The organism is Achromobacter sp. Bel (assembly GCF_012928505.1).
Lineage (GTDB): Bacteria > Pseudomonadota > Gammaproteobacteria > Burkholderiales > Burkholderiaceae_B > Achromobacter.
Map to the genome: position 1 here is coordinate 1 of NZ_JABBJN010000051.1, position 44210 is coordinate 44210.

Sequence of the window (44210 nt, forward strand, 5' to 3'; positions counted from 1 at the left end):
ATCTCCGGCGCCCCCGCCGGTGCGGGCACGGCCGCGGGTGCAGGCGCCGTCGGGCGCACGGTCTGGCCCTGGCCGAGGATGTAGCGGGAAACGTTGCGGTTATGCCCCGACAGGTTCTCCGCGAATTCACTGGTGCCGTTACCCCGCGACACGAAGAACAGGTACTTGTGCTGCTCGGGCTGCACCGCGGCCAGCAGCGCTGCCCGGCCCGCCGCCGCGATCGGCGTGGGCGGCAGGCCCGGCCGGGTATAGGTGTTCCACGGCGTATCGGTCTGCAAGTCGCGCTTGCGGATGCGTCCCTGGTAGTTCTCGCCCATCCCGTAGATGACAGTGGGATCGGTCTGCAGCAGCATGCCGATCTTCAGCCGGTTGGTGAACACGCCGGACACGCGGCGGCGGTCGGGGCCGTGGCCGGTTTCCTTTTCGATGATCGACGCCAGCACCAGCGCTTCATAGGGGGTGGCCACCGGCAGGCCGGACTGGCGCTTGGCCCAGGTGTCCTGCAGGATGCGCTGGCCTTCCTGATAGGCGCGGCGCAGCAGATCGTAATCAGTGCTGCCGGGCGTGAAGATGTAGGTGTCCGGAAAGAACAGCCCTTCGGGATGCTTGATGTCCGAACCCAGCCGTTCCATCAGCGCCTCATCGCTGACGTCGCCCAAGGTCTGCTTGACGTCCGGATTCTCGCGCAGCGCCTGGCGGATCTGGCGGAACGTCCAGCCTTCCAGGAAGGTGATCTGGCGCTGGGTCATGTCGCCCCGAGCCAGCCGTTCCAGCAGCCGCCAGGGGGTATCGCCATTGATGGCCTGGTAGCCCCCGGCCTTCATCAGCTTGTCCTGTTCGGTCAGCCGCGCCATCCAGACAAAACCGGGTTCCCACATCGGTACGCCGACCGCATTGAGCGCGCGCGCGACCGTGCGCGGGCTGCTGCCCGGGTCCACTACAAAATCGATCCTGTCGGCCGGTAAATGCAGGGGCCGGTGCATCCAGCTCCATGCGGCGCCCACGGCTGCCGCGGCGGCAATCACGATGAGCAGGAATGACCACAAGACGTAAAAACGGAGTCGCTTCTTCATAAGTCCCAGAAGTTTAATGGATCGAGCGGAACTGTCGCGGCAAAAGTGGGGCCGGGGCGCCCGTCGCGGCCCTGCGGCCATCGGGGGCTTGGCCCCTGCCGCAAGGGGAAGACGGCTATCATCTGCACTTTGATGTTGCGATAACACCGCCGCCATGCACGCTTTCTACAGTTCGATCCCCGCCCGCGCAGAAGGTTGCGCGCAATGCGCGCCGCTGGATGATTTTGTCGTCTTTACCGCCTCCGGCGCCGATGCCCTGCCCTTTCTGCACGGCCAACTGACGCAGGACGTCACTGGCCTGCCGGCCGACGCCGCCCGCCTGGCGGGCTATTGCACCGCGAAGGGCCGCCTGCTGGCCACGCTGGTGATGTGGCGCGCCGCCCCCGGCGCGGACGACGCCCCGCAACTCTATGGCCTGGTGCGCCAGGACCTGTCGCAAGCCTTGCTCAAACGCCTTTCGATGTTCGTGCTGCGCGCCAAAGTCAAGCTGGCCGCCGCCCCGCTGCATGTCGCGGGCGTCCAGGCGTCGGCCGAAGACGCCGCCGCGCTGGAAGCCGTTGCCGGTGCCTTGCCGCGCAGCGCCTGGCAACGCGCCGACCTGCCGTCCGGCACCTGGATCGCCGCGCCGTCGGCCAACGGTCGCCTGCGCTGGTGGTGGATCGCCTCTGACGAACAGCTGGAGCAGGCCGCCCCGCTGGCCGCCGTGCTGGGCCTGGCCCCCGCCTCGCAGTGGCATGTGGCTGACCTGGCCGCCGGCATCCCCTGGATCGCCACGGCCACGCAAGACGTCTTCATCCCGCAGACCGTCAACCTGGAACTCATCCAGGGCGTGAGCTTCACCAAGGGCTGTTATCCGGGCCAGGAAGTCGTGGCGCGCAGCCACTATCGCGGCACCGTCAAACGCCGCATGGCCTACGGCACCATCGCCGACGCCAGCTTGCAAGGCGCGGCATTGGCCGGCGTGGACGTGTTCGACGCCACCCAGCCCGGCGAGCCGATCGGCCGCGTCGTGGATGGCGCCAGTGAAGCCGGCGTGGCGTCCGTCTTGTTCGAAACCACGCTGGCCGCCTTGCCCGAAGGCGATCTGCGCCTGGGCGCGGCGGACGGCCCCCGCATCGCCGCGGCGCCGCTGCCGTACTCGATCGCGCCCTGAGTCCTTCCGCTGTCCGGCGCCGGCCTTAAACGGCCACGCCAAACAGCGCGCCGACGCCGGCAGTCACCGCCATCGCCAAGGCCCCCAGCACCGTCACCCGCAGCACCGCGGGCCCTTTGGGCGCGCCCCCGGCGCCTGCCGCCAGCGCGCCAAGCGCCGCCAGGCACACCACCGACGCGCCGATCACCCAGACAATCAATTGCGGCAACGGCGCCGTCACGGCTACCGCCAACGGCAACGCCGCCCCCCCAGCGAACGACGCCGCGGAAGCTACCGCCGCTTGTACCGGACGCGCCCGGTTATGCAAAGAGATCCCCAATTCGTCACGCGCATGCGCGTCCAGAGCGTCGTGGCTGGTCAATTGGCGAGCGACTTGCATCGCCAGCTCGCGCGACAGGCCGCGCGCCACATAGATGTCGATCAGCTCGGCCAGTTCTTCCTCCGAATTACGCTTCAGCGACCGCTGCTCCATGCGCAGGTCGGCCGCCTCGGTGTCGGCCTGTGACCGGACGGACACGTATTCACCCGCTGCCATGGACAGCGCACCCGCAACTAGCCCCGCCAATCCCGACGTCAGGATGGCGCCATGCGTGGCCTGCGCCGCCGCCACGCCGGTGATCAGGCTCGCCGTGGAGACGATGCCGTCGTTGGCGCCCAGCACGGCGGCGCGCAGCCAATTGCTGCGGAAAATCCGATGATGTTCTTTTGAAGGCATTGCGCGGCATCCAGACGATGCGTGACAAGCGCGGCGCGCGCCCGGCCATCAAGGCCAGACGCGCGCCGCGCCGGATTCATCGCGGCGTCACGCGTACCGCGGTAAGCAAGCCTATCACGCACATCGTGGCCTGCTCGCCTTCGTACGCATGCACTTCGACCTGGCAGATCGACAGTCGCTTGCCCGGCTTCACTACCCGGCCGCTGGCGACGAAGCGGTCGCCCTTGGCCGGCGCCAGGAAGTTCATCTTGAACTCAGAGGTCAAGACGTCCTCGCCAGGACCGAACAGCGTGTAGGCCGCGTAGCCGCCCGCACTGTCCGCGATCGTCGTCGAAATACCCGCGTGCAGAAAGCCGTTCTGCTGGCACAGGTCGGCGCGGTAGGGCAGCACGATGTCCACCCTCCCCGGCTCCACCACGTCCAGTCCGGCGCCCAGCAGCCGCATGATGCTTTGCTGGTCGAAACTGGCCTTGACCCGAGCGGCCGGGTCGGACGACGACTGATGGCCGCCCATGTCAATCCTGCTCGCGCTTGACCAGGTTGACGATGCTGGAGAAGTCCAGCTTGCCGGATCCGCCCGAGCTATGCAGCGAATACAGGTTGCGCGCCAGTTCGCCCAACGGGATGGAGGCGCGCGCCGACAGCGCCGACTCGGCAGCCAGGCCCAGGTCCTTGAGCATCAGGTCAACGCCGAAGCCCCCCGCATACCCCTTGGAGGCCGGCGCATGGTCCATGACGCCCGGCCAGGGGTTGTAGAGCTCGGTCGCCCAGTTGCGGCCGGAACTCTTGGCGATGATGTCCGACAGCACCTTCGGGTCCAGGCCGTTGGCCACGCCCAGCGCCAACGCCTCGGACGTGCCCGCCATCAGGATGCCCAACAGCATGTTGTTGCAGATCTTGGCCACCTGGCCGGCGCCAGCCGGACCCGCGTGGAAGATGTTCTTGCCCATCTTCTCCAGCACGGGGCGCGCGCGCTCCAATGCGGCGTCCTGACCGCCCACGATGAACGTCAGCGTGCCGGCGGCCGCGCCGGCGGTGCCGCCCGACACCGGGGCGTCGATCATGGCGATGCCGCGCACGTCGGCCGCCTGCGCCACTTTGCGCGCTGAATCCGGCGCGATGGTGCTGCACTCGATGACCAGCGCGCTGGCCGGGATCTTGCCCAGCAGGTCTTCACCCAGGTACAGGCCTTCCACGTGCTTGCTGGCCGGCAGCATCGAGATGACGACTTCGGCGCCCTTGACCGCTTCGGATGCGGAGGCTGCCGCACGGGCGCCGGCGTCGGTCAGCAGCTTGATGGCGGCCGGCGCCAGGTCGAACACCGTCAGGCTGTGGCCGGCCTTGACCAGATTCAATGCCATGGGCGCGCCCATGTTGCCCAAACCGATAAACGCGATACTGCTCATGATGTCTTGTCTCCTGTTGCTATTGCTGTAGGTATGGATTCATCGTGACCTGCATGACGGAAATCTTGGGTGGCCGGCCCGCAAGGCGAACCGGCCGGCGCGTCAGCGCCCTTCCTGGCCCAGGTCGGCCAGGGGATGCGGCTGGCCTTCGGGCCACGGTTCTTCGAAGAACTTCTGCACCCAGGCATCGGTCGCCATGCCCATGACAGCCGGATTCCAGCGCGGGTTCTTGTCCTTGTCGACCAGCAAGGCACGGATGCCTTCAGCGAAATCGCCATGCGCCGTGCAGGCCAGCGCGGCGATGTACTCGGCGCGGAACACGTCGTCCAGCGACCGCAGGCGCGTGCGCTGCTGCAAAGCGAAAGCCAGACGCACCGAACCCGGCGACCCCGCCAGCATCGTCGTCGCCGCGCGTGCCAGCCAGGGATCGGCATGGTCCTTCAACAGCGCCAGTTCTTCGTAGATCTCGTCCAGCCGGTTGCCGTTGCACAGGTTGTTGATCAGGAACGAGTGTTGGCGCAGATGGCCGCCTTCCAGCGGTGTCTGCGGCTCCAGCGCGGTCAGCGCGCGGCGCAACAGGCCGTCGTTCAACGAACGCGGCGCGATGGACGTCTCGGGCGCTCCTGCGGCCTGGCCGGCCCAGGGCTGCTCTTCCAGCGACGCCAGCAGCTTCGGCCAATCGGCGTGGTTCAGGCGGAAATCCGCCAGGCCCGCGAAAAAGGCGTCGGCGGTATTCATGTGAGCGCCCGTCAAGGCCAGGAACAGGCCAATGCGGCCCGGCATGCGGTTCAGCAGCCAACTGCCGCCCACGTCCGGGAACAGGCCAATGGACACTTCCGGCATCGCCAGCCGCGAGGTCTCGCTGACGACGCGATGGCTGGCGCCCATCATCAGGCCGATGCCACCGCCCATGACGATCCCGTGGCCCCAGCACAGCACGGGCTTCGGATAGGTGTGGATGCGGTAGTCCAGCCGGTACTCGTGCTCGAAGAAGCGGCGCGCATAGGCGTTGCTCCAGCCGTTCTTGCCCTGGTTCTCGCCCATGCTGCGGTACAGGCCGTGCAGGTCGCCGCCAGCACAAAACGCCTTCTCGCCCGCACCTTGCAGGACCACCAGGGCCACGCCGGGATCGCGCGCCCATTCGTCCAGGCGCGCCGCCAGCAAGTCCACCATTTCCAGCGACAGGCCGTTCAGGGTCTGCGGCGCATTCAGCGTCGCGATCCCGAACCGCATGCCGTTCGCCGCACTTCTTTCTTCGAACAACACCGGTGCATTCATCTTATGTCGGCTCCTTTTTCCAACAATTGGCGGGCAATGATCACGCGCATGATCTCGTTGGTGCCCTCCAGGATCTGATGAACGCGAGTATCGCGCACCAGACGCTCCAAGGGATAGTCCCGCAAATAGCCGTAGCCGCCATGAATCTGTTGCGCATCCAGGCAGATCTGGAAGCCCATGTCCGTCGCGAAGCGCTTGGCCATGGCGCAGTAGGTCGCCGCGTCCGGCGCGCCCGCATCCAGCTTGCAGGCGGCCAGGCGCACCATCTGGCGCGCCGCGACCAGGTGCGTGGCCATGTCGGCCAGCTTGAACTGCAGGGCCTGGAATTCCGCCAGGCGGCGGTTGAACTGCCGGCGCTCGTCCATGTAGCGGCGGGCGGCGTCCAGCGCCCCCTGGGCCGCGCCGACCGAGCAGGTGCCGATATTGATCCGGCCGCCGTCCAGCCCCTTCATGGCAATCTTGAAACCCTCGCCTTCCTGGCCCAGCAGGTTGCCGGCCGGCACGCGCACGTTCTCGAACGTGATTGGGCGCGTGGACTGGCTGTTCCAGCCCATCTTCTCTTCCTTGCGGCCGTAGCTGATGCCTGGGGTGTCGGCCGGCACCGCGAATGCGCTGATGCCGCCCGCCCCCTCGCCCCCGGTGCGCGCCATCACCACCAGCAGGTCGGTGTCGCCGCCGCCAGAAATGAAGGCCTTGCTGCCGTTCAGCACATAGTCGTCGCCGTCGCGCTGCGCCCGCGTGGACAGGGACGCGGCGTCGGAACCGGCGCCCGGCTCGGTCAGGCAATACGACGCCAGCTTCTGGCCGCTGGCCAGCAACGGGCCCCAGGCCTCGCGCAGCGCGGGCTGCCCCCATTTGCCGACCATCCAGGTGGCCATGTTGTGGATCGTCAGGAACGCGGTCGTCGAGGGGTCTACCGCCGCCATTTCCTCGAACACCAGCGTGGCGTCCAGGCGCGGCAGGCCCAGGCCGCCGATCTCTTCACTGGCATAGATGGCGCAGAAGCCCATCTCGCCCGCCCGGGCGAAAGCCTCGCGCGGGAAAATGCCTTCGGCGTCCCAGCGCGCGGCGTGGGGCGCCAATTCGCCCTCGGCGTAGTCGCGGGCGGCCTGCGCGAACGCGCGCTGCTCGTCGGTCAGTTCCAAGTCCACAGCCTGTCTCCTGTTGTCATCGGTATTGTCTGTTGCCGTTGCTGCCGTCTCGTGAACATCAGCCCGTCGATTTTGACATGACGTTAACGTAAACGTAAGTGCGAAACCGTGTTTATGTTACGCCGGATGCCGCGGCGCAATTTGTCTTATTGATGACAATGTGGGCAGGCCCGCCCCTCCGGGGCTCGGCAAGCGGGCCGAGTCACCCGGACCGGCTTACAGCAGGCCCGCGGGGCGCACCCTGCCGTTCCTGGCCGTTTTGGAGCGGCGGTGCTCCGCGCGGCGACGGCGCGACTCCTTGGGATCGAAACTCAGCCCGCGGTAGACCTCCACGCGGTCGCCGTCCGCCAGCCTTGCGTGCGGCTCGGTGGCGCGGCCGAAGATGCCCACGCCGCGCTCCCACGGCTGGACCACGGGAAAAGCCTGGGCAAAACCGCTGGCGGCCAACGCGTCGGCCACCGTCGCGCCCTCGGGCAGCTGGATTTCACGCAGCCACGCATGGCCCGGCAAGGCGTAGCAGACACTGACGTTCATCAGCGCCGCGCCGGCGGGTTCATTCCCCATACTTGGCCTGCGCCCGCTTGGTGAAGGAATCGATGAAGCTGGTCGCGATGCGGTTGAACACCGGGCCCACGACCATTTCCAACGCACGGTTGGAAAACGCGTATTCCATGGTGAACAGCACCTTGCAGGCGTCTTCGGCCAGCGGCTGGAATTCCCAATGGCCCACCAGGCTGGAGAACGGACCATCCACCAGTTCCAGGTCGATCCGGTCGGGATAGACATGGGTATTGCGCGTGCTGAAGCGCTGCTTCATGCCCGCGAAACTGATCAGGATAGAGGCCTGCATGCCGTGTTCGTCGCGGGTCTGCACCTCGGCGCCGCCACACCACGGCATGAACTCGGGGTACTTTTCCACGTCGGCGACCAGATCGAACATCTGGGCGGCGCTGTAAGGCACCAGGACGGATCGTTGTACTTTGTGCATCGACTATCGCAAATGGCTAGAATGGCAAGATTTTACCGGCACCGCATGACCTGGGCCTAATCACGGGAAAAGCGAGCGCGCGGCACGCCGGACGGCAACTCCAGCCCGGCCCCACTCTGCCCCGCCCGTCAGCCCCCCACGAAAAGACCCGCAAAGCCCCCAGGCAAAAAAGGCGTTATGAGCATTATCGACAATCGCAAGGCCACGCACGACTATTTCATCGAAGACCGCTACGAAGCCGGCCTTGTCCTGCAAGGCTGGGAAGTCAAGGCGATCCGCGATGGCCGCGTGCAGCTCAAGGAAAGCTACGTCATCGTACGCGATGGCGAACTGTACCTGCTGGGCATGCACGTCAGCCCGTTGCCGACGGCGTCCACCCATATCCACCCCGATGCCATGCGCACGCGCAAGCTGCTGCTCAAGGCCGAGGAAATCAGCAAGCTCATCGGCAAGGTCGAGCAGCGCGGCTATACGCTGGTGCCGCTGAACCTGCACTACAAGAACGGGCGCATCAAGCTGGACTTCGCCCTGGGCCGCGGCAAGAAGATGTTCGACAAGCGCGACACCGCGCGCGAAAAAGACTGGCAGCGCGAGAAAGAGCGCATCATGAAGCACGACACGCGCGCTCCTCGCAAAGACAAGGCCGACTGAGTTCAGGCAACGGCCGGCAACGCCGCCGGCTCGGCCTGCCCGGCCGGCCCCACGATGCGGTTGCGCCCCGCCGACTTGGCCGCATAGAGCTTGCGGTCGGCCCTTTCGAAGAACACCTGCAGATTCTCGCCGGGAATCCATTCGGCGATGCCCGCGCTGAACGTGTATGAAATGGTGCTGCCGCCGTGCGAACAAGGCGTGCGGCGCACGGAATCCAGCAGCCGGGCCGCCACTTCCATCACCGCGTCCCCACGCATGTCGGGAAACAGCACGCCGAATTCCTCGCCGCCGACGCGGCCAACGTGATCGCCCGTGCGCAGCGTGGCCGTCGCCAGCAAGCCAAAATGGCGCAGGACCGCGTCGCCCGCCACGTGGCCGTGCGTGTCGTTGATGGCCTTGAAGTGGTCGATGTCCAGCAACAGCAAGGTCAGGGGCCGGCGCGTGCGCAACGCCTGCGCGCAATAACGCTCCGCCTGCATCCACCACGCCTTGCGCGACATCAGCCCCGTCAGGAAATCGGTGCTGGCCTCGTGCTCGCGATCCGCCAGCATGCGGTCGTGGATGACCATGATGGTGCCCAGCGTCAGGCAGGGCATCACCAAGACGCCCAGCGTCAGATAAGCGATATTCCAGAGGCTGGGTTCCAGCAGGGGCTGCGGCGGCACCAGGTTCAGGATGTGGGCGCCCGCCCGCACGGCGCAGACCGCGGCGGACACCATCGCCACCGACCACACGAAACAGTAGCTATAGCGCGAACGATGTGTCGGCATGTTGCGTTGCACGGTGACGGCCGCGGCCAGAAGAAACCCCATCTGCAGCAGCGACATCGCCACGATGCGTGGCCCGACCTGCCAATCCACGTAGGTATAGCCCAACAGTACCGTCAGCGCGATCAGGCAAGCGAGCATCATCAAGTGCCGCGGCACGCCCAGCCCCATCAGCCGCCGCACGCCCGCGTAGTACGAGCATAGCGCCAGCGCGATGGCCGAGTTCGGCACCACGACGGATAGCCACAAGGGCGCCGCCGTGTTCTGCAGGCCAAACGTAAAAAACGCCAACAGCGTGAGCAAGTTGGCGCGTATGGTCTCGCGAATCCCGGCCATGCCGCTGCGCGCCAGGGACCCCAGCACGCACAAGGACAGCACTCCCGCCAGTCCTGCTATCAAAAGCAAATTCACGGGAGCGATCATGGCCGGCGCGCCGCAAGGCGCGGTATCAAGTGTTGCGCGTGGACTTCACAATGGTCATGGCGGAAGCGATCATGCCGCCCACGTCCGCCAGGTTGGCCGGCAGGATCAGCGTGTTGCCTTCCTTGGCCACATTGCCGAACGCCTCGACGTAGCGCTCGGCCACCTTCAGGTTCACGGCTTCCATGCCGCCCGGATGACGTACGGCGTCGGCGACTTGCGTGATGGCCTTGGCGGTGGCTTCGGCGATCGCCAGCACGGCGGCGGCCTCACCCTGCGCCTGGTTGATCTGTGCCTGCTTCTCGCCTTCCGAACGGGCGATGGCGGCTTCGCGCTCGCCGGTGGCGATGTTGATCTGTTCCTGGCGGCGGCCTTCGGACGCCGCGATCAGCGCGCGCTTTTCACGTTCGGCGGTGATCTGCGCCTGCATCGAACGCAGGATCTCGTTGGGCGGCGTCAAATCCTTGATCTCGTAGCGCAGCACCTTCACGCCCCAGTTCAGCGCGGCCTCGTCCAGCGACGACACGATATTGCTGTTGATGGAATCGCGCTCTTCGAAGGTGCGATCCAGTTCCATCTTGCCGATGACCGAACGCAAGGTCGTCTGCGCCAGCTGCGTGATCGCCGAGATGTAGTTCGACGAACCGTAGGAGGCGCGCATGGGGTCTGTCACCTGGAAATACAGCACGCCGTCGACCTGCAATTGCGTGTTGTCGCGCGTGATGCAGACCTGGCTGGGCACGTCCAGCGGGATTTCCTTCAGCGAGTGCTTGTACGACACACGTTCGATGAACGGGATGACGAAGCCCGCGCCGGGCGACAGGACGCGGTCGAACTTGCCCAGGCGTTCGACCACCCAGGCGTGCTGCTGGGGCACGATGGCGATCGACTTGATGACGATCAGGATCGCCAGCGCGACGACGACGAGCAGGACGATAGTGGAAGTATCGATCATGATGTAAAGCCTCTCCTGGAGTAAGTGCGAGGGCGCCCTTGCCTGCCGGCAACGGCGCCTGCTGCGGGCTGCGCGTGGCGCAAGCCGGTTCTACTGTGCCGAGCCCGGCGTGCCCCGGGGGGTCAGCACCAGGATCGATCCACGCAGTTCGGTAATGACGTGTTCGCCGGCGCGCGGGGTTTGGCCCCGGGCCAGCTCGGCCTGCCAGTGGGCGCCGCGGTACCAGACGCGCGCGGTGCCCTGGTCGGACCAGGCTTCCACCGCCACCGTCTGGCCGATGTCCAGATTGACGTCGGCATTGCGAGCCGAATTGACTTCACGCTTTTTCAGGACGCGCGTCTTGCGCAGCAGCAGCAAGCCCAGCAGCAGCAACACGCCGCACGCCACAAGCTGCCATTCCAGGCCGATGCCCAGCCACGCGGCAACGCCCCCGGCCGCCAATCCCAAGGCAACCAGCAGCAAATAGAAGGTACCCGTCGCCAATTCCCCGATAAGGGCCAGCGCGGCCAGTCCCAGCCAGATCCACATAGTCTTAAGGTCGCCTGAAAGGATGAGTCGTGAGCGGATTGTACGTATTTCCGGGACATAGCGGGGAGGATGGCATCCTCGTGAAAATTCGCACTGGATTATGATGTGCGTAGACACCGCCGTCCCATCCGGATCGTCGGCGTTCGCCCCTTTCACGCACAAGCTTCCATGACCGCTGCAATATCTTCCGCCCTGCCCGTCCTGATCCTGCACACCGGCGATCCGGACGACACGCTTAAAAGCCAGTTCGGCGGCTATGCCGAACAATTGGCACAAGCGGCCGGCCTGCCCACCGACGCCATCGAAGTCGTGGCCGTGCACGAGGGCCAGCGCCCGCAAGCCCCCGCCCGTTACCGTGCCGCGCTGATCACCGGATCGCCCGCCATGGTCACGGACAAGGAACCCTGGAGCGAAGACACCGCCGCCTGGCTGCGCGACGCCGCGGACGCGGACCTGCCCATGTTCGGCGTCTGCTACGGCCACCAGTTGCTGGCGTATGCGCTGGGCGGCAAGGTGGGCTACAACCCCGCCGGCCGCGAAGTCGGCACGCAAACGGTCGAATTGCTGCCGCCGGCGGCGGGCGACAAGCTGCTGGCCGGCCTGCCGCCCACCTTCCCCGCGCAGATGCTGCACGCCCAGACCGTGCTGCAGCCGCCGCCCGGGTCCGCCGTGTTGGCGCGTTCGGACCTGGACGAGCATCAGATGATCCGCATCGGCCGCAACGTGTTTTCCACCCAATTCCATCCCGAATTCGGTCCCGACTTCGTCCGCGCCCACCTGGAGCGCTACGGACGCCGCTACGCCGCCGAAAACCTGGACATCCCCGACCTGTCGGCCAATGTCCGCGCGACGCCCGTGGCGGGCGGGTTGCTGCGCCGGTTCCTGGATGTCTACGCGCCGGCCTGACCGGCCCTGCCCGCACGCAACATCCGGAGTGCGGCAGCCGGGCGCCTTTGAGACCATGGGGTCATCGCGCATCTGACCATGCGCACGACAGGAGTCCCGTATGAGCCCAGCCGCAGCCCCCTTGAGCAAACAGCATGCCGCCGCCGTCGAGCGCGCCTGTCGTGCCCTGGAGGCCGAGCAGCCGCCCGACCTGACCACCTTGGCGGAACAGGCCGGCATGAGCCGCTTCCACTTCCACCGCATCTTCAAGGCCGCCACGGGCATCACGCCCAAGGCGTATGCCAATGCCCTGCGCGCCGGCCGCGCGCGCCAGCAGCTCAAGCAAAGCGCCAGCGTCACGGACGCCATGTACGAGGCCGGCTTCAATTCCAGCGGCCGTTTCTATGAAGCCGCGCCAGCCATCCTGGGCATGACGCCCACCGCCTTCCGACGGGACGGCGAAGGCGTGGATATCCGCTTCGCCGTGGCCCAATGCTCGCTAGGCGCGCTGCTGGTGGCGGCCAGCAGCACCGGCATCTGCGAGATCGCCCTGGACGCGGACCCCGAACAACTGGTTCACAACCTGCAAGACCGCTTCAAAGCCGCCCGCCTGATCGGCGCGGACGCGGAATTCGAGGCCTGGGTGGCCGCCGTGGTGGGCTTCGTCGAAGATCCTGCCCGGGGCCTGGATCTGCCGCTGGACGTGCGTGGCACCGCTTTCCAGCGCCGCGTCTGGGAAGCCTTGCGGGACATTCCCGCCGGCACGACCGCCACCTATACCGACATCGCCGAACGCATCGGCTCGCCGCGCGCCGTGCGCGCCGTGGCCCGCGCCTGCGCCACCAACAACATCGCGCTTGCCATTCCCTGCCACCGCGTCGTGCGCACCGACGGGTCACTGGCCGGCTACCGCTGGGGCATCGACCGCAAACGCGTCCTGCTGGCTCGGGAAGCGCAAGCTGCCTGACCGGCCGTCAATGCGCCGTCCGCCATCGTCATGGCGCGGCGGGGACCTGCGCGTCGGCCGTTTCGGCAAGGAACGACTCGATGGCCGCCGCCAGGGCAAGCGGTGTCTCGTTCATGGGATAGTGGCCGGCCGCCTCCAGCACCTCAAGGCTCGCGAGGGGATACCGGCGGAGATAGGTTTCGGCCATCAACGCCGCATTGAACGTCGGGTCGTGCTCTCCCACCAGCACCTTCACCCGATGCTGTCCCGTGATCTCGTCGCCGAAGTCCGTATCGGCCCACGCGCGAAGATACGCGGCGAATGCGTCGGGCGAAGCACACGCTGCCGAATACGCGGCCTTCCATTGCACCCAGGCCGGGGGCAATCGATTGCCGGTGCTGCGGTCGATGATGGTCTTGCGATGCTCGGCTCGTCCGGCCGCATCCTCAAGCAAGCGCCGCGTCGCCGTGTCGTACCGGATGCCGCCGCAAGGCACGGGAGCAATCGCCACCAGGCCACGCACCCTGCCCGGGGCCAACGTAGCGATGCGTTCGATTGCCATGCCGCCCATCGAATGGCCGATCAGGCTGAAGGCGCGGAATCCGAGTTCGTCGGCAAGTGCCAGCGCGTCGAGGGCGATCTCCTCGATCGTGTATACCCCTGGCACTGCGCGCCTGCCGCCATAGCCGCGATAGTCCATGAACACATAGCTGTAGGCGTCCTGCGAGAGCCAAGGCTCGATCGGCTCGAATGAGCGGGCGTCGCCGAACCAGCCGTGCAGGACGAGAACGGCGTGAGGACCTGTCCCCACGCGATGAAAAATACTGGACATATCTCCTCCGATGCGTATGGAAAGCCGGCGCCCGCGAACGCGTAGCCGACATGGGATCGTAGGCTCGTCTGCCCTGGCCCGCCTTCGTAAGCAGGTCAACTACTATAGAATTCGGGCCATGCGAAACACGCTGCTCGATCCCTACGAGGACATCCCGCGCGACGTGGTCGTCACCGCGAACGATTACCCCGCCAACTCGACGTTCCCCGTGCACGTGCATCGGCGGGGCCAGTTCGCGTTTGCCTCTCGCGGCGCCATCAGCGTCGCCACGCCCGAGGGCCGGTGGCTCGTCCCGCCGCAACGGGCCTGCTGGCTGCCTGCGGGCATGGCGCACGAAATGACCATGTCGGGGCACGTGACGATGCTTAATGCCTTCTTGTCGCCGGGCGAAGCGGATGCCGGCCGGATGCCTGCCCATTGCTGCGTCTACGGCGTGTCGGCACTGCTCAAGCATCTGCTTGAAGAGGCCGTCGATCTGCCCCCCCTGTACGACGTACAAGGGCGAGCGGGCAAGCTGATGGCGATGCTGGTGGCGGAAATAGCGTTCATGCCGCGCCTGTCGCTTCATGCGCCGCTGCCGCGCGATCCCCGCCTGGCGCGCGCGTGCCGGGAAATGTTCCAGACGCCGTCGATCGCGGTCGGCCTTGACGAAATGGCGGCTGGGGCCGGCATGAGCCGGCGCACCTTCACCCGGCTGTTCCGTGCACAAACCGGCCTAAGCGTCGCCGCATGGCGCCAGCAGGTTTGCCTGCTGGCCGCCATCGAACGCTTGAGCCGGGGCCAGGCCGTGACCCGGGTCGCGCTGGACCTCGGCTACGCCAGTCCCAGCGCGTTCGCGTCTGCGTTCCGACGGACGCTGGGCGATACGCCGACCCGATACATGGAGACGCGCCGGACGGCGTGACCGGCGAAAGGCCCCACGCCGGGTACGCTTCGCCCCTTGCCCCTCCCTCCAAGCGCGCATGTTGTTGGGGGGAGATCTCCGAAGATAAAAAATGCCCCGCATCGTTTCCGATGCGGGGCATTTTGATCAGCCAGCCAGTCTTTACTTGGCCAGGCGCTGCCAGGTATCGACAACGGTATCCGGATTCAGCGACATCGACAGAATGCCCTCGTCCTTCAGCCATTGCGCGAAGTCCGGGTGGTCGCTGGGGCCTTGGCCGCAGATACCCACGTACTTGTTGGCGGCCAGGCAAGCCTTGATCGCGCGGCGCAGCATGAACTTCACGGCTTCGTCGCGTTCATCGAAGTCGGCGGCCAGCAGTTCCATGCCCGAATCCCGGTCCAGGCCCAGCGTCAGCTGGGTCATGTCGTTGGAACCGATCGAGAATCCGTCGAAGTACTGCAGGAATTCGTCGGCCAGGATGGCGTTGGACGGAACTTCGCACATCATGATCAGCTTCAGGCCGTTTTCACCGCGCGCCAAGCCGTGCTTGGCCAACAGGTTGACGACCTTTTCCGCCTGGCCCACGGTACGCACGAACGGCACCATGATCTCGACGTTGGTCAGGCCCATGTCATCGCGCACCTTCTTCAGCGCTTCGCATTCCATGCGGAAGCACTCGGCGAAGTCTTCGGCGATGTAGCGCGACGCGCCGCGGAAGCCCAGCATGGGGTTCTCTTCCTCGGGCTCGTAGCGCGACCCGCCGACCAGCTTGCGGTACTCGTTGGACTTGAAGTCCGACATGCGCACGATCACCGGCTTCGGGTAGAAGGCGGCGGCAATCGTCGCCACGCCTTCAGCCATCTTCTCGACGAAGAACGCGCGCGGGCTGGCGTGCCCGCGGGCCGCCGATTCCACGGCCTTCTTCAGCTCACCGTCCACGTTCGGGTAGTCCAGGACCGCCTTCGGGTGGATGCCGATGTTGTTGTTGATGATGAATTCCAGGCGCGCCAGGCCCACGCCGCTGTTCGGGATCTGCGCGAAGTCGAACGCCAGTTGCGGGTTGCCCACGTTCATCATGATCTTCAGATCGATGGCGGGCATGTCGCCGCGGCGGACTTCTTCCACTTCGGTTTCGATCAGGCCGTCATAGATGCGGCCTTCGTCGCCTTCCGCGCAAGACACGGTCACGGCCTGGCCTTCCTTCAGCAGGTCGGTGGCGTTGCCGCAACCCACCACAGCCGGAATACCCAGTTCGCGCGCGATGATCGCCGCGTGGCAGGTACGGCCGCCGCGGTTCGTCACGATGGCGGAGGCGCGCTTCATCACGGGTTCCCAGTTGGGGTCCGTCATGTCGGTGACCAGCACGTCGCCCGGCTGGACCTTGTCCATGTCCGAGATGTCGCCCACGACGCGGACGGGGCCGGCACCGATCTTCTGGCCGATTGCGCGGCCGGTGATCAGGACCTGGCCGGTCGCCTTCAGGCGGTAGCGCTGCTGCACGTCGTTCACGCCCTGTTGCGACTTCACCGTTTCCGGACGCGCTTGCAGGATGTAGATCTTGCCGTCGACGCCGTCGCGGCCCCACTCGATGTCCATCGGGCGCTGGTAGTGCTTTTCGATGATGACGGCGTAGCGGGCCAGCTCATTGACCTCGTCGTCGGTCAGCGAGTAGCGGTTGCGCTCGGACACCGGCACGTCGACGGTGCGCACGGCACGGCCTTCGGGACGCTCGGGGTCGAATTCCATCTTGATCAGCTTGGAGCCGATGCGGCGGCCGACGATCGGGAAGTGGCCTTGCGCCAACGTCGGCTTGAAAACGTAGAACTCGTCGGGGTTGACCGCGCCTTGCACCACGGTTTCGCCCAGGCCGTACGACGACGTGATGAACACAACGTCTTCGAAGCCCGATTCGGTGTCGATGGTGAACATGACGCCGGCGCTGCCCTTATCGGAACGCACCATGCGCTGAATGCCGGCCGACAAGGCGACGTCGGCGTGGGCATAGCCCTTGTGCACGCGATAGGAGATGGCGCGGTCGTTATACAACGACGCGAACACGTGGCGGATCTTGTCCAGCACGTCGTCGATGCCGACGACGTTCAAGAAGGTTTCCTGCTGGCCCGCGAACGAGGCGTCCGGCAGGTCTTCGGCGGTGGCGGACGAGCGCACGGCAAACGAGCCCTTGCCGTCAGCGTCGAGCTTGGCGAAGGCTTCACGGATCTGGGCTTCGAACTCGGCCGAGAACGGCGCCTCGACCAGCCATTGACGGATTTCCGCGCCGGCGTTGGCCAGCTCGCGCACGTCTTCGGGGTTCAGCGTGGTCAGGCGGTCAGCGATGCGCTTGTCCAGGCCCGACGCCTTCAGGAAGTCGCGGAAGGCGTCAGCGGTCGTGGCAAAGCCGCCCGGCACGCGGACACCCGCGCCAGACAGCTGGCTGATCATTTCGCCAAGTGATGCGTTCTTGCCTCCTACCGAGTCCACATCCGTCATGCGGAGCTGCTCGAACAAAACAACGTACGACATTGAAGTCACCTTTTACAATGGAATGAAAGCGAGTTTGGTCAATGCATGAATAGGCGAAGAAAACCGCCTTTCCAAACGCTGACCAAACTGGCCTTGGACCGCCCTTGGGGTGACTTATAGGGGCCTGATTGTACTCGGTGGAGTACCCTCGGCTATCTGACTGGTTGGAATTTTTTACACATGACATCTACCCCGATCGTACGCACGGTATACATCGTTTCCGACAGTACCGGCATCACCGCTGAGACGTTCAGCCAGTCGGTGCTTTCCCAGTTCGAAGAGGTCGATTTCAAGCCGATCCGCCTGCCTTTCGTCGACACGCTCGAGAAAGCCGCCGAGGTCGCCATGCGGATCGACCGCAGCGCCCTGGAAGCCGGTGTGCCCCCCATCGTGTTCAGCACCCTGGTCAACCCCGAGATCCTGGCGCGTGTTCGACAGGCGAACGGAATTTTCATGGACCTGTTCGGCACCTTCGTCAGCCACATCGAACAGGCGCTGGGCCTGAAGTCCAGCCACTCCATCGGCCGTTCGCATATGCAGGCCAATTCGGAAAAATACCGCAATCGGATCGACGCGATCAACTTCAGCCTGGCGCACGACGACGGTCAGTTCGTGAACCAGCTGGACCAGGCCGACGTAATCCTGGTGGGCGTCTCCCGCTGCGGCAAGACGCCCACCAGCCTGTACCTGGCCATGCAATACGCCATCAAGGCCGCCAATTTCCCGCTGACGCCCGACGATTTCGAACGCGGCACCCTGCCGTCGACCATCGCGCCGCACCGCGCCAAATTGTTCGGGCTGTCCATCCAGCCCGAACGCCTGGCCGAAGTCCGCAACGAGCGCCGTCCGAACAGCCGCTACGCGCAGCTGGAGCAATGCCGCTACGAGGTCGCCGAAGCCGAGCGCATGATGCGGCGCGAAGGCATTTCCTGGCTGTCCAGCACCACCAAGTCGATCGAAGAGATCGCAACGACGGTGCTGCAGGAAGTCGGATTGGACCGGGGCTGACACCGCGCCAAAAACAGCAAGGGCACGCCATTGGCGCGCCCTTGCCGCGAACTGCCTGGCCCGTCAGGGACGGGCCGCCTGACCGGATTACAGGCCAGGCACCCGCTCGGGCGATGCCGCGCCCCAGTAACGCAAGCCCTGCATTTCGTGGACAGCCAGCTCGGCCGGGTCGACCAACTGCATCGACAACTTCCCGACGGTACCCGTGCTGCCGAGCGATTCCGCCATGATGCGCACGTAGCGCGTCTGGCCGGCATCGAGCATGAAGCTGACGCCATCGCCCGTCCAGTACAAGTTGGTCACCACATAGCTGCCCGCCGGGCGGTCGACGTAGAAGAAACTGGCCGGTTTGTTGCGGCCGACCACGTCGTTATTGACCCGAAGTTTTTGCTGGCTTGACGAAATGTTCGACGGCTGCGGCTGGTAGAAGTAAATCCGCCCCTTGCCTTCGGCGATCGGCGGGATCCGGTTCTCCAGCACTTCGTATTTGCCCCCGGCGCAACCCGCCAGCACGACGGCAACGGCGGCGCCGGCCAATATTCTCAACCACGATTTCATTGACGCATCTCCACAGGCAACGTCACGGGGCGGGCCAAGGGCATGAAAGCGCCTTCGCCGGGAAGGTAGAAGCCGACCACTTTGCCGGATGTTGCGACCACATAGGCCTCGCCCTGGCGGCGGGTCTGGACCGTGAACAAACCGCTCTGCGAGCGATAGACATCGCCTTGCGGCAAGGCGCCGACGCGGCGCCATTGCGACCCCGCCGGCAGCGTGACGCTGCTGTCATTCGACAGCGGCGCGATCACGACCCGGGACAATTGGATCGTGTAGACAGAGTCTGCGGCCGCCACGGGGACCATGGCGATTTTTTGCGTGCTGACGGACATGCAAGCGCCCAACGCGAAGGCGCAGGCGGCAGCCGCCAGCAACGCCCGCCCTGCGCGCGCAATACGCCCCTCAAGCTTCTGAACCGGCGATGACGCCATAGGACACCTCGGGAAAATAAAGCGTGAAGTATATGAGGGCGACTGAATTTTACAAAATGTGCGTCGCGCTTAACTCAATACCGCAGCTTTTCGCGGTCACGCCACCCCGCGCCCCAGTATTTCAGGTCGCCCATGGCCTGCCGCGCCGCCTCTTCCGACGCTTCCTGGCGCAACACCTGCTTGCCGCCTTCGATGTCGACGCGCACATAGCGGGTCTGGCCGGCGGCCAGCGGCACGCTCAGCACCTCGTTCGGGCCGGCTCGGTCGGCGAACGCCAATGACACCGTGCCCGCCGGGCGGTCCACGAAGAAGAACCGAGCAGGCTTGGAACGGCCGACCTTGCGCCCGTCCACCATGATGGCCGGCTCGGTGGCGGCCTCGCCCGCCGCCGAGGCAAGCTGGTAGAAATAGATCCGGCCGTGCTGGGGATCCAGGGCCGGGATTTTCGACGCCACGTCCGCGTAACGGGGGCCGGCGCAACCCGACAACAGCAGCGCGGCAGCCGCCGCGGCAAGCATCAACTTCGCCCAGATCTTCATGAATCGCCCTCAGGTGGATAAGCCGCTGGCGCCCGCTGCGCACTGGCCGTGGCTCATGATCGCCGCAGTATAAACGGGGTCAGTCCACGAAAACAGCAGGAGATTCCCGCGTCAGCGGGTAAGGCCCCGCAGCGCTTGACGGCGCTGTTCGAACAGGCAGATGGCCGCCGCCGCCCCGACATTCAGCGATTCGACGGCCGCCATATCGTGGGGGATGCGCACTTTGAGGCGGGCCGCGCGCAGCAAGTCGGCCGCGACGCCTTGGCCCTCATGCCCGAAAACCCAGGCGCATTGCCCAGGCAGGCTGCCTTCGTACAGGTCTTGGGCCCCATCCAGCGCGGTGGCCACCAGCGGCACCCGCAGGCGCGGCAGCAAACCGGCCAAGTCGACGTGTTCATGGATGACCAGCGCGAAATGCGCGCCCTGCCCGCTGCGCACCACCTTGGGCGACCAGGCAGCGGCCGTGCCGGTCGCCAGGAACACGCGTTTCACGCCCGCCGCCGCGCAAGTCCGCAGCAATGTGCCGACATTGCCCGGGTCTTGGATACGGTCGAACAGCACGCAATTCTCTTCGACGAGGGCCGGCAATTCCAGCGCCGGCGGCGTCACCACGAACGCGACGCCCTGCCCGCTTTCCACGCTGGCCACCGACTGCATCAGGCGCGCGTCCAGCGCCAGGCAGCGCGCATCCGGCACGGCGGCCGCCAGCGCGGCGATGTCGGGCTGCGATAGCCGATCGACGTCGAACACGGCCTGGTCAGGCGCGCCATGGTGTTGCAGCCAGGCCTGGCACAGGTGCACTCCGTCCAGCAGCACAGGCGCGCCGCGCTTGCCCGCCGACCCCGCCAGCTTGGCCAGCGCCTTGACCGCGGGATTGTCGCGGGAACTGATGTGCTTCATGAGACCAAGCCGAAAGCCTTGATGGGAGCGAAACTGCGGCGATGCTCGGCGCAAGGGCCGTGTTCGCGCAGCATCTGCAAGTGCAGCGCCGTGCCGTATCCCTTGTGCTGGTCGAACGCATATTGCGGGTACAGCGTATGCAGGCGCATCAGGTCGGCATCGCGTGCCGTTTTGGCCAGGATCGATGCGGCGGAGATCGCCGGCACCAGGGCGTCGCCCTTGATGACGGTCTGCACCGTGCAGGCCAGTTTGGGCGCCTGATTGCCGTCCACCAGCGCCACCTGGGCGGGCGTGGACAGGCCTTGGACAGCCCGCTGCATCGCCAGCATGGTCGCGCGCAGGATATTCAAGGAGTCGATCTCGCCTACGCTGGCGCTGGCAACACACCAGGCCAACGCGCGTTCCTGGATCAGCAGCGCCAGCGCTTCGCGCGTGGCGGCCTTCAGCACCTTCGAGTCGGCCAACCCCTCGATCGGCCGATCGGGGTCCAGGATGACCGCCGCCGCGTACACGGCGCCCGCCAGGGGGCCGCGGCCGGCCTCGTCCACGCCGGCCGTCAACAGGGCCGGCTGCTCAGGCGCCGCGAACAGGTCAGGCTGCTCCACCGGCCACCTCCAGGATCGCCTGTGCCGCCAGGGCTGGCGTGTCGCGCAGCAGTTCCTGGTGCATGGCGGTAAAGCGGGCCTCGACGCGCGCGATCAGCGCATCGTCGGTCAGCGACGCCCAGGTGGCCTCGGCCAGCTTCTCGGGCGTGGCGTCGTCCTGCAGAAGCTCGGGCACCGCGAAGTCGCGCAGCAGCACGTTCGGCAGGCCCACCCAAGGCAGGTAAGGCCGTTGTTGCCCGGACTTCCAGGACATGATCCGGCGCATCCAGGGCGACAGGACGTAGGAAATCACCATGGGGCGCTTGTACAGCGCCGTCTCCAGCGTGGCGGTGCCGCTGGCCACCAGCACCGCGTTCGCGGCTTCCATGACGGACCAGGCCACCGGCGCCTTGCGGTCGCCGCCTGCGCCATGCAGATCGTCCGCCGTGATGCAGCGCAGGCCGGGCACGGGATGTTCGGCCAGGATCGCCTGGAACTCGGCACGCCGCTGGTCGTTGACCATGGGCACCACGCATTGCAGCGCCGGATCCTTTTTCAGCAGCCGTTGCGCCGCCTGCAGGAAACGGGGCGCCAACAGCCGGATCTCGGACGAACGGCTACCGGGCAGGATCGCCAGCACGCGGGCGTCCCGGTCGATGCCCAGCCGCTCGCGCGCGGCGGCACGGTCGGGTTCCATCGGAATGGCCCCCGCCAGCGGGTGGCCCACGTACGTGACCGGGATGCGTTCCTTGCGGTAGATCTCTTCCTCGAACGGAAACAGCACCAGCATGTGCGACACCGATTCGCGGATCTTGTGGATGCGTTCGTAGCGCCAGGCCCAGATGGAGGGTCCGACGAAATGCACGGTAGGCGTGCCTGCCAGGCGCAGCTGATGCTCCAGCCTGAGGTTGAAATCGGGCGCGTCGATGCCGACGAAAACGGCGGGCGGTTCCGCCAGCCAGCGGCGTTTGACGTCGCGATACGTCCCTAGCAGGCTGGGCAGACGCTTCAAGGCGTCCACGTAGCCGAATACCGTCAAGGCATGCATGGGATGCCAGGTATCGAATTCGCGGGCCTGCATCTGCGGCCCGCCAATGCCTTCGCAGCGGACGTCAGCGTCGCGTGCTTGCAGACCGGCAATGATGCGTCCGGCCAGCAAGTCGCCCGAAGGCTCGCCGGCCACCATGCCGATCCGCGTGCTCATGGACGAATGATGCCGCGCGATGCGACGTCAAGGAATTCGAGCAGCGTTTGCAGATGCTCGGCCGCCTCGGGGATTTCCTGCTGGCGCTTGCGCAATTCGGCGCGCGCCGCATCCAACGGCAAACCGCGGCGGAAAATGATCTTGTAGGCTTCGCGCAGGGCCGAAATCATCACCGGGGTAAAGCCCCGGCGCTTCAGGCCTTCCACGTTGATGCCCACGGGGCGGCACGGATTGCCGGCCGCCAGCACGAACGGCGGCGAGTCCTGCATCAGCGAACTGTTGCCGCCCGTCATGGTGTGCGCGCCCACGCGCGAGAACTGGTGCACGCCGGTCAGGCCGCCGATGATCGCCCAGTCGCCCACGTGGACGTGGCCGCCCAGCTGGACCGAATTGGCCAGGATCGTGTGGTTGCCGATATGGCAGTCGTGTGCGACGTGCACATAGGCCATGATCCAATTGTCATTGCCCAGCGTCGTCTCGCCGCCATCCTGCACCGTGCCGGTATTCAACGTGACGAATTCACGCACGGTGTTGCCGTCGCCGATCGTCAGGCGCGTCTTTTCGCCCGCGTACTTCTTGTCCTGCGGCATGCCGCCGATGGAGCAGTAGCGGTAAAAGCGGTTGTTGCGCCCGATGGTCGTGACACCGTCGACCATGCAGTACGGGCCGATCTCGGTGCCCGCGCCGATGGTCACATCAGGCCCCACCACCGCGAACGGTCCGATCACGGCAGTCGGGTCGATTTTTGCCGCCGGATCAACGACAGCGGTAGGATGGATGTGTCCTGCCATTTACTCTTCCAGGCTGCGAATCGCGCACATCAGTTTGGCGGACGCCACTTCCTGTCCGTCGACTGTCGCGCGCGCGGCGTATTTACAGATGCTGCGGCTCAGGCGTTCAGCTTCGACTTCGATGCGCAACTGGTCGCCCGGCACGACGGGGCGGCGAAAGCGCGCGCCATCGATGCCGACGAGGTAGTAGGCCGTCTTGGAGCCTTCGCACTTCAGTCCGCCGTTTTCGTCGGTGAACGAAAACAAGGCCGAGGCTTGCGCCATGGCTTCGACGATGAGCACGCCCGGCATCACCGGATGGTGAGGAAAGTGACCGTTGAAAAACGGTTCGTTGATCGAGACGTTCTTGATGGCGACAATGGATTTGCCGGGCACCATTTCAACGACGCGATCAATCAGCAGCATCGGGTAACGATGCGGCAGCCTCTCCATGATCCCCTTGATGTCGAGTTCCATTTTTCTATGCTTTCCTGCGAAATGAAATAATTTTGGCGCGTGCACGCCAGGGCGGCAACCGCGCCCTAGTCTTTTTCCAGCGTCCGCACGCGGCGGCGCAGTTGCGCCAACTGTTGTATCACGGCGGCGTTGCGCTGCCATTCGCCATGCTCCGCATACGGGAACACCCCGGTATAGCGGCCAGGCTTCGAAATGCTGGACGTCACCGCAGTGCCGCCTGATATGTGGACATCGTCCGCCAGGACCAGGTGGCCCGACAGCATCGCCGCGCCGCCGATGGTGCAGCGTTCGCCGATAGTGGTCGAACCCGCGATCCCGACGCATGCCGCCACGGCGGTATGCGCGCCGATGCGCACGTTGTGCGCCACCATGATCTGGTTATCCAGCTTGACGCCGTCCGCCACCAGGGTGTCGTCCAGGGCGCCCCGGTCGATCGTGGTATTGGCACCGATTTCGACGTCGGCGCCGACCGTCACACCACCCAACTGGGGAATTTTGCCCCAAGCGCCCTTGCCCAGCGAGGGGTCCGGCGCAAAGCCGAATCCGTCCGCGCCCAGCACGGCGCCACTATGGATGATTGCCCGTGCGCCCACCTTCACGCCTTCGTACAGCGTGACGTGCGCATGCAGCCGGCTTCCCGGCCCGACGGACGATCCGGCGCCGATGACGCAACCCGGCCCCAATACCGTATCGCGCCCGATGCGCGCACCGGCTTCCACGACACAATTGGGGCCGATACGCACGCCTTCCTCGATCACAGCGTCGGACGCGACGACCGCCGAAGGATGCGTGGCGGCAGGCTCTACGGGCCGCCGGGCGGCATCGAACCATTGCGCCACACGCGCGTAAAGCAGATAGGGATGTTTGCAGACGACCAGCGCGAACGGCGGCCGGGCAACCCCTTCGGCTTCCAGAGCGTCGGCGACATCAGCGGAGACGATGACCGCCCCTGCCTGCGTCGAGCCGAGCTGGCTCTGGTAGCGGGGGTTCGCCAGGAAAGCGATTTCCTGGCTGCCTGCCGAAGACAGGGTCCCGATGCCGCAGACCCGCAAGGGGTCCGCGCCAGGAGCCGTGCTGATACGCCAGTCCATGCCCTGGGTATTGGCAGCGCTCAACAGTGCTTCAAGCGTCGGCGCGCGGGCAAGATCCAGTAAAACCGGCATAACTCGACGGGTACTGCTTACTTGCCCAGGCTCTGAATCACCTTGTCGGTGATGTCGATGCGCGGGTTGACCGTCACAGCGTCCTGGATGATCAGGTCGTAGCTTTCTTGCTCGGCGATACGCTTGATGGCCTCGTTGGCCTTCGTCACGATGCCCGAGAATTCTTCATTGCGGCGGCGATTGAAGTCTTCCTGGAATTCGCGGCGCTTGCGCTGCAGGTCGGTATCCAGGTTCGACAGTTCACGCTGACGCTTGACGCGGTCCGACTCCGACAGGACAGGCGCGTCCTTGTCGAACTTTTCGGCTTGCGAACGCAGGCTGTTGTTCAGGCGCTGGAGTTCGTCGTCGCGCTTCTTGAATTCAGCTTCGATCTTGCTTTGCGCCGTCTTCGCCGGGCCCGACTCACGCAGGATCCGCTCGGTGTTGACGAAGCCGATCTTGGTGTTTTGAGCTTGTGCGGGAATCGCAGCAGCCGAACCGAGAATGAGCGCACCCACCAGGGCAATGGAGCCGCCCAGCTTGCCACGGCGCTTGGCGCGCGGCGTATTCGATGATTTAAGTGCGAAATCAGACATCATGAAAATCTCACCTTCCAGTAAGGCAAAGCCAAAGTGTGTATTGTGCCACTAAACAGCAAGGGAGCCGGCCCAGCGGTCACCTCCCTTGTTTTCAAGCGTAACGGCTCGCTTAGAAACCCGTCCCGATCTGGAACTGGAAGCTTTGCTTGTCGTCACCCGCCTTGGAATTGAGCGGACGGGCGTAAGACAGTTGCAGCGGACCCATCGGGGACTGCCACGACAGGCCGATACCGGCCGAGAAGCGCCAGCCGCAAGGATCTTCGACCTCGGTGTTGTTACGTCCACGGGTGCAGCTCAAGCCGCTGCCCGCCGCCACCTGGCCCGCGTCGCTGAAGATGAACCAGCGCAGCGTGCGGTCCTTCGAGGCGCCCGGGAACGGCAGATACAGCTGCGCGTTGGCGATCATGCGTCGCGTGCCGCCCAGGTAGTCGCCCGTGAGCGTATCGCGCGGACCCAGCGACGACCCTTCGTAGCCACGAACGGTGCCGATACCGCCGGCATAGACGTTCTTGATGACCGGGTAGTTCTTGCTGCCGTAGCTACGGCCCCAGTCCACCATGCCGTTCAAGGCCAGGGTGTAGGAACCGCCCAGCGGCACGAAGTACTGCTGCTGGCCAGTCAGCATGGTGTATTGCAGATCGACCGTGGACACGTCGGCCTTCAGGCGGGTGTACGAACCCTTGGTCGGCGCCAACGCGCTGTCACGCGTGTCCTTGGACCAGCCCGTGCTGAAGATCACCGAGTCCGTCGAATCGCCGTATTGGCCGACGAAGTCCTTGTAGGCCTGCGGCGAATTCGTGAACAGGTCGATCTGGTTGTGTTCGAAGTTCGCGCCCAGGAAGATCCGGTCGTATTCCGAGATCGGAATGCCGAAGTTCATGCCCAGGCCGATCGCCTTGACGCGGTAATCGCCGTCGTTGTTGTTCCAGGGTTCGGTCACGCGGTAGTACGCGGACGTCGTGCGGCTGATGCCGTCCTTGGTCCAGTACGGATCGGTGTGCGACAGCACGATCGCGCGGTTCGTCTTGCTGGTGTTCAACTGCAGCGTCAGGTTGGTGCCGCTGCCGAAGACGTTGTCTTCGCTGATGCCGGCCGACAGAATCGCCTTTTCGGACGAGCCGTAGCCCACACCCAGGTTGATCATGCCGGTGGGCTTTTCCTTCACATCGACGTTCACGTCGACCTGGTCGGGCGAACCCGGAACCGGATCGGTCTTGACGTTGACGTCGCTGAAGTAGCCCAGGCGATCGACGCGGTCGCGCGAGGTTTTGATGTCTTTGGCGTCGTACCAGGCGGCTTCCTGCTGGCGCATCTCGCGGCGCACGACTTCGTCGCGCGTGCGGGTGTTGCCGCCGATCTGGATGCGGCGCACGTAAACGCGGCGGCTGGGATCGACGTAGAACGTCAGGTCGGCTTCGTGCTTGGCGCGGTCCAACTGCGGGTTCGGGTTGACGTTGGCGAACGCGTAGCCCAGTTCACCCAGGTAGTCGGTGATGGCCTTGGCCGAATCGTTGGCCTTGGCGGCCGAGAACGTTTCATTCGGCTTGGTCTGCACCAGCGCGTTGATTTCCTTGTCCAGCCCCAGCAGGTTGCCGGCCAGTTTCACGCTGCGCACCTTGTAGGGCTCGCCTTCGTGAACGGTGATCGTGATGCGAATGTCTTTGCGGTCGGGAGAAATCGTGACCTGCGGGGGCTCGACCGAAAACTCCAGGTAACCCTGGTCCAGGTAGAACGAGCGCAGGCGCTCCAGATCGCCCTCGAGCTTTTCGCGCGAGTACTTGTCGGTATCGGTGTACCAGGTCAACCAGCCCGGCGTCGTCAGCTTGAACTCGTCAAGCAGATCGCTTTCGGAGAAGGCCTTGTTGCCGACGAAACGGATTTCCTGGATGCGGGCCACCGAGCCTTCGAACACGTCGAAGCTCACGCCGACGCGGTTGCGCGGCAGCGGGGTCACGGTGGAAGTCACTTCGACGCCGTACTTGCCCTTGGACAGGTATTGCTGCTTCAGTTCGTATTCGGCGCGTTCAAGCATGGAACGGTCGAAAATGCGGCCTTCGGCGAACCCCACCTGCCCAAGCGAGGTGGTGATGGCCTTGGAATCGAATTCGCGCATGCCGTTGAAGTTGACGGAAGCGATCGTCGGACGCTCCTGCACGACCACGACGACGACGTTGTTGTCCGTCTGGATCTGCACGTCGGTGAAGAAACCCGTGCCGTACAGGCGACGGATCGCTTCAGTCGCTTCTTCTTCCGTGAATTTCTCGCCGACCTTGACGGGCAGATAGCCGAACACCGTGCCGGCGTCAGTCCGTTGAATACCCTCTACGCGGATATCCCGCACGACAAAAGGGTCGAAGGCTTGGGCCATGGCCGGCAGCAATAAAGCGGCGATCAGACCCGGCAGTACACCCTTTTTGTGATGAAACATCCGGCGAAAAGACATCCTTGAGTATCCTCGGTCGTGCAAATGGCGGGGGATTTTATGCTAAATCGCGCTTAAGTGAATAAACGCGTGAAATCGTTGAACAGCGCAAGCCCCATGAGGCCTGCCAATAAACCTATGCCGGCGCGCTGCCCGATATCGATCCACCTCGCTGGCGGCGGGCTACCCCGCACAATTTCGACGAGATAGTACAGCAGATGGCCACCATCCAGCATAGGAATGGGCAGCAAATTTAGTACACCAAGACTGATACTGATCAAGGCGATATAGGCGATATACGCAACAATGCCGATTCTTGCGGTCTGTCCGGCGTAGTCCGCGATCGTGACCGGGCCACTGACATTGCGCCAGGACACGTCGCCCGTGACCATGCGGCCCATCATGCGCAACGAGAACCAGGCAGTGTCCCAGGTGCGCACGGCGCCGCGCCATACGCTTTCAAAGATGCCGTAGCGCACCGTGACCATCGGGATATCGCCGCCGAGCTGCACGCCCAGGCGGCCGATTTCCTGGCCATTGACCAGTTCCGGGCGGGGCGTGACGTTCAGCGAGATGTTGGCGCCGTCGCGCACCAGCGTCAGCGCCAGCGTCTTGCCGGCGCTTTCCTGGATCTGCTTGACCAGCGCGCCGGTATCCGGCGTGGGCTGGCCGTTCACCGCGATGACGAGATCGCCCTGGCGCAAGCCGGCCGCCTGCCCTTCCCCGCCGTCGTTGACGGCGCGCACGGCAGGCTTGGGTTGGGCCAGGCGGATGCCGGCCGCGGCGAGCGGATCGCCACCGGATGGGTCCATCGCGTTGGCGGGCAGATTCAGTTCACGCTGCTGGACGGCGCCAGCGGGCGTGCTGACTTCGATCTGAGCGCGGCCGCCGGTGGCCATGACGTCCATCAAGCGCCAACGGGCGTCGGACCAGGAACTGACCTCCTGGCCGTCGATTGCCAGGATGCGGTCTCCCGCAAGCAGACCGGCTTGCGAGGCCGGCGTCTCGGCCGCCGGCTGGGCAATGATGGCCTGCGGCTCGTCGGTGCCAGCCATGTTCAGCCCGGCATACAGGAAGACGGCGAGGATCAGGTTGAAAATAGGGCCGGCGGCCACGATGGCGATACGCTTGCCGACGGACTTGTTGTTGAACGCGCTGGCGACTTCGGCGGCGGACGCGCCGGGAGGCGGGTCGTCCTGCATCTTGACGTAGCCGCCCAGCGGCAAGGCGGAAACGGCCCATTCCGTGCCATGGCGGTCTGTGCGGCGCAAGATGACTTTGCCGAAGCCTACCGAGAAACGCAGCACTTTCACCCCGCACAGGCGGGCTACCCAATAGTGTCCCAGTTCATGGAAGATGATCAGGGAGCCAAGCGCGACCGCAAAGGCCAGCAGGGTGAAAAGCATCGGAATCGGGATCTAGAAAATCTGAAAGCAAGCGCGGCCAGCCATCAGGCCAGCCCCAGGTTACCTGCGAAGATGCGCGCTTCAGCATCCAGCGCAAGCACGTCGTCAAGACTGCCGAGCGTAACAGATGCTTGCCGCGCCTGCCACTCCAGGGAAGCTTCGATCACTCGCGGAATCCAGGTATAGGCAAGCCGGCCGCCCAAAAACGCATCGACGGCCACTTCATTGGCGGCGTTCAGCGCGACGCAGGCGGCCTGCCCCGCCCGCAACGCGGCGAACGACAGCGCCAGGCACGGGAATCGGGCCAGATCGGGTTTTTCGAAGTCCAGCCGGCCCAGGCGGGTCAGGTCCAAGGGCCCTACGCCGCTATCCAGCCGCTCAGGGAACCCGAGGCCGTAGGCAATCGGGGTCCGCATGTCGGGCTGGCCCAACTGCGCGAGAATCGAGCCGTCGTCGTATTCGACCATCGAGTGCACGACGCTTTGGGGATGCACCACGACCTCGATGCGATCCGCGGGCATGGCAAAAAGCCAGTGCGCTTCGATCACTTCCAGGCCCTTGTTGAGCATGGTCGCCGAATCCACCGAAATCTTGCGGCCCATGCTCCAGTTGGGATGGGCGCAAGCCTGGTCGGGCGTTACATCGTGCAGGTCTTCCAGGTCGCGATTCCGGAACGGTCCGCCCGACGCCGTCAGCAGCAAACGGCGGACGCCGGGCGCCAGCGAGTCAGGCGCGCCCGCCCGCCCGCCGTGGGGCATGCACTGGAAGATGGCGTTGTGCTCACTGTCGATAGGCAGCAATTCAGCGCCATTGTCGCGAATTGCCTGCATGAAGAGCGAACCTGCGGCAACCAGCGCCTCTTTATTGGCCAGCAATACGCGCTTGCCGGTGCGGGCGGCGGCAAGCGCCGCGGGCAACCCGGCTGCGCCGACAATCGCGGCCATGACCGAATCGCATTGGGAGTCGGCAGCCGTATCGGCCAGCGCCTGCGCGCCCACCCGGATCTCGGGCATGGGCCGTGCGCCGCCCCACGCGGCGGCGAAACGCTTGCGGGCCGCCTCGTCGGGCACCACCACCACGGCTGCGCGGCTCGCCTTCGCCTGCTCGGCCAGGCGCTCCATGCGGCTGTATGCGGAAAGCGCATAGACCGCCAGCCGTTCAGGATGGCGGGCAATCACATCCAGCGTGCTTTCACCGATCGAACCCGTCGACCCCAGCACGACGACGCGTTGAAAAGCCGTCAAAACAACACTCCAGACAAAAGTAGCGCGAACGGCGCGACAGGAAGAATCGCGTCGATGCGGTCATAGACGCCGCCGTGGCCAGGCAGCAGCGTGCTGGAATCCTTGCGGCCGGCCCGGCGCTTGAGCAGCGACTCGAACAGGTCTCCCACAATGGACAGCACGCCCAGCAGCGCCGCGATCGGCAACGCCAGCCAGAAGCTCCAGCGCTCGACCAGGGCGTGGCCGAACGAACCCGCCCACAAGCTGGAAAGGCCGATCCAGACGACGGCGCCAAGCACCCCGGCGATGGCGCCTTCGATCGTCTTGCCCGGGCTGACCCGCGGAGCCAGTTTACGCTTGCCGAAAGCCCGGCCCGCGAAATAGGCGGCAATATCCGCGACCCAGACCAGGGCCAGCAGCGACACCACGAAACCCGCGCCGCGGGCCATAAACATCTGCGCCAGCACCGCCCAGGCGGCAAATGCCGCCGGAACCGAAAATACCGACCACCCGAGGCTGGCCGGCGATGCGTCGGAGCGCCCGCGGACCACTGCGGTCACACCGCCGAACAGCCACACGGCAGCCACGGCGGGCACCACGTAGTACAGCACCCAGGCGGGATCGCTCGCACCGGTACCGTCGCCGGTCAGCCAGGCGGAGGTCAGCGCCAACATACCGGCGAACAGCAAGACGGCGACGCCGACGGAAATGAGGGGGGACGGGGGCTGCGGCAGCGTCAGGCGCAGCCACTCCCAGTTGGCGCATGCGGCGGCCAGGGCAAGCAAGGCGACGAACCACCAGGGATTGGCGCTGATCATCGCGGCGGCCAGAATGGCCAACAGGATGATGGCGGTAACGATACGCTGGCCCAACATATGACGGTCTCCTCGTGTGCTGCTTTGGAAAGACGCGCTTGTCGCCGTCTGCTTATTGCGCGCCGTTTTCGCTGACTTGCGCGCTGGTGCGGCCAAAGCGCCGTTCGCGGGTGCGATACCAGTCAAACGCCGCTTGCAGCTCCGCGGCGCCGAAATCCGGCCAATAGCGGTCCGTGAAGTAGAACTCCGCGTAGGCCATCTGCCAGATCAGGAAGTTGGAAATGCGTTGTTCACCGCCCGTGCGGATGAACAGGTCGGGCTCGGGCGCCCAAGACATGGAAAGATGCCGGGCCAGCCGCGCCTCGTCCACCTGTTCAGGATGGGAGGCAAGCGCCGGTTCGGCCGCCAGCATGGCGCGGGTGGCCTGCAGGATGTCCCAGCGACCGCCGTAGTTGGCAGCCACCGTCAGGTGCAGGCGGTCGTTGTGCGCGGTGCGTTCCTGAGCGGCGAAGATAAGCTCCTGCAGGCGCGGCTCGAACGCGCTCAGGTCGCCGATCACGTGTAGCCGCACGCCCTGCTCTTCCAGCTTGCCGATCTCTCGCTCCAAGGCCTGCACGAACAGGCGCATCAACAGCGATACTTCTTCGGCGGGGCGGCGCCAGTTCTCGGAACTGAAAGCGAACAGGGTCAGGTAGCGCACGCCGGCACGGCCACAGGCCTCGACGACGCGGCGCACCGCCTGCACGCCCTTGGCGTGCCCGGCCGTGCGGGGCAGCAACCGACGCGTCGCCCACCGACCATTGCCATCCATGATGATGGCGACGTGCTCGGGGATATCACGAGTATCGGGAACCGCCTGGGTCGAACTGGTTGCCATGGATTGGGGACTGCGCGGAAAACCGGCGAAATCAGAAATACGGGAGAAAAACCTGCGCCGTCGTTCCATCGCTGCTGCATGAAGGTGCTGCGGGGCAATGGAAAGGACGGCGCATAGGCAAGAAATCCTGATGCCGGGGCGAAACGGACAAGCCGTCCGCCCCTGGGCGATCTGGAATTATACGGTCATGATTTCCGCTTCTTTCTGGACGACCATCTTGTCGATGTCGGCCACGGCGCGATCAGTCAGCTTTTGGACATCGTCCTGCGAACGACGCTCGTCGTCTTCGGAGATCTCTTTGTCCTTGACCAGCTTCTTCAGTGCTTCGTTCGCTTCGCGGCGCAAGTTGCGCACGGCGATCTTGGCATCTTCACCTTCGCTGCGCACGACTTTGGTAAGGTCGCGGCGGCGCTCTTCGGTCAGGGCCGGCATCGGCACGCGGATGGTGTCGCCCATCGAGATAGGGTTCAGGCCCAGGTCCGATTCGCGGATGGCCTTTTCGATCGGGCCGGACATTTGCTTTTCGTAGGGCTGCACGCTGAGGGTGCGGGCGTCCACGAGGTTCACGTTGGCGACCTGGCCGACCGGCACCGGCGAACCGTAATACTCGACCTGCACGTGATCCAGGATGCCGGTATGGGCGCGGCCCGTACGGATCTTGCCCAGGTTGATCTTGAGCGTATCAAGCGACTTGGACATCCTGTCTTCGGCGGATTTGCGAATTTCTGCGGCGCTCATGGAATTTCCTTTTCTTTAAACGTGTACCAACGTGCCTTCGTCTTCGCCGCTGACGACTCGCTTGAGCGCGCCGGACTTATTGATCGAAAACACTTTGATCGGCAGTTTCTGGTCACGGCACAGCGCGAACGCGGTGGCGTCCATGACTTCCAGACGGCGCACGATCGCTTCATCGAAGCTGATCCGCGCATAGCGCGTAGCGGTGGGATCCTTGTTGGGGTCCGCGCTATAGATGCCGTCCACTTTGGTGGCCTTCAACACGATCTCGGCGCCGATTTCAGCGCCGCGGAGCGCGGCGGCGGTATCGGTGGTGAAGAAGGGGTTGCCCGTGCCCGCGGCGAAGATGACGACCTTGCCCTCTTCGAGGTAACGCAAGGCTTTCGGGCGGATGTAGGGTTCAACGACCTGATCGATGTTCAGGGCGGATTGTACGCGGGTGTCGATACCCTTGTGCTTGAGCGCGTCTTGCAGCGCCAGCGCGTTCATGATGGTGGCCATCATGCCCATGTAGTCGGCGGTGGCGCGGTCCATGCCCTGCGCACCCGGGGCGACGCCACGGAAAATATTACCTCCGCCGATGACAATGGCCAGTTCGACGCCGGTGGCGGCGACTTCGGCGATCTCATCGGTCATGCGGACGATGGTGGAGCGATTGATGCCAAATGCATCATCGCCCATCAGCGCCTCGCCGGAAAGTTTGAGAAGAACCCGTTTGTATGCTCTGCTGCTCATAGGTGATATCCCGAAGAACAATCCGACGAAAGTGTAAGACAAGAATGGGGAGCCCTGCGGCGAAAAAGGCCGGACTAGAATTTAATCTAGTGCCGGCCTTTAAGCACTACCCCGAGGTCAGGCGGCGCCGGCGGCGGCTGCGGCAACCTCAGCGGCGAAGTCGCTGGTCTTCTTCTCGATACCTTCGCCGACAACGAACAGCACGAACTTGCTGATCGACGCGCCCTTTTCCTTCAGGTGCTGCTCGACCGTGTGCTTGTCGCTCTTGACGAACGGCTGCGACAACAGGGTCACTTCCTTCAGGTACTTGGCGACCGAACCTTCAACCATCTTGGCGACGATCTCGGCGGGCTTGCCCGATTCAGCGGCCTTTTGCTCGGCGACCGAGCGCTCGGCGGCGATGTCGGCCGGGTTCACGCCGTCGGCGTTCAGGGCCTTGGGCTTGGTGGCGGCGATATGCATTGCCAGATCCTTGCCCACTTCTTCGGCGCCGGTGTATTCCACCAGCACGCCGATGCGGCCGCCGTGCACGTAGCTGGCCAGCGAATTCGGGGTCTGGATGCGCTCGAAGCGGCGGATCGAGATGTTTTCGCCGATCTTGCCGATCAGGGCGGTACGGGTCGAGTCAACGGTGCCGTCGCCGTACGGCAGCGCCGACAGAGCGGCCACGTCGGCCGGATTCTGCGTGGCGACCAATTCGGCCAGCTTGTTCACGAAGCCGACGAAGTCGTCGTTCTTGGCGACGAAGTCGGTTTCGCAGTTGATTTCGATCACGGCGCCTTGCTTGGCGTCGGCGGAGATGAACAGACCGATCAGGCCTTCGGCGGTGACGCGGGCAGCGGCCTTGCTGGCCTTGTTGCCCAGCTTGACGCGCAGGATTTCCTCGGCGCGAACCAGGTCGCCTTCGGCTTCCGTCAGGGCCTTCTTGCACTCCATCATGGGCGCGTCGGTCTTTTCGCGCAGTTCCTTGACCAGGGCAGCGGTAATTTCAGCCATGTTTGCTCCAATTTTGCTAAGACACGCCCCGGCTCGCCGGGGCAGTGATTTGATTCGATGGGACGCCCGCGATACGCGGGTTCGGAAGATGGGAGCCCACCTTCGCAGTGCCGGCGAGGCGGGAACGGACCTTGTTCAGAGCCGCTCCCGGACACTAACCGCCGGACATGACAGCAGGCTTTACGCCTGGTTGTCCTGCACTTCGACGAACTCTTCCTGACCTTCGCCCTGCTCTTCGACCAGACCGTTCAGGTTCTGTTCGCGGCCTTCCAGCACGGCGTCGGCGATGCCCTTGGCGTACAGCGCGATGGCCTTGGCCGAGTCGTCGTTGCCGGGGATGACGTAGTCGATGCCGTCGGGCGAGTGGTTGGTGTCAACCACGGCGACCACGGGGATGCCCAGCGTCTTGGCTTCAGCGATGGCGATCTTGTGGTAGCCGACGTCGATGACGAACATGGCGTCAGGCAGACCGTTCATGTCCTTGATGCCGCCGATCGCCTTGTTCAGCTTGTCCAGTTCGCGTTGGAACAGCAGGCCTTCTTTCTTGATCATGCGCTCAGCGCCGCCGTCGGCGACGATGACTTCCATGTCCTTCAGGCGCTTGACCGAGGTCTTGACCGTCTTGAAGTTGGTCAGCATGCCGCCGAGCCAGCGGGCGTCGACGTAGGGCATGCCACAACGGGCGGCTTCGGCAGCCACCAGGTCGCGCGCAGCGCGCTTGGTGCCGACGAACAGGATGTTGCCGCCGCGAGCAGCCAGCTGCTTCACGAACTTGGTGGCTTCCTGGTACTTATCAACCGTCTTTTCCAGGTTGATGATGTGAATCTTGTTGCGGTGACCGAAGATGTACTGAGCCATCTTGGGGTTCCAGTAACGGGTCTGGTGACCAAAGTGGACACCCGCTTCCAGCATTTCGCGCATCAAAGACATGTAATTCTCCAAGGGTTGATTTCTTGCGCCGCACCTGCATCAGCATCTGGCTGACACCCTGGGTGGTGTTGCGCGCGATTTCCCGCAACATGCGGGATGGACAAAATTTTAACCGGGCCGACCGATCACTGCCGCAATAAACATACTGCTTCCGCGATAAACCCAGACGGCCGCCACGACGAGAGCCTTGCACCGCACACTTGCATTGCGCTGATCCAGACACTCCAGGAATTTCCTGGAAGTTTCCGGCGGTTGCCCGCTCAGCGCACCCGGACTTGTTTTGTTGGCAGCGAAATCCAGCTCTTCGCAGTGGGGCCTTGCAGCCTTCCCGCGCATCAGGCCATCGGGGCATTTCTTAAGAAAATGCGAGCATTTTCAAGAACTTAATCCGACGCCCATACCGAACCTGCATCGCCGCTCTAAAACATGACCGGGATTACAAGCACGCCGTGCCCCAGCTTTGTTGGCCTTAAACGCTTACACGCCCCCGCACACACCCTGCCAGCACGCGGCCCCGCTACGCCCGTCCACCTGTCCCAGAACCTGACGACCTGCCCGATTTCGCTCCACAACCTTCGCTTGCGGTGAAACTTCAGGGCTTGCCGCCGATCTCATAAGACGGGCCGACGAAGAGCTTGGTGACAAACTTGCTGGCTGATCCGTGCCGGGCCATTTTTGGCCACACCACCTGGAATCGGCTCTTGCCGTAACCCGATTGCTCCCCAAAATTTTAGGGAAGCCTATAATTCTACTATTCTTTCAAGCAGACATTCAAGCGAGAGATCGTCAAGTTACTCCATGGGCACAATTACCAACCCGGCCGACCTGGCCAAGATGCGCGCCGCCTGCCAGGACGCCGCCAAAGTCCTCGATTTCATCACCCCCCACGTGAAGCCGGGTGTAACCACCGGAGAGCTGGACCGCCTCTGCCTGGAATACCTGACTGACGAACTGAAAGTGAAGTCCGCCACCGTCGGCTACGCCCCGCCCGGCTACCCGCCCTTCACCGGCGCCATCTGTACGTCCGTGAACCACCAGGTCTGCCACGGCATTCCCGGCGACAAAGTGCTGAAGAACGGTGACTCGCTGAACATCGACGTCACCATCATCAAGGACGGCTGGTTCGGCGACACGAGCCGCATGTACGCCGTGGGCGAGCAATCGATCCTGTCGCGCCGCCTGACCGACATCACTTTCGAGTGCATGTGGAAAGGCATCCAGCAGGTAAAAAACGGGGCCACGTTGGGCGACATCGGCCACGCGATCCAGAAACACGCCGAATCCAATGGCTTTTCGGTCGTTCGCGAATTCTGCGGCCACGGCATCGGCCAGCGCTTCCATGAAGATCCCCAGGTGCTGCATTATGGCAAGCCCGGCACGGGCGTGAAATTGGTGACAGGTATGCTGTTCACCATCGAGCCCATGATCAACGCCGGCCGCCGGGAGATCCGCCAGTTGTCCGACGGCTGGACGGTCGTGACCCGCGACCACAGCCTGTCGGCCCAATGGGAGCATGCTGTCTGCGTCACCGAAACCGGCTACGAAGTCCTGACCCTGTCGCCGGGCATGCCCCAGCCGCCGGCATTCATCACCGAGCCCATCGTCATCCCCGCCGTCTGAGGCTCCGCCGCCCGCCGCCATGACCGCCGAAATCCTGAGTTCCCTGCGTGAACGCATCCAACAATCCCGGCGGGCCGCGGTGGCTCAGTTCCGGGAGCACGAACGGCCGGACACGCTGCTGTCCGAGCTGCGGCGCATCGTGGATGCGGGCCTGCGCGACCTGATCAAGCATTGCCCCCTGCCGGCCGGCGCCACGCTGGCCGCCGTGGGCGGCTATGGCCGCGGTGAACTCTATCCGCATTCCGACGTCGATCTATTGATCCTGCTGCCGCACGCGCCCACGCGCGAGGACGAGACCGCCATCGAGCAGTTGGTGGCCTCGCTGTGGGACCTGGGCCTGGAACCCGGCCACAGCGTGCGGACCATCGAAGACTGCGAGCGCGAAGCCGACGCCGACATCACGGTGGAGACCGCGCTGCTGGAATCACGCTGGCTGGCCGGCAGCCGCGCCCTGATGAAGAAGTTCGACGCCGCGACCAAATCCCGCCTGGACCCGCGCGCCTTCTTCCGCGCCAAGCGCGTCGAAATGCAGCAGCGCCACGCCCGCTACCACGACACCCCCTACGCGCTGGAACCGAACTGCAAGGAGTCTCCAGGGGGCCTGCGCGACCTGCAGGTCATCCTGTGGATGGCGCGCGCGGCCGGGTTCGGCAACAGTTGGCGGTCGGTGGCCCAGGCGGGCCTGCTGACGTCTTCCGAAGCGCGCGACCTGCGAAAGGCCGAGCAGGCCTTCAAGCGCCTGCGCATCGAACTGCACCTGCTGTCGAACCGCCGCGAAGACCGCGTGCTGTTCGACCTGCAACCGGCGCTGGCCGAGGTCTACGGCATCCATGCCACCGCCACGCGGCGCGGCAGCGAGCTACTGATGCAGCGCTACTACTGGGCGGCGCGTCTGGTCACGCAGTTGAACGGTATCCTGGTGCAGAATATCGAAGAACGCCTGTTCCCGCGCCCCGAGAGCGACGCGCGCGATATCGACGACGATTTCCGCAACCTGCGCGACCGCCTGGACATCATTCGGGACGACGGCTTCGAGCGCAATCCCACGCTGCTGCTGCGTGCCTTCCTGGTCATGCAGCAGCACCCCGAGCTGACCGGCATGTCGGCCCGCACGCTGCGCGCCATCTGGCATTCGCGCCACCGCATCGACGCGCAGTTCCGCCGCAACCCCGTCAACCGCAAGCTGTTCCTGCAAATCCTGCAACAGCCCCGCGGCATCGTGCACGAGCTGCGGCGCATGACGATGCTGAACATCCTGCCGCGTTACCTGCCGGTGTTCCGCCGCATCGTCGGCCAGATGCAACACGACCTGTTCCACGCCTACACGGTCGACCAGCACACGCTGGCGGTGGTGCGCAACCTGCGCCGTTTCACCATGCCCGAACACGCCCAGGAATATCCGCTGGCCAGCCAACTGATCGCGAGCCTGGACCGCCACTGGGTGCTGTACGTGGCGGCGCTATTCCACGACATCGCCAAGGGCCGCGGCGGCGACCACTCCGAACTCGGTGCCCGCGAAGTGCGCAAGTTCGCGCAGGACCACGGCATGGACCCCGAAGACGCCAAGCTGGCGGAATTCCTGGTGCGCCAGCATCTGCTGATGTCGGCCGTGGCGCAAAAGCGCGACTTGTCCGATCCGGCCGTGGTGCAGGAATTCGCCGCCACCGTCAAAGACGAACGCCATCTGACCGCGCTTTACCTGCTGACGGTGGCCGACATCCGCGGCACCAGTCCCAAAGTCTGGAACGCCTGGAAAGGCAAGCTGCTGGAAGACCTGTATAAGCTGACCCTGGCGGCCCTGGGCGGCGCCCATGCCGATGCCCACACCGTACTGACCGAGCGCAAGGACGAAGCCGCCCGCCTGACGCGCCTGGCCGGCTTGCGCGACGACGCCCGCGAAGCCTTTTGGAACCAGTTGGACGTGGCCTACTTCCTGCGCCACGACGCCTCGGATATCGCCTGGCACACGCGCCATCTGTACCACCAGGTCGCGCCCGCGCAGGCGGTCGTCAAGGCCCGCCCCACCGAACAGGGCGAAGGCCTGCAGATCATGGTGTACACCCGCGACGCGCCCGATCTGTTCGTGGCCATCTGCGGCTACTTCGACGCCAAGAGCCTGTCCATCCAGGACGCGCGCATCCACACCACGCGGCATGGCTGGGCGCTGGACAGCTTCATCGTGCTGCTGCCCGAAGGCGCCAGCGACCTGCGCGCCCAAGCCACGCTGGTCGAACACGAGCTGGCGGAACGCCTGAAGGACCCGCACGCCGCGGCCCAGACGCAGCCCAGCCGCGGGGGCTACTACGGCCGCAACCGGCAATCGCGGGTGTCGCGGGTGTTCCCCGTCATGCCGCAAGCCGAACTGCAGCCCGACGAGCGCAGCACGTCGTGGCGCCTGTCGGTCACCGCGACCGACCGCCCCGGGCTGCTGCACGCCTTGGCGCGCGTCTTCGCCCGGCACGAGATCAACCTGCTCATGGCCAAGATCATGACCTTGGGCGATCGCGTGGAGGACGTGTTCATCGTGGACGGCTCGGCATTGGCGCGCCCCCGCAGCCAGATGCAGTTCGAACGCGACGTCCTGGACGCGCTGGCCGGCGAAGAGGCGCAGCAGCGCGTCGCGTGATCCGGCTCCCAGGCATCGCCAGACCACCCCGGACCGCATACAATCCGGGTTTTCGGCCAGGCGACGCCCGCTCCCATGCAGCTCAATGACTATTTGCGCGTTTTCGGCGGCAGCTTTTTCTTCGCCCTGGCCACGCTCCTGCCCTTCCTGAACCCACCGGCCATCGCGCCCATCTTCCTGTCATTGACGGAAGGCGCGTCATCGTCCACACGGATGGTGCTGGCCAAACGGGTGGCGATCAATGTCTGCCTGATGCTGATCGTGGCCATGGTGGCCGGCAACGTGCTGTTGAGCTTCTTCGGCATTTCGCTGTCCATCGTGCGGGTCGGCGGCGGCATGCTGGTAATTGCCAGCGCCTGGCGGCTGGTGAATTCCCCCGACGCCGACACCGAGCGCGTGGCGCGCATGGCCGAATCCTTTACCCCGGAAATGGCCAAGGCCCGGGCCTTCTACCCGCTGACCTTCCCGATCAGTTGCGGCCCCGGCTCGATCGCGGCCGCCATCACCGTAGGCGTCTCGCTGCGCGACCAGAACCACGTGCTGAGCCTGGTGCGGCTGGGCGGCTCGATTCCCGGCATCATAGCCGTGTCGCTGACGCTCTACATCTGCCTGCGCTTCGCCGCCCAGATGCTGCACCGCCTGGGCGACAATGGCACCGCCGTGTTCATGCGGCTGTCGGCGTTCATCATGCTGTGCCTGGGCGTGCAGATCTTCTGGGAAGGCGCGCGCGACCTGATGCTGGGCGTGCTGACGCAAGTGATGCAACCAATTCCGATTCCCAAGGCCTAAGCCTGGCGGGATAGGGATCCCGCCCCGATCAACCCGATACCTTGCAACAACAATGACCACTCGTTCTGAACGCCTGCTTCGCCTGATCGCCCTGTTCTGCTTCGGCGCGGTCGGCGTGGCCCTCGTCTCCCAGCATGTCTTCGACATGCCGCCGTGCGCCTGGTGCGTCATGCAGCGCCTGATCTACCTGGTGATCGGCGTCATCGCCCTGATCGGCGGCTTCGGCGGCGGACGCGCATTGACGCGCATCGCCGCGGCGCTGGCGGCCTTGCTGTCCCTGGGTGGCGTGGCCGCGGCCTGGTACCAATACAGCGTCGCCGCCAACATGCTGTCCTGCGACCAGACCTTTGCCGACCGTTTCATGACCGGCATCGGCCTGGAAGGCGCCATCCCCTGGCTGTTCGGCATCTTCGCCACCTGCATGGACGCCAAGGTGCCGGTGCTAGGCATCGAGTACGCCCTGTGGAGCCTGGCGCTTTTCGTCGTCCTGTTCTTCATGGCGCTGCCCGTCGTCTTCGGACGCGGCCGCCCCCAGTAAACAGCAAGCCTGCGCAGGACGACCTTGAAATACCTGACCGGCTACCCGGAGACCTTGCTGCTCCAGGCCCAGCAGTTGCTTGACCAGGGCAAGCTGGGCCCCGCGCTGCTGGCGCGCTACCCCGATGGCCCGCACGCGGTGCGGACCGACCGCGCGTTGTACGAGTACGTGACGGATCTGAAGAACACCTATATGCGCAATGGCGACCTGATCAACAAGGTCGCCTACGACAGCAAGATCCATGTGATCCAGCATGCGCTGGGGCAACACACGTACATCTCGCGCGTGCAGGGCGGCAAGCTACGCGCCAAGCACGAGATCCGCGTGGCGACGCTCTTCAAGACCGTGCCCGCCGAATTCCTGAAGATGATCACGGTGCATGAACTGGCGCACTTGAAAGAGAAGGACCACAACAAGGCCTTCTACAACCTGTGCCTGCGCATGGAACCGCACTATCACCAGTACGAATTCGACTTGCGCCTGTATCTGACCCATCTGGAAGCCACGCGCGAGACGTTGTGGGACGCCAAGGGCTGACGCTCGGCCCCGCTTTTGCCGGCGCCACGAAAAAAATGCCGTCCCGAGGGACGGCATTTTCAATGAGCGTGACGGCAACGGATCAGGCGTCGTTGGCGGCGTAGCCCATGTTGAACTGCAGGCCGCTGGCGCCTTCGTCCTGGCCCGGTTCCGCGCGCGACTGACCCAGGCGGGCCAGGTATTCGGCGGTGATGTCGCCGGTGACGTATTCACCGTCGAAGCACGAGGCTTCGAAACGAGACATCTTGGGGTTCAGGTCGCGCACCGATTGCTGCATGTCGGCGAGGTCCTGGTAGATCAGCGAGTCGGCGCCGATGGCGCGTGCGATTTCCTCGTCGGAGCGGCCGGTAGCGATCAGCTCCGACTGCGTCGGCATGTCGATGCCGTACACGTTGGGGAAACGGACGGGAGGCGCGGCCGAGGCGAAGTACACCTTGTTGGCACCGGCGGCGCGCGCCATGTCGACGATCTCGCGGCTGGTGGTGCCGCGCACGATGGAATCATCGACCAGCAGCACGTTCTTGCCCTTGAATTCCATGCCGATGGCATTGAGCTTCTGGCGCACGGATTTACGGCGCACGGCCTGCCCCGGCATGATGAACGTACGGCCCACGTAGCGGTTCTTGATGAGCCCTTCGCGGTAATCAAGGTTCAGGCGGGCAGCCAGCTGCATGGCGGCGGGACGCGAGGAGTCCGGGATCGGCATAACGACGTCGATGTCGCCCAGGCGCATGTTGCGCGCGACCTTGTCGGCCAGGTATTCACCCATGCGCAGGCGGGCGTCGTAGACCGACACGCCGTCGATCAGCGAATCCGGACGCGCAAAGTACACATATTCGAAAATGCAGGGCACCAGTTGCGGGTTTTCAGCGCACTGGCGGCTGACGAAGCGGCCGTCCAGGTCGATGAACACGGCCTCGCCCGGATCGACGTCGCGCACGAAGGCGAACCCGCTGCCTTCCAGCGCCACGGATTCGGAAGCCACCATCCATTCGGTGCCTTCGTCCGTTTCCATGCGGCCGATGCACAGCGGACGGATGCCGTTGGGGTCGCGGAACGCCAGCAGGCCGTAGCCGGAAATCTGCGCCACGACGGCATAGGCGCCGCGCACCCGCTTATGCACGGCCGACACCGCGCGGAAGATGGCGTCGTCGTCGAGCGACACGCCATTGGCCGACGATTGCAGCTCGTGCGCCAGCACGTTCAGCAGGACTTCGGAATCCGAGTTGGTGTTGATGTGGCGGCGATCGACCCGGTAGAGCGATTCGCGCAGTTCGCGCCAGTTGGTCAGGTTGCCGTTGTGGGCGAACATGATGCCGAACGGAGCGTTGACGTAGAACGGCTGGGCCTCTTCCTCGCTGGCGCTGGAGCCCGCGGTGGGATAGCGGACCTGGCCGACGCCAGACGTACCCGGCAGCGAGCGCATGTTGCGCGTCCGGAAGACGTCGCGCACCAGGCCGTGAGCCTTGTACATATTGAATTGGTTGCCTTGCGACGTCGCGATGCCCGCGGCGTCCTGCCCGCGATGCTGCAACAGCAGCAAGCTGTCATAGAGCAGCTGGTTGACCGGCCCGCGCCCGATGACCCCTACGATTCCACACATGGTGAGATTTCCTGGTTGATTTGAAGCTAATCAATACGGCAGCCATGTCGCCAAAGACGGCGGCAGCCACGTTTTGATATGTTTGATGGCCTCGATGGCCGAATGCGAAAACATGGCGTCCTTCCACCACGGCTCTTGGGGCAGCGGCGTATAGCCGGCGGCGGCGACCAGCGCCAGGACGATCACCAGACCACGGGCCAGTCCGAACATTCCACCCAGGCCGTGATCGGCGGGGCTGAGTCCGGTACTGCGGATCAAGGCGGCTAGCGTCATGTTGACCAACCCCACACCGAGCAGCACAAGGATGAACACCACGGCGTATGAGACTCCCATGCGCAGCAGCGTCGTTTCAATATAGGGCTCCAGCCACGTGTAGACCGTGGGGCCCCACCATATCGCGGCCACGAAGGCCAGCAGATAGGCGACCAGCGACAGCACCTCTTTGAGCAAGCCGCGCACCAGGCCCAGCACACCCGAGACCGCCAGGATGGCCAGCACGACGAAGTCGAAGCCGGTCACTATTGCGCGGCAATGAAACCATTGTCATAGCCCAAGGTGCGCAAACGCGCCTGGGCCGCCTGCGCCGCCTCGCGCGAAGGGAACGGCCCCACGCGCAGACGGTACTGCTGTTTGCCTCCGATGGAGGCTTGTTCCACGAATGCGTTCGTGACGCCGGCCTGATGCAGCTTGGTGCGGCGCGACTGGGCGTCTTCCGACGTTGTGTAGGCCGCGATCTGCAGCACGAAGTTGCCCTTGGCGGCAGGCTTGGGGGCAGGCGCGGCGGCGGCGGGCGTCGACCGGCCTTCCAGCAGGGCCAGCGCGCGCGCGCCGTCGTCGGAACGCGCGTCGGGCTTGGGCGTGGCCGGCTTCGGCTCGGGCTTGGGTTCCGGCTTCGGTTTGACTTCAGGCTTGGGCTGCGTGACGGGCGGCGGCGTCTGCGTGGCGGGCGGCGTCGTCGGCGCGGCGGCCACGGGGGGCACGGAGGTGACCGG

Annotated in this window: 46 protein-coding genes; 11 read left to right on the forward strand and 35 right to left on the reverse strand. The window is 64.9% G+C overall.

The window, feature by feature from the left end; genetic code table 11:
* The coding region (mltG, locus tag HG262_RS24445) for an endolytic transglycosylase MltG (RefSeq protein ID WP_248293490.1) at positions 1-1073 on the reverse strand (1073 nt) is incomplete at its 3' end.
* Positions 1074-1227: 154 nt separating this feature from the next.
* On the opposite strand from mltG, the gene HG262_RS24450 reads away from it, so the two are divergent.
* A complete protein-coding gene (locus HG262_RS24450; RefSeq protein WP_169273482.1) occupies positions 1228-2226 on the forward strand; it encodes a folate-binding protein YgfZ in 999 nt (332 codons plus the stop codon).
* A 25-nt stretch (positions 2227-2251) separates the two neighbouring features.
* Here HG262_RS24450 and HG262_RS24455 read toward each other — a convergent pair whose 3' ends face one another.
* From HG262_RS24455 to HG262_RS24485, 7 genes are all read right to left on the reverse strand, one after another.
* Positions 2252-2941, reverse strand: a complete 690-nt coding sequence (locus tag HG262_RS24455) for a VIT family protein (protein ID WP_169273483.1) — start codon at positions 2939-2941, stop codon at positions 2252-2254.
* 76 nt (positions 2942-3017) lie between these two features.
* On the reverse strand, positions 3018-3455 hold the full coding sequence (locus tag HG262_RS24460; RefSeq protein ID WP_169273484.1) for a PaaI family thioesterase: 438 nt from the start codon (positions 3453-3455) through the stop codon (positions 3018-3020).
* Position 3456: 1 nt separating this feature from the next.
* Positions 3457-4347, reverse strand: coding sequence for a 3-hydroxyisobutyrate dehydrogenase (mmsB, locus tag HG262_RS24465; RefSeq protein ID WP_169273485.1), 891 nt, complete (start codon positions 4345-4347; stop codon positions 3457-3459).
* Between the two features lie 102 nt (positions 4348-4449).
* On the reverse strand, positions 4450-5625 hold the full coding sequence (locus tag HG262_RS24470; protein ID WP_169273486.1) for an enoyl-CoA hydratase/isomerase family protein: 1176 nt from the start codon (positions 5623-5625) through the stop codon (positions 4450-4452).
* Positions 5622-6776 carry an acyl-CoA dehydrogenase family protein gene (locus HG262_RS24475; RefSeq protein WP_169273487.1) on the reverse strand — a complete coding sequence of 385 codons (1155 nt, stop codon included), beginning with the start codon at positions 6774-6776 and terminating at the stop codon, positions 5622-5624. The genes HG262_RS24470 and HG262_RS24475 overlap by 4 nt, the downstream gene beginning before the upstream one ends.
* A 216-nt stretch (positions 6777-6992) precedes the next feature.
* Positions 6993-7340: an RnfH family protein gene (locus tag HG262_RS24480; RefSeq protein ID WP_169273488.1), complete on the reverse strand. Its 348-nt coding sequence runs from the start codon at positions 7338-7340 to the stop codon at positions 6993-6995.
* Positions 7330-7764, reverse strand: coding sequence for a type II toxin-antitoxin system RatA family toxin (locus HG262_RS24485; RefSeq protein WP_169273489.1), 435 nt, complete (start codon positions 7762-7764; stop codon positions 7330-7332). The genes HG262_RS24480 and HG262_RS24485 overlap by 11 nt, the downstream gene beginning before the upstream one ends.
* A gap of 177 nt (positions 7765-7941) precedes the next feature.
* Between HG262_RS24485 and smpB the strand changes: the two genes are divergently transcribed.
* Positions 7942-8415, forward strand: coding sequence for an SsrA-binding protein SmpB (smpB, locus tag HG262_RS24490; protein ID WP_105559690.1), 474 nt, complete (start codon positions 7942-7944; stop codon positions 8413-8415).
* Between the two features lie 2 nt (positions 8416-8417).
* On the opposite strand, the gene HG262_RS24495 is transcribed toward smpB, so the two are convergent.
* From HG262_RS24495 to HG262_RS24505, 3 genes are all read right to left on the reverse strand, one after another.
* Positions 8418-9605, reverse strand: coding sequence for a GGDEF domain-containing protein (locus HG262_RS24495; RefSeq protein WP_169273490.1), 1188 nt, complete (start codon positions 9603-9605; stop codon positions 8418-8420).
* A 25-nt stretch (positions 9606-9630) separates the two neighbouring features.
* Positions 9631-10557, reverse strand: coding sequence for an SPFH domain-containing protein (locus tag HG262_RS24500; protein WP_105559693.1), 927 nt, complete (start codon positions 10555-10557; stop codon positions 9631-9633).
* A gap of 90 nt (positions 10558-10647) precedes the next feature.
* On the reverse strand, positions 10648-11085 hold the full coding sequence (locus HG262_RS24505) for an NfeD family protein (RefSeq protein WP_169273491.1): 438 nt from the start codon (positions 11083-11085) through the stop codon (positions 10648-10650).
* Between the two features lie 168 nt (positions 11086-11253).
* On the opposite strand from HG262_RS24505, the gene HG262_RS24510 reads away from it, so the two are divergent.
* Together HG262_RS24510 and HG262_RS24515 are read left to right on the forward strand one after the other, a co-directional pair.
* Positions 11254-11991 carry a glutamine amidotransferase gene (locus tag HG262_RS24510; protein WP_169273492.1) on the forward strand — a complete coding sequence of 246 codons (738 nt, stop codon included), beginning with the start codon at positions 11254-11256 and terminating at the stop codon, positions 11989-11991.
* Positions 11992-12091: 100 nt separating this feature from the next.
* The gene (locus HG262_RS24515; protein WP_169273493.1) at positions 12092-12937 is read left to right on the forward strand and encodes a methylated-DNA--[protein]-cysteine S-methyltransferase; all 846 of its coding nucleotides are present in this window, start codon (positions 12092-12094) and stop codon (positions 12935-12937) included.
* A gap of 28 nt (positions 12938-12965) precedes the next feature.
* On the opposite strand, the gene HG262_RS24520 is transcribed toward HG262_RS24515, so the two are convergent.
* On the reverse strand, positions 12966-13748 hold the full coding sequence (locus HG262_RS24520; RefSeq protein WP_169273494.1) for an alpha/beta hydrolase: 783 nt from the start codon (positions 13746-13748) through the stop codon (positions 12966-12968).
* Positions 13749-13866: 118 nt separating this feature from the next.
* Between HG262_RS24520 and HG262_RS24525 the strand changes: the two genes are divergently transcribed.
* A complete protein-coding gene (locus tag HG262_RS24525) occupies positions 13867-14652 on the forward strand; it encodes a helix-turn-helix transcriptional regulator (protein ID WP_169273495.1) in 786 nt (261 codons plus the stop codon).
* A 141-nt stretch (positions 14653-14793) separates the two neighbouring features.
* Here the strand turns inward: HG262_RS24525 and ppsA are convergent, their stop codons facing one another.
* Positions 14794-17157 (reverse strand): phosphoenolpyruvate synthase, encoded by a 2364-nt coding sequence (ppsA, locus tag HG262_RS24530; RefSeq protein ID WP_169273496.1) that lies wholly within the window; start codon positions 17155-17157, stop codon positions 14794-14796.
* A gap of 180 nt (positions 17158-17337) precedes the next feature.
* Between ppsA and HG262_RS24535 the strand changes: the two genes are divergently transcribed.
* The gene (locus tag HG262_RS24535) at positions 17338-18165 is read left to right on the forward strand and encodes a pyruvate, water dikinase regulatory protein (RefSeq protein WP_006223423.1); all 828 of its coding nucleotides are present in this window, start codon (positions 17338-17340) and stop codon (positions 18163-18165) included.
* A gap of 87 nt (positions 18166-18252) precedes the next feature.
* On the opposite strand, the gene HG262_RS24540 is transcribed toward HG262_RS24535, so the two are convergent.
* The 19 genes from HG262_RS24540 to rpsB form a co-directional block, all read right to left on the reverse strand.
* Positions 18253-18723 carry a DUF2846 domain-containing protein gene (locus HG262_RS24540; protein WP_169273497.1) on the reverse strand — a complete coding sequence of 157 codons (471 nt, stop codon included), beginning with the start codon at positions 18721-18723 and terminating at the stop codon, positions 18253-18255.
* On the reverse strand, positions 18720-19151 hold the full coding sequence (locus tag HG262_RS24545) for a hypothetical protein (protein WP_169273498.1): 432 nt from the start codon (positions 19149-19151) through the stop codon (positions 18720-18722). Before HG262_RS24545 ends, HG262_RS24540 begins: the two co-directional genes overlap by 4 nt.
* 74 nt (positions 19152-19225) lie before the next feature.
* Positions 19226-19690 (reverse strand): DUF2846 domain-containing protein, encoded by a 465-nt coding sequence (locus tag HG262_RS24550; RefSeq protein ID WP_169273499.1) that lies wholly within the window; start codon positions 19688-19690, stop codon positions 19226-19228.
* A gap of 111 nt (positions 19691-19801) precedes the next feature.
* Positions 19802-20590, reverse strand: coding sequence for an RNA methyltransferase (locus HG262_RS24555; protein WP_169273500.1), 789 nt, complete (start codon positions 20588-20590; stop codon positions 19802-19804).
* Positions 20587-21195: a ribonuclease HII gene (rnhB, locus tag HG262_RS24560; protein WP_169273501.1), complete on the reverse strand. Its 609-nt coding sequence runs from the start codon at positions 21193-21195 to the stop codon at positions 20587-20589. Before rnhB ends, HG262_RS24555 begins: the two co-directional genes overlap by 4 nt.
* The gene (gene lpxB / locus HG262_RS24565) at positions 21182-22378 is read right to left on the reverse strand and encodes a lipid-A-disaccharide synthase (protein WP_169273502.1); all 1197 of its coding nucleotides are present in this window, start codon (positions 22376-22378) and stop codon (positions 21182-21184) included. The genes rnhB and lpxB overlap by 14 nt, the downstream gene beginning before the upstream one ends.
* Positions 22375-23169 (reverse strand): acyl-ACP--UDP-N-acetylglucosamine O-acyltransferase, encoded by a 795-nt coding sequence (gene lpxA, locus HG262_RS24570; RefSeq protein WP_169273503.1) that lies wholly within the window; start codon positions 23167-23169, stop codon positions 22375-22377. The genes lpxB and lpxA overlap by 4 nt, the downstream gene beginning before the upstream one ends.
* Positions 23170-23625: a 3-hydroxyacyl-ACP dehydratase FabZ gene (fabZ, locus tag HG262_RS24575; protein WP_006223429.1), complete on the reverse strand. Its 456-nt coding sequence runs from the start codon at positions 23623-23625 to the stop codon at positions 23170-23172.
* Positions 23626-23690: 65 nt separating this feature from the next.
* Positions 23691-24788 (reverse strand): UDP-3-O-(3-hydroxymyristoyl)glucosamine N-acyltransferase, encoded by a 1098-nt coding sequence (lpxD, locus tag HG262_RS24580; RefSeq protein WP_169273504.1) that lies wholly within the window; start codon positions 24786-24788, stop codon positions 23691-23693.
* 17 nt (positions 24789-24805) lie between these two features.
* Positions 24806-25366 (reverse strand): OmpH family outer membrane protein, encoded by a 561-nt coding sequence (locus HG262_RS24585; RefSeq protein ID WP_046807180.1) that lies wholly within the window; start codon positions 25364-25366, stop codon positions 24806-24808.
* A gap of 109 nt (positions 25367-25475) precedes the next feature.
* Positions 25476-27809 (reverse strand): outer membrane protein assembly factor BamA, encoded by a 2334-nt coding sequence (gene bamA, locus HG262_RS24590; RefSeq protein ID WP_169273505.1) that lies wholly within the window; start codon positions 27807-27809, stop codon positions 25476-25478.
* Positions 27810-27862: 53 nt separating this feature from the next.
* The gene (rseP, locus tag HG262_RS24595; RefSeq protein ID WP_169273506.1) at positions 27863-29194 is read right to left on the reverse strand and encodes an RIP metalloprotease RseP; all 1332 of its coding nucleotides are present in this window, start codon (positions 29192-29194) and stop codon (positions 27863-27865) included.
* Positions 29195-29238: 44 nt separating this feature from the next.
* Complete coding sequence (locus HG262_RS24600; protein WP_169273507.1) at positions 29239-30438, reverse strand: 1-deoxy-D-xylulose-5-phosphate reductoisomerase; 1200 nt, start codon at positions 30436-30438, stop codon at positions 29239-29241.
* Positions 30435-31292 carry a phosphatidate cytidylyltransferase gene (locus HG262_RS24605; RefSeq protein WP_169273508.1) on the reverse strand — a complete coding sequence of 286 codons (858 nt, stop codon included), beginning with the start codon at positions 31290-31292 and terminating at the stop codon, positions 30435-30437. Before HG262_RS24605 ends, HG262_RS24600 begins: the two co-directional genes overlap by 4 nt.
* Before the next feature lie 52 nt (positions 31293-31344).
* Entirely contained in the window at positions 31345-32109 is a 765-nt protein-coding gene (uppS, locus tag HG262_RS24610) for a polyprenyl diphosphate synthase (protein ID WP_169273509.1), read from the reverse strand.
* Between the two features lie 177 nt (positions 32110-32286).
* Complete coding sequence (gene frr / locus HG262_RS24615) at positions 32287-32847, reverse strand: ribosome recycling factor (protein ID WP_006223439.1); 561 nt, start codon at positions 32845-32847, stop codon at positions 32287-32289.
* 15 nt (positions 32848-32862) lie between these two features.
* Positions 32863-33579 carry a UMP kinase gene (gene pyrH / locus HG262_RS24620; protein WP_054425864.1) on the reverse strand — a complete coding sequence of 239 codons (717 nt, stop codon included), beginning with the start codon at positions 33577-33579 and terminating at the stop codon, positions 32863-32865.
* Between the two features lie 117 nt (positions 33580-33696).
* Complete coding sequence (gene tsf, locus HG262_RS24625; protein WP_169273510.1) at positions 33697-34575, reverse strand: translation elongation factor Ts; 879 nt, start codon at positions 34573-34575, stop codon at positions 33697-33699.
* Between the two features lie 180 nt (positions 34576-34755).
* Positions 34756-35505, reverse strand: coding sequence for a 30S ribosomal protein S2 (rpsB, locus tag HG262_RS24630; protein WP_169273511.1), 750 nt, complete (start codon positions 35503-35505; stop codon positions 34756-34758).
* 798 nt (positions 35506-36303) lie between these two features.
* On the opposite strand from rpsB, the gene map reads away from it, so the two are divergent.
* The 5 genes from map (at position 36304) to HG262_RS24655 (ending at position 41615) form a co-directional block, all read left to right on the forward strand.
* On the forward strand, positions 36304-37125 hold the full coding sequence (gene map / locus HG262_RS24635) for a type I methionyl aminopeptidase (RefSeq protein WP_169273512.1): 822 nt from the start codon (positions 36304-36306) through the stop codon (positions 37123-37125).
* Between the two features lie 19 nt (positions 37126-37144).
* Positions 37145-39751: a [protein-PII] uridylyltransferase gene (locus tag HG262_RS24640; protein ID WP_169273513.1), complete on the forward strand. Its 2607-nt coding sequence runs from the start codon at positions 37145-37147 to the stop codon at positions 39749-39751.
* A 75-nt stretch (positions 39752-39826) separates the two neighbouring features.
* A complete protein-coding gene (locus HG262_RS24645; RefSeq protein WP_006223445.1) occupies positions 39827-40540 on the forward strand; it encodes a MarC family protein in 714 nt (237 codons plus the stop codon).
* A gap of 52 nt (positions 40541-40592) precedes the next feature.
* Entirely contained in the window at positions 40593-41078 is a 486-nt protein-coding gene (locus tag HG262_RS24650) for a disulfide bond formation protein B (RefSeq protein WP_169273514.1), read from the forward strand.
* Between the two features lie 24 nt (positions 41079-41102).
* Positions 41103-41615, forward strand: a complete 513-nt coding sequence (locus HG262_RS24655) for a YgjP-like metallopeptidase domain-containing protein (RefSeq protein WP_169273515.1) — start codon at positions 41103-41105, stop codon at positions 41613-41615.
* A gap of 82 nt (positions 41616-41697) precedes the next feature.
* On the opposite strand, the gene purF is transcribed toward HG262_RS24655, so the two are convergent.
* The 3 genes from purF to HG262_RS24670 all read right to left on the reverse strand — a co-directional run.
* Positions 41698-43218, reverse strand: coding sequence for an amidophosphoribosyltransferase (gene purF / locus HG262_RS24660; protein ID WP_169273516.1), 1521 nt, complete (start codon positions 43216-43218; stop codon positions 41698-41700).
* A 30-nt stretch (positions 43219-43248) separates the two neighbouring features.
* Positions 43249-43737, reverse strand: coding sequence for a CvpA family protein (locus HG262_RS24665; RefSeq protein WP_088588337.1), 489 nt, complete (start codon positions 43735-43737; stop codon positions 43249-43251).
* The coding region (locus HG262_RS24670; protein WP_211187759.1) for an SPOR domain-containing protein at positions 43737-44210 on the reverse strand (474 nt) is incomplete at its 5' end. The genes HG262_RS24665 and HG262_RS24670, both read right to left, overlap by 1 nt.

What these genes read in the sequence shown, in the direction of transcription:
- HG262_RS24450 (WP_169273482.1), top strand. Translation starts at nt 1,228, where the DNA reads ATGCACGCTTTCTACAGTTCGATCCCCGCCCGCGCAGAAGGTTGCGCG.
- HG262_RS24455 (WP_169273483.1), bottom strand. Translation starts at nt 2,941, where the DNA reads ATGCCTTCAAAAGAACATCATCGGATTTTCCGCAGCAATTGGCTGCGC.
- HG262_RS24460 (WP_169273484.1), bottom strand. Translation starts at nt 3,455, where the DNA reads ATGGGCGGCCATCAGTCGTCGTCCGACCCGGCCGCTCGGGTCAAGGCC.
- mmsB (WP_169273485.1), bottom strand. Translation starts at nt 4,347, where the DNA reads ATGAGCAGTATCGCGTTTATCGGTTTGGGCAACATGGGCGCGCCCATG.
- HG262_RS24470 (WP_169273486.1), bottom strand. Translation starts at nt 5,625, where the DNA reads ATGAATGCACCGGTGTTGTTCGAAGAAAGAAGTGCGGCGAACGGCATG.
- HG262_RS24480 (WP_169273488.1), bottom strand. Translation starts at nt 7,340, where the DNA reads ATGGGGAATGAACCCGCCGGCGCGGCGCTGATGAACGTCAGTGTCTGC.
- HG262_RS24485 (WP_169273489.1), bottom strand. Translation starts at nt 7,764, where the DNA reads ATGCACAAAGTACAACGATCCGTCCTGGTGCCTTACAGCGCCGCCCAG.
- smpB (WP_105559690.1), top strand. Translation starts at nt 7,942, where the DNA reads ATGAGCATTATCGACAATCGCAAGGCCACGCACGACTATTTCATCGAA.
- HG262_RS24495 (WP_169273490.1), bottom strand. Translation starts at nt 9,605, where the DNA reads ATGATCGCTCCCGTGAATTTGCTTTTGATAGCAGGACTGGCGGGAGTG.
- HG262_RS24500 (WP_105559693.1), bottom strand. Translation starts at nt 10,557, where the DNA reads ATGATCGATACTTCCACTATCGTCCTGCTCGTCGTCGTCGCGCTGGCG.
- HG262_RS24505 (WP_169273491.1), bottom strand. Translation starts at nt 11,085, where the DNA reads ATGTGGATCTGGCTGGGACTGGCCGCGCTGGCCCTTATCGGGGAATTG.
- HG262_RS24510 (WP_169273492.1), top strand. Translation starts at nt 11,254, where the DNA reads ATGACCGCTGCAATATCTTCCGCCCTGCCCGTCCTGATCCTGCACACC.
- HG262_RS24515 (WP_169273493.1), top strand. Translation starts at nt 12,092, where the DNA reads ATGAGCCCAGCCGCAGCCCCCTTGAGCAAACAGCATGCCGCCGCCGTC.
- HG262_RS24520 (WP_169273494.1), bottom strand. Translation starts at nt 13,748, where the DNA reads ATGTCCAGTATTTTTCATCGCGTGGGGACAGGTCCTCACGCCGTTCTC.
- HG262_RS24525 (WP_169273495.1), top strand. Translation starts at nt 13,867, where the DNA reads ATGCGAAACACGCTGCTCGATCCCTACGAGGACATCCCGCGCGACGTG.
- ppsA (WP_169273496.1), bottom strand. Translation starts at nt 17,157, where the DNA reads ATGTCGTACGTTGTTTTGTTCGAGCAGCTCCGCATGACGGATGTGGAC.
- HG262_RS24535 (WP_006223423.1), top strand. Translation starts at nt 17,338, where the DNA reads ATGACATCTACCCCGATCGTACGCACGGTATACATCGTTTCCGACAGT.
- HG262_RS24540 (WP_169273497.1), bottom strand. Translation starts at nt 18,723, where the DNA reads ATGAAATCGTGGTTGAGAATATTGGCCGGCGCCGCCGTTGCCGTCGTG.
- HG262_RS24545 (WP_169273498.1), bottom strand. Translation starts at nt 19,151, where the DNA reads ATGGCGTCATCGCCGGTTCAGAAGCTTGAGGGGCGTATTGCGCGCGCA.
- HG262_RS24550 (WP_169273499.1), bottom strand. Translation starts at nt 19,690, where the DNA reads ATGAAGATCTGGGCGAAGTTGATGCTTGCCGCGGCGGCTGCCGCGCTG.
- HG262_RS24555 (WP_169273500.1), bottom strand. Translation starts at nt 20,590, where the DNA reads ATGAAGCACATCAGTTCCCGCGACAATCCCGCGGTCAAGGCGCTGGCC.
- lpxB (WP_169273502.1), bottom strand. Translation starts at nt 22,378, where the DNA reads ATGAGCACGCGGATCGGCATGGTGGCCGGCGAGCCTTCGGGCGACTTG.
- lpxA (WP_169273503.1), bottom strand. Translation starts at nt 23,169, where the DNA reads ATGGCAGGACACATCCATCCTACCGCTGTCGTTGATCCGGCGGCAAAA.
- fabZ (WP_006223429.1), bottom strand. Translation starts at nt 23,625, where the DNA reads ATGGAACTCGACATCAAGGGGATCATGGAGAGGCTGCCGCATCGTTAC.
- lpxD (WP_169273504.1), bottom strand. Translation starts at nt 24,788, where the DNA reads ATGCCGGTTTTACTGGATCTTGCCCGCGCGCCGACGCTTGAAGCACTG.
- HG262_RS24585 (WP_046807180.1), bottom strand. Translation starts at nt 25,366, where the DNA reads ATGATGTCTGATTTCGCACTTAAATCATCGAATACGCCGCGCGCCAAG.
- bamA (WP_169273505.1), bottom strand. Translation starts at nt 27,809, where the DNA reads ATGTCTTTTCGCCGGATGTTTCATCACAAAAAGGGTGTACTGCCGGGT.
- rseP (WP_169273506.1), bottom strand. Translation starts at nt 29,194, where the DNA reads ATGCTTTTCACCCTGCTGGCCTTTGCGGTCGCGCTTGGCTCCCTGATC.
- HG262_RS24605 (WP_169273508.1), bottom strand. Translation starts at nt 31,292, where the DNA reads ATGTTGGGCCAGCGTATCGTTACCGCCATCATCCTGTTGGCCATTCTG.
- uppS (WP_169273509.1), bottom strand. Translation starts at nt 32,109, where the DNA reads ATGGCAACCAGTTCGACCCAGGCGGTTCCCGATACTCGTGATATCCCC.
- frr (WP_006223439.1), bottom strand. Translation starts at nt 32,847, where the DNA reads ATGAGCGCCGCAGAAATTCGCAAATCCGCCGAAGACAGGATGTCCAAG.
- pyrH (WP_054425864.1), bottom strand. Translation starts at nt 33,579, where the DNA reads ATGAGCAGCAGAGCATACAAACGGGTTCTTCTCAAACTTTCCGGCGAG.
- tsf (WP_169273510.1), bottom strand. Translation starts at nt 34,575, where the DNA reads ATGGCTGAAATTACCGCTGCCCTGGTCAAGGAACTGCGCGAAAAGACC.
- rpsB (WP_169273511.1), bottom strand. Translation starts at nt 35,505, where the DNA reads ATGTCTTTGATGCGCGAAATGCTGGAAGCGGGTGTCCACTTTGGTCAC.
- map (WP_169273512.1), top strand. Translation starts at nt 36,304, where the DNA reads ATGGGCACAATTACCAACCCGGCCGACCTGGCCAAGATGCGCGCCGCC.
- HG262_RS24640 (WP_169273513.1), top strand. Translation starts at nt 37,145, where the DNA reads ATGACCGCCGAAATCCTGAGTTCCCTGCGTGAACGCATCCAACAATCC.
- HG262_RS24645 (WP_006223445.1), top strand. Translation starts at nt 39,827, where the DNA reads ATGCAGCTCAATGACTATTTGCGCGTTTTCGGCGGCAGCTTTTTCTTC.
- HG262_RS24650 (WP_169273514.1), top strand. Translation starts at nt 40,593, where the DNA reads ATGACCACTCGTTCTGAACGCCTGCTTCGCCTGATCGCCCTGTTCTGC.
- purF (WP_169273516.1), bottom strand. Translation starts at nt 43,218, where the DNA reads ATGTGTGGAATCGTAGGGGTCATCGGGCGCGGGCCGGTCAACCAGCTG.